The 55,712-nt window shown below is 69.4% G+C and carries 53 protein-coding genes, 4 tRNA genes and 1 riboswitch (2 of these 58 cut by a window edge); of the genes, 22 read left to right on the plus strand and 35 right to left on the minus strand.

Features of this window, described 5'->3' with window-relative positions; genetic code table 11:
* From ndk to ITJ62_RS09055, 5 genes are all read right to left on the minus strand, one after another.
* A protein-coding gene (gene ndk / locus ITJ62_RS09035; RefSeq protein ID WP_064295600.1) for a nucleoside-diphosphate kinase crosses the window boundary here: on the minus strand, positions 1 to 127 show its start. Its footprint begins 290 nt before the window's first position; only the first 127 of its 417 coding nucleotides appear in the window; the start codon lies at positions 125 to 127; the stop codon falls past the left edge of the window.
* A 2-nt stretch (positions 128 to 129) separates the two neighbouring features.
* Positions 130 to 504 (minus strand): DUF4233 domain-containing protein, encoded by a 375-nt coding sequence (locus tag ITJ62_RS09040; protein ID WP_194601141.1) that lies wholly within the window; start codon positions 502 to 504, stop codon positions 130 to 132.
* A complete protein-coding gene (locus tag ITJ62_RS09045; RefSeq protein WP_194601144.1) occupies positions 501 to 1,880 on the minus strand; it encodes a folylpolyglutamate synthase/dihydrofolate synthase family protein in 1,380 nt (459 codons plus the stop codon). Before ITJ62_RS09045 ends, ITJ62_RS09040 begins: the two co-directional genes overlap by 4 nt.
* Positions 1,870 to 5,238: an isoleucine--tRNA ligase gene (gene ileS / locus ITJ62_RS09050; RefSeq protein WP_194601146.1), complete on the minus strand. Its 3,369-nt coding sequence runs from the start codon at positions 5,236 to 5,238 to the stop codon at positions 1,870 to 1,872. Before ileS ends, ITJ62_RS09045 begins: the two co-directional genes overlap by 11 nt.
* Positions 5,239 to 5,477: 239 nt before the next feature.
* Positions 5,478 to 6,128: a TetR/AcrR family transcriptional regulator gene (locus ITJ62_RS09055; protein ID WP_192018081.1), complete on the minus strand. Its 651-nt coding sequence runs from the start codon at positions 6,126 to 6,128 to the stop codon at positions 5,478 to 5,480.
* 208 nt (positions 6,129 to 6,336) lie between these two features.
* On the opposite strand from ITJ62_RS09055, the gene ITJ62_RS09060 reads away from it, so the two are divergent.
* Genes ITJ62_RS09060 through ITJ62_RS09075 form a run of 4 tightly spaced genes read left to right on the plus strand, consistent with a single transcriptional unit; the run spans position 6,337 to position 11,475 of the window.
* Positions 6,337 to 7,956 (plus strand): ABC transporter substrate-binding protein, encoded by a 1,620-nt coding sequence (locus tag ITJ62_RS09060; protein WP_228498133.1) that lies wholly within the window; start codon positions 6,337 to 6,339, stop codon positions 7,954 to 7,956.
* Positions 7,953 to 8,930 carry an ABC transporter permease gene (locus ITJ62_RS09065; protein WP_124769183.1) on the plus strand — a complete coding sequence of 326 codons (978 nt, stop codon included), beginning with the start codon at positions 7,953 to 7,955 and terminating at the stop codon, positions 8,928 to 8,930. Before ITJ62_RS09060 ends, ITJ62_RS09065 begins: the two co-directional genes overlap by 4 nt.
* Complete coding sequence (locus ITJ62_RS09070) at positions 8,927 to 9,805, plus strand: ABC transporter permease (RefSeq protein WP_194601151.1); 879 nt, start codon at positions 8,927 to 8,929, stop codon at positions 9,803 to 9,805. The genes ITJ62_RS09065 and ITJ62_RS09070 overlap by 4 nt, the downstream gene beginning before the upstream one ends.
* On the plus strand, positions 9,802 to 11,475 hold the full coding sequence (locus tag ITJ62_RS09075; protein WP_194601154.1) for an ABC transporter ATP-binding protein: 1,674 nt from the start codon (positions 9,802 to 9,804) through the stop codon (positions 11,473 to 11,475). The genes ITJ62_RS09070 and ITJ62_RS09075 overlap by 4 nt, the downstream gene beginning before the upstream one ends.
* Here the strand turns inward: ITJ62_RS09075 and ITJ62_RS19310 are convergent.
* Positions 11,455 to 13,659, minus strand: a complete 2,205-nt coding sequence (locus ITJ62_RS19310; RefSeq protein WP_194601158.1) for an acyltransferase family protein — start codon at positions 13,657 to 13,659, stop codon at positions 11,455 to 11,457. The two genes, ITJ62_RS09075 and ITJ62_RS19310, sit on opposite strands and share 21 nt — an antisense overlap.
* A gap of 132 nt (positions 13,660 to 13,791) precedes the next feature.
* Between ITJ62_RS19310 and valS the strand changes: the two genes are divergently transcribed.
* From valS to ITJ62_RS09100, 4 genes are read left to right on the plus strand one after another with little or no spacing between them, the layout of a single operon-like run.
* Complete coding sequence (gene valS, locus ITJ62_RS09085) at positions 13,792 to 16,389, plus strand: valine--tRNA ligase (protein WP_194601161.1); 2,598 nt, start codon at positions 13,792 to 13,794, stop codon at positions 16,387 to 16,389.
* Entirely contained in the window at positions 16,386 to 16,832 is a 447-nt protein-coding gene (locus tag ITJ62_RS09090; protein WP_064295157.1) for a GNAT family N-acetyltransferase, read from the plus strand. Before valS ends, ITJ62_RS09090 begins: the two co-directional genes overlap by 4 nt.
* Positions 16,832 to 17,089: a hypothetical protein gene (locus tag ITJ62_RS09095; protein ID WP_194601164.1), complete on the plus strand. Its 258-nt coding sequence runs from the start codon at positions 16,832 to 16,834 to the stop codon at positions 17,087 to 17,089. The genes ITJ62_RS09090 and ITJ62_RS09095 overlap by 1 nt, the downstream gene beginning before the upstream one ends.
* A 33-nt stretch (positions 17,090 to 17,122) precedes the next feature.
* Positions 17,123 to 19,156 carry a M3 family metallopeptidase gene (locus ITJ62_RS09100; protein ID WP_194601166.1) on the plus strand — a complete coding sequence of 678 codons (2,034 nt, stop codon included), beginning with the start codon at positions 17,123 to 17,125 and terminating at the stop codon, positions 19,154 to 19,156.
* A 72-nt stretch (positions 19,157 to 19,228) separates the two neighbouring features.
* Here the strand turns inward: ITJ62_RS09100 and clpX are convergent, their stop codons facing one another.
* From clpX to ITJ62_RS09130, 6 genes are all read right to left on the minus strand, one after another.
* Positions 19,229 to 20,506 (minus strand): ATP-dependent Clp protease ATP-binding subunit ClpX, encoded by a 1,278-nt coding sequence (gene clpX / locus ITJ62_RS09105; protein WP_064295154.1) that lies wholly within the window; start codon positions 20,504 to 20,506, stop codon positions 19,229 to 19,231.
* A 111-nt stretch (positions 20,507 to 20,617) separates the two neighbouring features.
* Entirely contained in the window at positions 20,618 to 21,286 is a 669-nt protein-coding gene (locus ITJ62_RS09110) for an ATP-dependent Clp protease proteolytic subunit (RefSeq protein WP_071260849.1), read from the minus strand.
* Between the two features lie 30 nt (positions 21,287 to 21,316).
* The gene (locus ITJ62_RS09115; protein ID WP_056006680.1) at positions 21,317 to 21,910 is read right to left on the minus strand and encodes an ATP-dependent Clp protease proteolytic subunit; all 594 of its coding nucleotides are present in this window, start codon (positions 21,908 to 21,910) and stop codon (positions 21,317 to 21,319) included.
* Between the two features lie 144 nt (positions 21,911 to 22,054).
* Positions 22,055 to 22,561 carry a tetratricopeptide repeat protein gene (locus ITJ62_RS09120; RefSeq protein ID WP_194601169.1) on the minus strand — a complete coding sequence of 169 codons (507 nt, stop codon included), beginning with the start codon at positions 22,559 to 22,561 and terminating at the stop codon, positions 22,055 to 22,057.
* An 84-nt stretch (positions 22,562 to 22,645) separates the two neighbouring features.
* Complete coding sequence (gene tig, locus ITJ62_RS09125; RefSeq protein ID WP_161578527.1) at positions 22,646 to 24,112, minus strand: trigger factor; 1,467 nt, start codon at positions 24,110 to 24,112, stop codon at positions 22,646 to 22,648.
* 55 nt (positions 24,113 to 24,167) lie between these two features.
* Positions 24,168 to 24,241: transfer RNA gene (locus tag ITJ62_RS09130), tRNA-Pro, on the minus strand.
* Between the two features lie 193 nt (positions 24,242 to 24,434).
* On the opposite strand from ITJ62_RS09130, the gene ITJ62_RS09135 reads away from it, so the two are divergent.
* Both ITJ62_RS09135 and ITJ62_RS09140 read left to right on the plus strand, forming a co-directional pair.
* Positions 24,435 to 24,505: transfer RNA gene (locus ITJ62_RS09135), tRNA-Gly, on the plus strand.
* A gap of 138 nt (positions 24,506 to 24,643) precedes the next feature.
* Positions 24,644 to 24,835: a hypothetical protein gene (locus ITJ62_RS09140; RefSeq protein WP_079705708.1), complete on the plus strand. Its 192-nt coding sequence runs from the start codon at positions 24,644 to 24,646 to the stop codon at positions 24,833 to 24,835.
* Here ITJ62_RS09140 and ITJ62_RS09145 read toward each other — a convergent pair.
* Entirely contained in the window at positions 24,832 to 25,368 is a 537-nt protein-coding gene (locus ITJ62_RS09145) for a gamma carbonic anhydrase family protein (protein WP_194601172.1), read from the minus strand. The two genes, ITJ62_RS09140 and ITJ62_RS09145, sit on opposite strands and share 4 nt — an antisense overlap.
* Positions 25,369 to 25,583: 215 nt before the next feature.
* Between ITJ62_RS09145 and ITJ62_RS09150 the strand changes: the two genes are divergently transcribed.
* On the plus strand, positions 25,584 to 26,072 hold the full coding sequence (locus tag ITJ62_RS09150; RefSeq protein ID WP_064295149.1) for a Dps family protein: 489 nt from the start codon (positions 25,584 to 25,586) through the stop codon (positions 26,070 to 26,072).
* Positions 26,073 to 26,153: 81 nt separating this feature from the next.
* On the opposite strand, the gene ITJ62_RS09155 is transcribed toward ITJ62_RS09150, so the two are convergent.
* From ITJ62_RS09155 to ITJ62_RS09180, 6 genes are all read right to left on the minus strand, one after another.
* Positions 26,154 to 26,831, minus strand: coding sequence for a response regulator (locus ITJ62_RS09155; protein WP_370581876.1), 678 nt, complete (start codon positions 26,829 to 26,831; stop codon positions 26,154 to 26,156).
* Positions 26,832 to 26,835: 4 nt separating this feature from the next.
* Positions 26,836 to 28,209 carry a sensor domain-containing protein gene (locus tag ITJ62_RS09160; RefSeq protein ID WP_194601175.1) on the minus strand — a complete coding sequence of 458 codons (1,374 nt, stop codon included), beginning with the start codon at positions 28,207 to 28,209 and terminating at the stop codon, positions 26,836 to 26,838.
* A 110-nt stretch (positions 28,210 to 28,319) separates the two neighbouring features.
* A complete protein-coding gene (locus ITJ62_RS09165) occupies positions 28,320 to 29,873 on the minus strand; it encodes an amidohydrolase (protein ID WP_194601178.1) in 1,554 nt (517 codons plus the stop codon).
* 37 nt (positions 29,874 to 29,910) lie between these two features.
* On the minus strand, positions 29,911 to 30,912 hold the full coding sequence (locus tag ITJ62_RS09170) for an Fpg/Nei family DNA glycosylase (RefSeq protein WP_194601181.1): 1,002 nt from the start codon (positions 30,910 to 30,912) through the stop codon (positions 29,911 to 29,913).
* Positions 30,913 to 30,974: 62 nt separating this feature from the next.
* Entirely contained in the window at positions 30,975 to 31,463 is a 489-nt protein-coding gene (locus ITJ62_RS09175) for a ribose-5-phosphate isomerase (RefSeq protein ID WP_085510673.1), read from the minus strand.
* 35 nt (positions 31,464 to 31,498) lie between these two features.
* Entirely contained in the window at positions 31,499 to 32,122 is a 624-nt protein-coding gene (locus ITJ62_RS09180; RefSeq protein WP_194601198.1) for a DsbA family protein, read from the minus strand.
* 143 nt (positions 32,123 to 32,265) lie between these two features.
* On the opposite strand from ITJ62_RS09180, the gene pepN reads away from it, so the two are divergent.
* The 6 genes from pepN to ITJ62_RS09210 all read left to right on the plus strand — a co-directional run bounded on the left by pepN (position 32,266) and on the right by ITJ62_RS09210 (position 40,166).
* A complete protein-coding gene (gene pepN / locus ITJ62_RS09185) occupies positions 32,266 to 34,809 on the plus strand; it encodes an aminopeptidase N (protein WP_175116003.1) in 2,544 nt (847 codons plus the stop codon).
* A 144-nt stretch (positions 34,810 to 34,953) separates the two neighbouring features.
* Positions 34,954 to 36,243: a histidine kinase gene (locus tag ITJ62_RS09190; protein ID WP_194601201.1), complete on the plus strand. Its 1,290-nt coding sequence runs from the start codon at positions 34,954 to 34,956 to the stop codon at positions 36,241 to 36,243.
* The gene (locus tag ITJ62_RS09195; RefSeq protein WP_194601204.1) at positions 36,240 to 36,914 is read left to right on the plus strand and encodes a response regulator transcription factor; all 675 of its coding nucleotides are present in this window, start codon (positions 36,240 to 36,242) and stop codon (positions 36,912 to 36,914) included. The genes ITJ62_RS09190 and ITJ62_RS09195 overlap by 4 nt, the downstream gene beginning before the upstream one ends.
* A gap of 81 nt (positions 36,915 to 36,995) precedes the next feature.
* On the plus strand, positions 36,996 to 38,003 hold the full coding sequence (locus ITJ62_RS09200) for a mechanosensitive ion channel family protein (protein ID WP_079705699.1): 1,008 nt from the start codon (positions 36,996 to 36,998) through the stop codon (positions 38,001 to 38,003).
* Positions 38,004 to 38,023: 20 nt separating this feature from the next.
* The gene (locus ITJ62_RS09205; RefSeq protein WP_079705698.1) at positions 38,024 to 38,428 is read left to right on the plus strand and encodes a globin; all 405 of its coding nucleotides are present in this window, start codon (positions 38,024 to 38,026) and stop codon (positions 38,426 to 38,428) included.
* 55 nt (positions 38,429 to 38,483) lie between these two features.
* A complete protein-coding gene (locus ITJ62_RS09210; protein WP_194601208.1) occupies positions 38,484 to 40,166 on the plus strand; it encodes an FAD-binding dehydrogenase in 1,683 nt (560 codons plus the stop codon).
* Positions 40,167 to 40,169: 3 nt separating this feature from the next.
* Here ITJ62_RS09210 and ITJ62_RS09215 read toward each other — a convergent pair whose 3' ends face one another.
* Complete coding sequence (locus tag ITJ62_RS09215) at positions 40,170 to 40,850, minus strand: hypothetical protein (protein ID WP_194601211.1); 681 nt, start codon at positions 40,848 to 40,850, stop codon at positions 40,170 to 40,172.
* Positions 40,851 to 40,976: 126 nt separating this feature from the next.
* Here ITJ62_RS09215 and ITJ62_RS09220 point away from each other — a divergent pair, with 126 nt between their 5' ends.
* Complete coding sequence (locus ITJ62_RS09220; RefSeq protein WP_370581877.1) at positions 40,977 to 41,849, plus strand: acyl-CoA thioesterase; 873 nt, start codon at positions 40,977 to 40,979, stop codon at positions 41,847 to 41,849.
* A gap of 10 nt (positions 41,850 to 41,859) precedes the next feature.
* On the opposite strand, the gene ITJ62_RS09225 is transcribed toward ITJ62_RS09220, so the two are convergent.
* From ITJ62_RS09225 to ITJ62_RS09245, 5 genes are all read right to left on the minus strand, one after another.
* Entirely contained in the window at positions 41,860 to 42,333 is a 474-nt protein-coding gene (locus tag ITJ62_RS09225; RefSeq protein ID WP_194601214.1) for a thioesterase family protein, read from the minus strand.
* Between the two features lie 85 nt (positions 42,334 to 42,418).
* Positions 42,419 to 44,101, minus strand: a complete 1,683-nt coding sequence (gene ettA / locus ITJ62_RS09230) for an energy-dependent translational throttle protein EttA (RefSeq protein ID WP_085510665.1) — start codon at positions 44,099 to 44,101, stop codon at positions 42,419 to 42,421.
* Positions 44,102 to 44,114: 13 nt separating this feature from the next.
* Positions 44,115 to 45,560 (minus strand): amino acid permease, encoded by a 1,446-nt coding sequence (locus ITJ62_RS09235; RefSeq protein ID WP_194601217.1) that lies wholly within the window; start codon positions 45,558 to 45,560, stop codon positions 44,115 to 44,117.
* Between the two features lie 105 nt (positions 45,561 to 45,665).
* The gene (locus tag ITJ62_RS09240) at positions 45,666 to 46,190 is read right to left on the minus strand and encodes a hypothetical protein (RefSeq protein ID WP_370581878.1); all 525 of its coding nucleotides are present in this window, start codon (positions 46,188 to 46,190) and stop codon (positions 45,666 to 45,668) included.
* A gap of 22 nt (positions 46,191 to 46,212) precedes the next feature.
* Complete coding sequence (locus ITJ62_RS09245; RefSeq protein ID WP_194601220.1) at positions 46,213 to 46,671, minus strand: single-stranded DNA-binding protein; 459 nt, start codon at positions 46,669 to 46,671, stop codon at positions 46,213 to 46,215.
* A 282-nt stretch (positions 46,672 to 46,953) separates the two neighbouring features.
* On the opposite strand from ITJ62_RS09245, the gene ITJ62_RS09250 reads away from it, so the two are divergent.
* Together ITJ62_RS09250 and ITJ62_RS09255 are read left to right on the plus strand one after the other, a co-directional pair.
* Positions 46,954 to 47,154 carry a hypothetical protein gene (locus tag ITJ62_RS09250; RefSeq protein WP_064295136.1) on the plus strand — a complete coding sequence of 67 codons (201 nt, stop codon included), beginning with the start codon at positions 46,954 to 46,956 and terminating at the stop codon, positions 47,152 to 47,154.
* Between the two features lie 109 nt (positions 47,155 to 47,263).
* The gene (locus ITJ62_RS09255; RefSeq protein WP_370581879.1) at positions 47,264 to 47,950 is read left to right on the plus strand and encodes a hypothetical protein; all 687 of its coding nucleotides are present in this window, start codon (positions 47,264 to 47,266) and stop codon (positions 47,948 to 47,950) included.
* Between the two features lie 69 nt (positions 47,951 to 48,019).
* On the opposite strand, the gene nadE is transcribed toward ITJ62_RS09255, so the two are convergent.
* The 4 genes from nadE to orn all read right to left on the minus strand — a co-directional run bounded on the left by nadE (position 48,020) and on the right by orn (position 50,085).
* Positions 48,020 to 48,841: an ammonia-dependent NAD(+) synthetase gene (gene nadE, locus ITJ62_RS09260; protein WP_194601241.1), complete on the minus strand. Its 822-nt coding sequence runs from the start codon at positions 48,839 to 48,841 to the stop codon at positions 48,020 to 48,022.
* A 91-nt stretch (positions 48,842 to 48,932) separates the two neighbouring features.
* Positions 48,933 to 49,283 carry a metallopeptidase family protein gene (locus tag ITJ62_RS09265; protein WP_064295133.1) on the minus strand — a complete coding sequence of 117 codons (351 nt, stop codon included), beginning with the start codon at positions 49,281 to 49,283 and terminating at the stop codon, positions 48,933 to 48,935.
* A gap of 55 nt (positions 49,284 to 49,338) precedes the next feature.
* Positions 49,339 to 49,414, minus strand: a tRNA-His gene (locus ITJ62_RS09270).
* A 50-nt stretch (positions 49,415 to 49,464) separates the two neighbouring features.
* Positions 49,465 to 50,085, minus strand: coding sequence for an oligoribonuclease (gene orn, locus ITJ62_RS09275; protein WP_064295132.1), 621 nt, complete (start codon positions 50,083 to 50,085; stop codon positions 49,465 to 49,467).
* 52 nt (positions 50,086 to 50,137) lie between these two features.
* On the opposite strand from orn, the gene ITJ62_RS09280 reads away from it, so the two are divergent.
* Together ITJ62_RS09280 and ITJ62_RS09285 are read left to right on the plus strand one after the other, a co-directional pair.
* On the plus strand, positions 50,138 to 50,362 hold the full coding sequence (locus ITJ62_RS09280) for an SCO4848 family membrane protein (protein WP_064295131.1): 225 nt from the start codon (positions 50,138 to 50,140) through the stop codon (positions 50,360 to 50,362).
* Between the two features lie 30 nt (positions 50,363 to 50,392).
* A tRNA-Arg gene (locus ITJ62_RS09285) sits at positions 50,393 to 50,465 on the plus strand.
* Between the two features lie 109 nt (positions 50,466 to 50,574).
* Here the strand turns inward: ITJ62_RS09285 and ITJ62_RS09290 are convergent.
* The 6 genes from ITJ62_RS09290 to dinB form a co-directional block, all read right to left on the minus strand.
* Positions 50,575 to 51,147, minus strand: coding sequence for a hypothetical protein (locus ITJ62_RS09290; RefSeq protein WP_194601245.1), 573 nt, complete (start codon positions 51,145 to 51,147; stop codon positions 50,575 to 50,577).
* Positions 51,144 to 51,944 (minus strand): energy-coupling factor transporter transmembrane protein EcfT, encoded by an 801-nt coding sequence (locus tag ITJ62_RS09295; protein WP_194601248.1) that lies wholly within the window; start codon positions 51,942 to 51,944, stop codon positions 51,144 to 51,146. The genes ITJ62_RS09290 and ITJ62_RS09295 overlap by 4 nt, the downstream gene beginning before the upstream one ends.
* The gene (locus tag ITJ62_RS09300; protein WP_370581880.1) at positions 51,941 to 53,338 is read right to left on the minus strand and encodes an ABC transporter ATP-binding protein; all 1,398 of its coding nucleotides are present in this window, start codon (positions 53,336 to 53,338) and stop codon (positions 51,941 to 51,943) included. The genes ITJ62_RS09295 and ITJ62_RS09300 overlap by 4 nt, the downstream gene beginning before the upstream one ends.
* An 86-nt stretch (positions 53,339 to 53,424) precedes the next feature.
* Complete coding sequence (locus ITJ62_RS09305; RefSeq protein ID WP_086473536.1) at positions 53,425 to 54,054, minus strand: ECF transporter S component; 630 nt, start codon at positions 54,052 to 54,054, stop codon at positions 53,425 to 53,427.
* A gap of 36 nt (positions 54,055 to 54,090) precedes the next feature.
* A riboswitch (TPP riboswitch) is annotated at positions 54,091 to 54,199 on the minus strand.
* 50 nt (positions 54,200 to 54,249) lie between these two features.
* A complete protein-coding gene (locus ITJ62_RS09310; RefSeq protein WP_079705686.1) occupies positions 54,250 to 54,579 on the minus strand; it encodes a hypothetical protein in 330 nt (109 codons plus the stop codon).
* 9 nt (positions 54,580 to 54,588) lie between these two features.
* A protein-coding gene (gene dinB / locus ITJ62_RS09315; RefSeq protein ID WP_194601282.1) for a DNA polymerase IV crosses the window boundary here: on the minus strand, positions 54,589 to 55,712 show its 3' portion. The gene runs 175 nt beyond the window's last position; only the last 1,124 of its 1,299 coding nucleotides appear in the window; its start codon lies beyond the right edge, outside the window; it ends in the stop codon at positions 54,589 to 54,591.

Here is a 55,712-nt window from a genome sequence, read left to right on the forward strand (position 1 = left end):
CCGGCTCGACCATGCGCAGGTCCACGAGCGAATAGCCCTTCGCCTCGATCCGGCGGAGGATCTCGCCGGTCAGGTTGCGTGCGACGCCGTCAGGCTTCACGAGTACCAGGGTTTCTTCAACAGCCACGGTCAATCCTTCGCTTCTCGGTAGAGCGCCTGCTGACGCTCGATCTTGTCGCCTTGGACCATCGCATAGGTCCAGACGGCTGCGGCCATCCCGCCGACGAGGAACATCATCGGCACGAGCAGGCCGGTAGCCACGATAGCGGCTTGCACCGCCCAGCCCAGCCAATACCCCCAGCGGAATCGCAGGAGCGGGATCGTCGCGACGATGATCAGACACAGCACCGCTCCGCCGATCAACGCGACCGGGGCCGGGAGGGCCTTCAGCCCGAAGATGACGAGCGCGCCGAGGAACATGACGATCATCTCGAAGCCGAGAATGATCGATCCGAGGGTCTGCTTGATGCTCCGTGGAGCCCGACTTTGTGCCATGCCGCTCATGCGGTCGCCTTCCATTCCCGGTCGTCGGCGACCTCGATCGCCTCGCCCACGAGGGTGATCGAGCCGGTGATCACCACCAGCCGGCGCGGCGCCTCCTCGGCCCAGCGCCGTGCGTCCTCCGCGGCCTCGTCGAGCGTGTCGGCGAAGGTCGACGCCGGCAGGTCGAGCGACGCGGCGAGGCGCGAGAGCTCCTCGGCGGGGATCGCCCGCTCCGACTCCGACTGGGTGAAGAAGAAGCCGGATGCGGCTGGCGCCAGGGTCGTCAGGATGCCGGCGGCGTCCTTGTCCTGGAGGATGCCGACCACGAAGGCGATCTCGTCGACGTCGAAGTAGCTGCCGAGTGCGGCGACCAGGGACGCGGCGCCGTGCGGGTTGTGTGCCGCGTCGACGAGCACGGTCGGTTCGGTGCCGATGAGCTGCAGACGCCCCGGGGAGGCGACCTCGGTCAGCCCCTCCGCGAGGACGTCCTCCGCGATCGGCTGAGTCGCTCCGCCGAGGAACGCCTCGACTGCGGCGATCGCGAGCGTCGCGTTCCGTCCCTGGTGGTCGCCGTAGAGCGGGAGGTACAGCTCCGGGTAGGTGCCGGCGCGCCCTCGAACGGTGATGAGCTGGCCGCCCACCGCCACGGCGTCCTGCACGAGGGCGAACTCCTCACCTTCGAACACGGCCGGGTCGTCGACCGCCGCGGCGGCGTCGATGATCGCCTGTCGTGCGTCGGGGTGCTGAGCGGCCGAGACCACCTGCGCTCCGGGCTTGATGATGCCGGCCTTGGTACGCGCGATCTCGGCGATCGTCTTGCCGAGCCGCTGCACGTGGTCGAGGTCGATGGGCGTGAAGACGGCGACCTCGGCATCGGCGGCGTTCGTCGAGTCCCAGGCACCGCCCATCCCCACCTCGACGACGGCGACGTCGACGGGGGCGTCGCCGAAGCACGCGAATCCCAGGACGGTGAGCGCCTCGAAGAAGGTCAGCGCGGGCTCACCGGCCGCCGTGAGCTCGGCGTCGACCATCGCCAGATACGGCTTGATGTCGTCCCAGTTCCTGGCGACGGCCTCGTCGGAGATCCGCTCGCCGTCGATCCCGATGCGCTCGGTGAACCGGACGAGGTGCGGACTCGTGAAGAGACCGGTGCGGAGCCCGTGGGCGCGGAGGATGCTCTCGATCATGCGCGCCGTGCTCGTCTTGCCGTTCGTTCCGGCGATCTGGATGATCGCGAAGGACGACTCCGGGTTGCCGAGGAGCTCGAGCGCCCGCTTGGTGGCACCGAGACGCGGCTGCGGCTGGGCCTCCCCCAGCCGTTCCAGGAGCTCGCGGTACACGGCGTCGGCGGCATCGGCCGCGGACAACTCGTCTCCGGGGATCAGGTCATCGGACATCGGCGGTCTCCTCTGCGCGCGCGACGGTCACGGTGAAGGCTCCGGCGTTGCCGAACTTCCCGGCCGCGAACGACTGGGCGAAGCCCGACGCTCCAGCCTGCGCCTCGTCGTCGGACCAGGTCAGGGACGTCGCCAGGGTGTCGCCGGCGAGGTCGACCACGTCGAGGGCACTGCGCACCGCGCGTTCGTCGGCGTCGTCCTCGAATCGGAGCTGCAGCCCGATCCGGTCGCTCACCTGCAGGTCCGCCGCCTTCCGGGTGTCCTGCACGGCACGGATGACGTCGCGGGCGAGTCCCTCCGCTTCGAGCTCGGGCGTCAGCGTGGTCTCGAGGAGGGCGAAGCCGCCCGAGGGCAGGAGCGCGAGCGCAACACCACCGGCGGCGCCCGACGAGGCCTCCATGACGAGCTCGTACTCGCCGTCGACGAGCTCGATGCCGCCGGCCGTGACCGTGCCGTCGACCTCTGACCAGTCGCCGCTCCGAGCGCCCTTGATCGCCTGCTGCACCGTCTTGCCGAGGCGCGGACCCGCCGCGCGGGCGTTGATCGAGAGGCGCGAGGTGACGCCGAACTCGGTGCCGCTGGTGTCGGTCAACTCGGCGAAGGAGACGGCCTTGAGGTTGAGTTCCTCGCGGAGGATCGCCTCGAACGGTGCGAGCGACGCGGGGTCGGGCGTGACCACGGTGAGCGAGGCGAGCGGCAACCGGACACGGAGACCGGCCTGCTTGCGGAGGGCGAGGGTGACGCCGGAGACCTCGCGGACCCGGTCCATCGCCTCGACGAGCACCGTGTCCTCCGGGAACGCCTCGGGCTCCGGCCAGTCGGTGAGGTGCACGCTGCGCTCGCCCGTCAGGCCGGTCCAGATCTGCTCCGTGATGAGCGGCAGGAGCGGAGCGGCGACCCGGCAGTACGTTTCGAGGACGGTGTAGAGCGTGTCGAAGGCGTCGCGGTCGAAGACGCCACCGTCGGTCGACCAGAAGCGGTCGCGGGAGCGACGCACGTACCAGTTGGTCAGGACGTCCGCGAAGTCCCGCAGCGAGGCCGCTGCGAGGGTCGCGTCGAACGCCTCGAGGTGGTCGGTCACGGTGACGACGAGCTCACGCGTCTTGGCGAGGATGTAGCGGTCGAGGACGTCGGTGGAGTCCGTGCGCCACACGGCGTCGTAGCCACCAGGCACCGCCGTGTTGGCGTACAGCGAGAAGAAGTACCAGGTGTTCCACAACGGCAGCATCACCTGACGGACGCCCTCACGGATGCCCTCCTCGGTCACGACGAGGTTGCCGCCGCGCAGCACCGAGCTCGACATGAGGAACCAGCGCATGGCGTCGGAACCGTCGCGATCGAAGACCTCGTTGACGTCGGGGTAGTTGCGCAGCGACTTCGACATCTTCTGGCCGTCGCTGCCGAGGACGATGCCGTGGCTCACGACGCTCGTGAACGCCGGGCGGTCGAACAGCGCGGTCGACAGCACGTGCAGGAGGTAGAACCACCCACGCGTCTGGCCGATGTACTCGACGATGAAGTCCGCGGGGCTGTGCGAGTCGAACCACTCGCGGTTCTCGAACGGGTAGTGCACCTGGGCGAACGGCATCGATCCGGAGTCGAACCAGACGTCGAGGACGTCGGTGATGCGGCGCATCGTCGACCGGCCGGTGGGGTCGTCGGGGTTCGGCCGCGTGAGCTCGTCGATGTACGGGCGGTGCAGATCGGTCGGGCGCACGCCGAAGTCGGCCTCGAGCTCGTCCAGCGATCCGTACACGTCGATGCGCGGGTAGGCAGGGTCGTCGCTCTTCCACACCGGGATCGGCGAGCCCCAGTACCGGTTGCGGCTGATCGACCAGTCGCGCGCACCCGCGAGCCACTTGCCGAACTGTCCGTCCTTGACGTTCTCCGGGACCCAGGTGATCTCCTGGTTGAGCTCCTCCATGCGGTCGCGGAACTCGGGCACGCGGACGAACCAGCTCGACACCGCCTTGTAGATGAGCGGCTGCTTGCAGCGCCAGCAGTGCGGGTAGGAGTGCTCGTAGCTCGCCTGACGCAGGAGGCGGCCCTGTGCCTTCAACAGCTGGGTGAGCGGCTTGTTGGCGTCGAAGACCTGGAGACCGGCGACGTCGGACACCTCCGGGAGGAACTTCCCGCCGTCGTCGACGGAGACGATCACCGGGATGCCGGCGGCCTCACACACCTTCTGGTCCTCTTCACCGTAGGCGGGAGCCTGGTGCACGATGCCGGTGCCGTCCTCGGTCGACACGTAGTCGGCGACGAGGATGCGCCAGGCCTGCTCCATGCCCCACTCGGCGTCGGCGTAGTAGTCCCAGAGGCGGTCGTAGGAGACGCCTTCGAGCTCGCGCCCGACGACCGTCCGGGAGACGGCGGCCTGCGCCTCGGCCGGGGAGTCGTAGCCGAGGTCCTTCGCGTAGTTGCCGAGCAGCGCCGAGGCGATGAGGTACTCGCCGCCGAGGACCTCGGTGTCGGCGTGGGAGGAGCCTTCCTCGCGGAGCACCGTGGCGTCGGGGGTGCCGTTCGGGCCGGCCGGGACGACCGCGTACTCGATGTCGGGCCCGACGGCGAGCGCGGCGTTCGTCGGCAGGGTCCAGGGCGTGGTCGTCCAGGCGAGCGCGCGGACGGCGGTGAGCCCGAGGCTCTCGGCCTTCGGACCGACCAGCGGGAAGGTGACCGTGACGGTCTGGTCCTGGCGGGAGCGGTAGACGTCGTCGTCCATCCGCAGCTCGTGGTTGGAGAGCGGCGTCTGGTCGCGCCAGCAGTAGGGCAGCACCCGGTAGCCCTCGTAGGCGAGGCCCTTGTCGTGGAGCTGCTTGAAGGCCCAGATGACCGACTCCATGTAGGTCACGTCGAGGGTCTTGTAGTCGTGCTCGAAGTCGACCCAGCGCGCCTGGCGCGTCACATAGTCCTGCCATTCCTCCGTGTAGCGGAGGACGGAGTCGCGTGCGACCTGGTTGAAGGCGGCGAGCCCCATCTCGTCGATCTGGCGCTTGTCGGTGATGCCGAGCTGGCGCTCCGCCTCGAGCTCGGCGGGGAGGCCGTGGGTGTCCCAGCCGAACCGGCGGTGCACCTGCTTGCCGCGCATCGTCTGGAACCGGGGGAAGAGGTCCTTGGCGTAGCCCGTGAGGAGGTGTCCGTAGTGCGGGAGGCCGTTCGCGAAGGGCGGGCCGTCGTAGAACACCCATTCGGGAGCGCCCTCGCGCTGGTCGATGGAGGCCTGGAAGGTGCCGTCGGCGGCCCAACGGGCGAGCACCCCCTCCTCGATCGAGGGGAAGCTGGGCGACGGCGTCACGCCGAACGCAGCGCCGTTCGACGCCGACTCGGTTGGGGTCGGTTCCTGGGACTTCGGGTAGCTCATCGTTCTCCTGGCAGGTCTCGTGGGTCCTGCGAGGACGCCGGCGTTGCCGACGCGGTACCACCCCGCTTGCCGCTCCACTGGAACGGCCGCTCTACATCGGCTGTGACGGGCCTGACCCGCTCGGTTCTACTGGGCTCCCGCTAATCGGTCGCTGTTCTGCCGAGGACTCCCCGGTGATGGCCGGATCGATGTCGATGGTCCCATCGTACAGCCTGCGGAGCAGCTCCGAGGAGGGTCGGCTAGGAGGAGCTCGGCCCGTCGATCCGGGCGAGAGCGCGGCCGTACCCGTCCACCACCGGAGCGATCGCGCGGCGGAGGTAGTCGCCGAGCTCGCCCCGGCCGACACCTGCCGCCGCCCAGGCCCCGGCGCCGGCGACGATCGCGCCGGCGAGTGCCGCCGCGGCGGACCGGATCGTCAGCTCGTCGGCGCGGACGGCGAGGCGAGCGAGCGAGACCCGGAGCACGGCTTGGAGACGCAGCAGACGTTCGAGTCCGGACGCCTGCAGCTCCCACGCGGTGTCCATCAGCTCGATCTGCGTGAGCGCCCAGGGCACGGCGCCGTTCGAGCGCTCCTCGGCGATGCCCAGGAGGGCGGCTTGCAGTGACGGCATCGCGTCGGCGACGTCCGTTGCAGGGGTGTCCCCGCCTGCGGCGAGCGCCCGTTCGAGTCCGGCGAGCGCGGCGTCGACGTCGACCCAGAGGACGTCGCTCTTGGAGCCGAAGTAGTTGAAGAAGGTGTTGCGGCTGACGCCGGCGCGGCTTGCGATCTGGTCGACGGTGGTGCCGGGGTATCCCTGTTCGAGGAAGAGTTCGGCGGCCGCCTCCTCGAGGACGCGTCGGGAGGATCGTCGGGGTCTGCCGACGGCGTTCCGTGCCGGTGGTCGTGCCATGTGGGCTCCTTCCGCCGCCTGTGAGCCTAGCCGTCGTGCGAGGGGTCGGGGCGTGGTGCTGAGGCTCTATGCTGGTTCCGAGACGGCGTCCAATAATTCGTCCGACGCCGCCACCGGGCCCTCAGCACCCGGTCGATCGCCTTCTGGAGTCCCTGTGCCCGCATCCCCCTCCCCTGCCCGTCGACGCCCTGCGTCCTCGCGTCGTCCGTTGCGCATCGCCGCCGCGCTCGTTCCGCTCGCGGTCCTGCTCGCGGCGTGTGCACCGGGGACGCCGGCCGCGTCGAGCACACCGAAGACCGGTGGGACGCTCGTGTACGCCAGCGGGGACGCCGAGCCCACCTGTCTCGATCCGCATGTCGGCGGCAACTACCCGCAGGCCCTGTTGAGTGCGCAGTTCCTCGAGCCGCTCGTGTCGCGAGACGCGAAGGGTGAGATCATCCCGTGGCTCGCCGAGTCCTGGACGACGTCGGAGGACGGTCTGACCTGGGAGTTCACGCTGCGGTCGGACGTGACGTTCGCCGACGGCACCCCGTTCGACGCGGCGGCGGTCAAGGCGAACATCGAGCACCTGCAGGACCCGGCGACGAAGTCGTCCACGGGTTACCTCGCGGTGGGCAAGGTCGCGTCGGTCGAGGCGGTCGACGCCACGACGGCCCGGTTCATCCTCTCCACTCCCGACAGTGCGCTCCTGGAGTCGTTGTCGCAGCCGTGGACGGCGATGGAGTCCCCGACAGGGATCGCCCGCGGTGAGGCGGCGAACTGCGATGCGCCGGTCGGTACCGGACCGTTCGTCGTCGACGAGTGGGTGAAGCAGGACCACGTCTCGCTCGTCCGGAACGATGCGTACGACTCGGCACCGGCCGACGCCGCGAACGACGGGCCGGCGTACCTCGACGGCATCACGTGGCGCTTCATCCCCGACTCCGCGTCGCGCTTCGCGGCGCTCCAGAGCGGCGACGTCGACATCATCGACAACGCGCAGCCCGACACGATCGCGCAGGCGAAGGACTCGAAGACGATCGTCGACCTGGACGCACCACGTCCCGGTGCCTCGAACCGCATCGAGCTCAACGCGGGACAGGCGCCGTTCGACGACCAGCGCGTGCGTGAGGCCTTCGTGCGGTCGACGGACGTGAACGCCGGCATCGAGTCCCTGTTCTTCGGCACGGCGAAGCGTTCCTACTCCCCGCTGTCGAGTGCGGAGGCCACCGCCTACTCCGACGAGAGCCTGTTCGGCTACGACCTCGATGCGGCCAACACGCTCCTGGACGAGGCGGGCTGGACCGAGAAGGACGAGGACGGCGTGCGGACGAAGGACGGCGTCCGACTGACCGTACGGTTCCCCGTCAGCACGAACCAGTCGATCCCGGCCGAGCAGTCGCTCTTCGAGCAGATCCAGGCCGGAGCCGGCGACGCCGGCTTCGACGTGCAGCTCGAGCTGCTCGACCTCTCGAGCTGGTACGAGGCGCTCGGATCCAACGCCTACGAGGCCGTCAGCGCTCCGTACACGAAGGTGGGACCGGACGTCCTCCGGGTGCTCTACGACTCCTCGGGCATCGTCCCGGCGCCGAGCGGCTACTTCGCGAACCACGCCCAGCTGGACGACCCCGCGCTCGACGAGATCCTGAAGCAGGCGAGCGACACCCTCGATCCCGAGGAGCGGGCGTTCCTCTATGAGCAGGCGCAGCAGATCATCCTCGACGGCTACTACATCCTGCCGCTCTACGACCAGCAGAACCACTTCCTGCTGAGCACCTCGCTGCAGGGCGTCCGCGCGCTGCCGACGGTGTCGACGCCGGTCTTCGGGGACGCCTGGCTCGTGGAGTGAGCTCCGTCGGCCGCTCTGGACGCGACCTCCGCCGCCTGGCCGGGCGGATCGGGGCACGTCTGGCCGGTGCGGTGTTCGTGCTCTGGGCGGTCGCGACGGTCACCTTCTTCGCCGTCCGGCTGATCCCCGGCGACCCGGCGCAGGCCTATCTCGGTGGCCCCGGCTCCCAGGCGTCGGCGGAAGCGCTCGAGCGGGTGCGCGAGCAGTACGGCCTGGACCAGCCGCTCCTCGTGCAGTACCTGGCGCAACTCGTCCGACTGGTCCAGGGGGATCTCGGCGAGTCGGCGTCCCTCCGCACGCCGGTGGCCCAGGTGCTCGGCGAACAGCTCGGCGGGACGCTGGTACTGGCGACGGCGTCGCTCGCCGTCGCCTGGCTCCTCGCGCTCGGCCTCGCGGTCTGGTCGACCCGTGGTGGGCGGGTGTCCGCGGCCCTCGGATCGGCCGTCGAGCTCGTGGCGGCGTCGCTCCCCCAGTTCTGGCTCGCGACCGTCCTCATCACGCTCTTCAGCACCTGGCTCGGATGGCTCCCTCCGGTGAGCACGGGTGATGCGGTCGGTCTCATCCTCCCGGTGCTGACCCTGGCCATCCCGGTCGCCGGGTTCCTGGCCCAGGTGATGCGGGAACCGTTGCTCGACGCGGGGAGCGCACCGTTCGCCGTCTCCGCGGCCGCGCGTGGTGAATCGACGACCGGCCTCCTGCTCAGACACGGCCTGCGTCATGCCGCCGTGCCCGCGGTGAACCTGTCGGGATGGGCGTTCGGGTACCTCATCAGCGGTGCGGTGGTGGTGGAGACCATCTTCGCCCGGCCCGGTCTCGGACGGACGCTGCTCCAAGCGGTGACCGTCCGTGACGTCCCGGTGGTCACCGGCGTGGTGTTGAGCTCGGCGGTGGCCTACGTCGTCGTCATGTTCCTCGCGGACCTCGCGGCGGAACTGCTCGACCCGCGCGACCGGATCCGGCGGTCCGGTTCATGAGCGGGCTCGCGATCACCCCGACATCCGGAAGCCCCGGCGCCCGGGTCCGCCGCGGACGGCGCCGGTCGTCGGGATTCGGCGCACCCGAGATCGTCGCGGCTGTAGTGGTGCTGTTCCTGCTCGGCTGTGCGCTCGCCCCCCAGCTGTTCGCGACAGCGTCACCGACGGCGGTCGACCCGCGGGCCGCGTTCTCGCCGCCCTCCCTCACCCATTGGTTCGGCACGGACGAGTCCGGCCGCGACGTCTGGAGCCGGGTCGTGCACGGTGCCGGGACCTCGCTGCTCATCGGCGTCGCCGCGACGGCCATCGGACTGATCCTCGGAGCAGTCCTCGCGACGATCGCCGCAGTCGGCGGCCGGATCGCGGACTTCGCCGTGGGACGCTTCCTCGAGGTGCTCTTCGCGTTCCCCGGCCTGTTGCTCGCGCTCCTCGTGATCGTCATCGCGGGGCCCGGTCCCGTCACAGCGACGATCGCGGTCGGCCTGTCGACGGCGCCGGGCTACGCGCGCCTCATCCGCGGTCAACTGCTCCAGGTCCGCTCCTCCGACTTCGTCGAGGCCGCGCGAGTGCTCGGGCACGGGCCGGCCCGGATCCTGTTCCGACACATCCTCCCGAACGCCGTCGCCCCGCTGTTCGTCCTCGCCACCCTCGGCATCGGACAGGCGGTCGTCTGGGCGTCCGCCCTGAGCTACCTCGGGCTCGGGGCGCAACCACCCGCGCCGGAATGGGGTGCCATGCTCGCCGCAGCACGAACCTACCTCGCGACGGCGTGGTGGCTCACGGCGTTCCCCGGTCTGATGATCGTCGCGACCGCCCTGTCCACCACGGTCCTCGGACGGGGTCTCCAGCGCCGATCACGGGAGGACGGCCGATGAGCGACTCCACTCCTCTGCTCCAGGTGGAAGCACTGACGGTCGGATTCGGCAGCGGGGACGCCGTCGTCTCCGACGTCTCCTTCCACGTCGAGCGCGGCACCTGCGTCGCGATCGTCGGCGAGTCGGGCTCAGGCAAGAGCGTGACCGCCAGATCGCTCCTCGGCCTCGCCGGCGCATCGGCGCGGGTGACGGCCGCTCGACTCGACTTCGACGGCATCGACCTCCGCGGACTCGGAGCATCGGCCTGGCGACGCCTGCGCGGGCGTCGCATCGGACTCGTCCTCCAGGACGCCCTCGTGTCACTCGACCCCCTGCGACCGATCGGGCGCGAGATCGACGACGCACTCCGGCTCGGCACCGACCTCGACCGGACCGCCCGCATCAGGCGAGTGCTCGAACTCCTCGAATCCGTCGGCATGCCCGACCCGGCTTCCCGCATCGGCCAACGTTCCGGTGAACTCTCCGGCGGGCTCCGCCAGCGCGCGCTCATCGCGTCGGCGATCGCACTGGACCCCGACCTCCTCATCGCCGACGAACCGACGACCGCGCTCGACGTCACCGTCCAAGCTCGCATCATCGGCCTCCTCGACGACGTCAAGCGGCGCGGCGCGGGCCTCCTCCTGATCAGCCACGACCTCGCCGTCGTCTCGTCGATCGCCGACCACCTCGTCGTCATGCAGCACGGTGTCGTCGTCGAGCAGGGGCCGGCCGAGCAGGTGCTGACCAGGCCGACACACCCGTACACCCGAGCCCTCATCGCCGCGGTCCCCACCGACCGCGCTCGAGGGACGCGCCTCAGCGCGGACCCGGCGGTCGACTCGGCCCCGGTGTCCGAACAGCCGGCGACGGGCACCCGTCCGACGACGCAGACCGGATCGGACGCACCCGCGCTGGAGTTCCGATCCGTCACCCGGAGCTTCGAACGCGGCCGCGGCGCCTCGGCGATCCTGGCGGTCGACGACGTCTCGCTCCGCCTGGACCCGGGGACGACCCTGGGCGTGGTCGGCGAGTCCGGTTCGGGCAAGACCACCCTCGCCCGCATCGCACTCGGCCTCACGGCGCCGCAGTCGGGAGCCGTGCTCTTCGAGGGCGAACCGTGGTCGGAGCTCCCCGAGCGAGCGCGTCGTCCACGACGGAACCGTCTGGGCTGGGTCTCGCAGGATCCGCTGAGCTCGTTCGATCCACGCTGGCGCGTCGACGCCATCCTCGCCGACGCCGTTCGTGGACGCGAAGCCGCACCTCGCGACATCACCCGTCTCCTCGCGGACGTCGGCCTCGATCCCTCGCTGGCTCGCGCTCGCCCGCGGACGCTCTCCGGCGGGCAGCGGCAACGCGTGGCGATCGCGCGGGCGCTCGCGAGTCGACCGTCGACGCTCATCCTCGACGAACCCGTCTCCGCGCTCGACGTCACCGTCCAGGCCAGGATCCTGGACCTCCTCGACGAGCTGCAGCGACGCCACGGCCTGAGCTACCTGTTGATCTCCCACGACCTCGGCGTCATCCGGCACATGAGCGACCGGGTCGCCGTGATGCAGCACGGGCGGGTGGTCGAGCATGGCGACGCCGAGCAGGTGTTCACCGCCCCGGCCCACCCCTACACCGCCCGACTCGCAGCCGACGCTCCGCGCCTCATCGCCCCCGGTGCGGCATCAGGGCGCGACGCCGTCTGACTCCGGCGTCGGGATCCGGTCGAGCACCGCCTGGACGACGGGCGCGAGGGTCTCGGCGTACACCCAGCTCAGGTGGTGGTGATCGCGGTACGCGAGGACACCGCCGATCACCGGCGAGCACCGATCGGAGGCGCACAGGGCGTCCGAGAGGTCGACGGCGCGGACCCGTGGGTCGGTGCTCGCGAGGGCGGCCTCATACTGCGGATCCTCCGTGAGCGCGTCGCTCCGGTCCCGGGCGCACCCGTCCTCCGGATCAGCGTCGTCGCGGACGCACTCCAGCACGTCGTCCGACATCGTCGGGGTGTCGCGCAGGACGACGATCTGCTCGATCGTCGCTGGCACGAGCGCCCAGCGCTCCGCATAGGCTTCCGCAGCCACCTCCCGCCAGTCGCGGTCCCCCTCGGCGACGACCGGGTTCCGGGCGCGCGCCGAGACGACGAGCGTGTCGATCTCCGGTTCGTCCTGCAGCAGCTCGAGGGCGTCGCGGTTCCAGCTCAGGCACCCCGCGCGCATCTCGGCGAGCACCGCCGCGCTCGTCCCGGGCTCCGTGCGCTCGGCGTCGCTGAACGGGCAGGAGCTCTTCGCCGCGACGAGGAGCCGCCACCCGTTCGTCTCGGCAGCCGTCGCGAACGCCGGCAACCACTGCTCGGCGTGGGAGTCCCCGATGAGCGCCACCGTCCTCGTCGCCTGCTCCGCGCTGGCGCCGTAGGCGCAGACCTCGAACGCGGCAGCTCGGATGTCGGTGATGCAGCGGTCCGGCGGCAGGTCGGCGAGCGACGCATCAGGAATGACGACCCCGCGGGGCTCATCCCCGGGAGACGCCGAGGAACCGTCGCGCGAGGTCTCGCCACCGGAGCGCTCTGTGCTGTCCGACGACGCTCCCTCGTCCCGCGGACACGCTGCAGCATCGACGAGCTCCGCGGCACCGAGGCAGTTCGACGGGGTCGCGACCAGGGTCTCGATACGCTGCTGTTCGGCGGCGATGCGCGCCTCGGCACCGGGGAGCACCCCGATCGAGGCGATCGACAGGACGCTCATCGCGAGGGCGGTCGCGCCGATGACCCGTCGTGGCCGCCAACCGGCGATGCGCCCGAACCGGATCGGGCGCTCCACGAACCGCGTCGTCACCTCCGCGAGGACGCCCGTGATGAGGAGCAGGACGATCTGCTCGGGGATGGAGGCCGACCGAGCGAGCACGATCCCGCCGAACACGATGAGGGGCCAGTGCCAGAGGTAGACCGCGTAGGAGCGGTCGCCGAGCCACTGGATCGGCGCCCGGGCGAGCAGCGCGGTCGGCGACCACCGGACGTCCGGTGCCCAGGCCGCCATCACGGCGATCGTCCCGCCCACCGGCAGCGCAGCGGTCAACGCCGGGAAGGGCGTCTCACCCGAAAACCAGACGGCAGCCGCCCCGATCGCGGCGAACCCGAGCCAGGCGACGACCGTGCGCGCACCCGCCCGCAGCGCCCACCCGCGCCGGGCTCCCTCGGCCACCAGGATCGCCGTCAGTCCCCCGGCGGCGAACTCCCAGGCCCTCGTCGTCGTCGCGAAGTAGGCCGGAGACGGGTCCTGCACGGTGAAGACGACCGACCAGACGGCCGATGCGATGCAGACGAGTCCGATGGCGATCGCGACGCCCCGAAGCCGTACCGTCGGCGGAGCCGAGCGTCGGGCGAACCGCACGGCGAGCCAGCCGGCGACGAGGACCAGGATCGGCCAGACGAGGTAGAACTGCTCCTCGACCGACAGCGACCAGAAGTGCTGCACGGGCGACGGAGCGTCCTCCGCCGCGAGGTAGTCGACCGCGGATCCGGCGAGCGCCCAGTTCTCGATGTACAGGCCCGACCACGCGGTCTCGCGCAGGAACCGGGGCAGGTCCCCGAGTGGCGCGAGGTACCAGCTCGCGACGAGGGTCGCCGTGAGGACGGTGAGCGCTGCGGGGAGCAGCCGTCGTGCGCGCCGCGCCCAGAACCGCCCGAGTCGGACCGAACCGGATCGCTCGACCTCGGCGAGGAGGTGCGCCGTGATGAGGAACCCGGAGATCGCGAAGAACACGTCGACGCCGACGAACCCGCCCGGCACGAGCCCCGGCCAGAGATGGAACACCACGACGAGCGAGACCGCCACGGCGCGAAGGCCTTGGAGGTCGGCTCTCACGGGGCCGGAGGCGGCTCTGGTCGACACGGTCCGATGCTATCGGCGGAGGATGACGGTCTGCGGTCCGGCGTCCTCCCGCTCCCCTGCGATAGCATGGGATGTTCCCACACACTCAGGCACGCAGACACGGTGCCGCACATATCAGCAGGAGATCGCCTCATGACCGCTGCCAGCATCCCGGACAAGCCGGCCCTCGAAGGTCTCGAGCAGAAGTGGGGCTCCTCCTGGGAGTCCGCGGGGACCTACCGGTTCGAGCGCGACGGCGCGACGCGTGAGTGCATCTACTCGATCGACACCCCGCCGCCGACCGCATCCGGATCCCTGCACATCGGTCACGTCTTCAGCTACACGCACACCGACGTCATCGCCCGCTACCAGCGGATGACCGGCAAGCGCGTCTTCTACCCCATGGGCTGGGACGACAACGGTCTCCCGACCGAACGCCGCGTCCAGAACTACTACGGCGTCCGGTGCGACCCGACGCTCCCCTACGACGCCGACTTCACCCCGCCGTTCGAGGGTGGCGACAACAAGAGCACCAAGGCCGCCGACCAGATCCCGATCTCGCGTCGCAACTTCATCGAGCTGTGCGAGCGCCTCACCGTCGAGGACGAACAGCAGTTCGAGGCCGTCTGGCGTGCGCTCGGCCTCTCCGTGGACTGGACGCAGAGCTACCGCACCATCGGCGACGAGTCGATCACGGCGAGCCAGCTCGCGTTCCTGCGCAACCTGGACCGCGGCGAGGCCTACCAGGCCATGGCGCCGACCCTCTGGGACATCACCTTCCGCACGGCGGTCGCCCAGGCGGAGCTCGAGGACAAGGAGCAGCCGGGCACCTACCGTCGACTCGCCTTCCACCGCCCAGACGGCGGCACCATCGAGATCGAGACCACACGGCCGGAGCTCCTCCCCGCCTGCGTCGCCCTCGTCGCCCACCCCGACGACGAGCGCTTCAAGCCGCTGTTCGGCACGACCGTGACCACGCCCGTGTTCGGGGTCGAGGTGCCCGTGCTCGCCCACCACCTCGCCCAGCCCGACAAGGGCGCCGGCATCGCGATGGTGTGCACCTTCGGCGACATCACCGACATCGTGTGGTGGCGCGAACTCGACCTCCCCAACCGCGCGATCCTCGGCTTCGACGGCCGCGTCATCTCCGAGGCCCCGGAGGCGATCACCTCCGAAGCCGGTCTCGAGGCATACGCGCAGCTCGCCGGGAAGACCGTCTTCAGCGCCAAGCAGACCGTCGTCGACCTCCTCGCAGCCTCGGGCGACCTGATCGGTGAGCCGAAGCAGATCACCCACCCGGTGAAGTTCTTCGAGAAGGGCGACAAACCGCTCGAGATCGTCTCGACCCGCCAGTGGTACATCCGCAACGGCGCCCGCGACGAACAGCTCCGCGGCCGCCTCCTCGAACTCGGCTCGGAGCTCGAGTGGCACCCCGACTTCATGCGCGTGCGCTACGAGAACTGGGTCGGTGGCCTGTCCGGCGACTGGTTGATCTCCCGCCAGCGCTTCTTCGGTGTGCCGATCCCCCTCTGGTACCCGCTCGACGCCGACGGCAACCCGGTCTACGACCAGCCGATCGCGCCAGACCACGCCGCTCTGCCCGTCGACCCCTCCAGCGATGCGGCACCCGGCTACGACGAGTCGCAGCGCGGCGTCCCCGGTGGGTTCATGGGCGAGGTCGACGTCATGGACACCTGGGCCACGTCGAGCCTCACCCCGCAGCTCGCCGGCGGCTGGGAGCGCGACCCCGAGCTCTGGGACCTCGTGTTCCCGTACTCGCTGCGCCCGCAGGGTCAGGACATCATCCGCACCTGGCTGTTCTCCACCATGCTCCGCAGCGTCCTGGAGTACGACCAGAAGCCGTGGGAGCATGCCTCCGTGTCCGGCTTCATCGTCGACCCCGACCGTAAGAAGATGTCGAAGTCGAAGGGCAACGTCGTCACGCCGGCGGCCATGCTCGAACAGCACGGTTCGGACGCCGTCCGGTACTGGGCGGCCTCGAGCCGTCTCGGAACCGACGCCGCCTTCGACCCGCAGAACCCGACGCAGATCAAGATCGGCCGACGACTGGCGATCAAGGTGCTCAACGCCTCGAAGTTCATCCTCGGGTTCACGGGTCGTGAAGACGCCCCGGTGACGGAGGCCGTCGACCTCGCCATGCTGAGCGTCCTCCGCAAGACCGTCGCCGACGCCAGCAGTGCGCTGGCCGGTTACGACCACGCACGCGCACTCGAACTCACCGAGGCGTTCTTCTGGACCTTCTGCGACGACTACCTCGAGCTCGTCAAGGAGCGGGCGTACGGCGAGGAGAGCCCCGAGCAGGCTTCGGCGGTGGCCGCGCTGCGGATCGCGCTCTCGACCCTGCTCCGCCTGTTCGCCCCGTTCATCCCGTTCGCGGCCGAGGAAGCCTGGTCCTGGACGCACGACGGCTCCGTGCACCGTGCCAGCTGGCCGACCGACGAGGAGTTCGCAGGACTCGCAGCGGGCGAACCGCAGGTGCTGCAGCTCGCGAGCGAGGCGCTCACGGGCATCCGGCGCGCGAAGACCGACGCCAAGGCTTCCCAGAAGACCCCGGTGGACTCCGCGGTCATCGCCGGACCCGCCGCATCGATCGAGCTGCTCGCGCTCGTCGCAGACGACCTCCGCGCCGTCGGACGCATCGAGTCCCTCGAGTTCCGCACCGCCGACGTCCTGTCGGTCGGCGACATCGTCTTCACGCCGGCGGCCGACGCCGAGGAGGCACGCGCATGAGCGTCACCATCCGTCCCGCCGTCGAGAGCGACCTGTTCGCCTGGCACGCGCTGTACTCCGGCTACGGGGAGTTCTACGGCAACCCCCTGACCGACGAGAAGGCCGTCCTCGTGTGGGGCTGGCTCAGCGACCCGACCCACCCGTTGACCGCGCTCGTCGCGGAGGACGCACAGGGCGCCCTCGTCGGCCTCGCTCACTACCGCGTGTTCCCCCGTGCCCTCGCCGGCGGGACCGGGCTCTACCTCGACGACCTCTTCGTCGCCGAGGACGCCCGCACCGGCGGGGTCGGGACCGCGCTGATCGAGCACGTCCGCGACCTCGCGAAGGCGGACGGCCACAGCGTCGTCCGGTGGATCACCGCCGCCGACAACGAGCGCGCCCAGGCCGTGTACGACAAGCTGGCGACCCGCACGAGCTGGGTCACCTACGACCTGGAGCCGTGATGCAACTCGGAACCCGCTGGGCCGTCGGCGCCAAGCCACCGGAGAACGTGCCGACGCCGGTGCAGACAGCCATCGCCGCTGAGGAGCAGGAGTTGCTCGCGCAGGGTGTCGACACGTCCTCGTGGCGCTGGACCCTCACCTGGCTCGAACGCCGGCCCGTGGTCGAGCTCGACGACGGTACGACCATCCGTCAGCACGCGGACGGATCCGTCAGCCTCACCCGGCCGGACGACGACCGCGACGACGACGAGGACTGAGCCTCCTCCCCGGCACGCTGGATAGGGTGAGGTATGGAATCACACACGAATCCGTTCCTCCAGCCGAGCACACTCCCCTATCAGCTGCCGCCGTTCGGCGAGATCCGCGAGGAGCACTTCCGCCCCGCCTTCACCGCCGGGTTCGCGCAGCAACTCGACGAGATCGCGGCGATCACCGCGCAGGACGACGCGCCGACCTTCGAGAACACGCTGATCCCACTCGAACGGAGCGGCACGATCCTCCGGCGGGTCGCAGCGGTCTTCTTCAATCAGAGTTCGGCGGACAGCTCCGCGTTCACCAATGAACTCGAGGAGGAGCTCGCTCCGCAGCTGGCCGCCCACGAGGACGCGATCAGGCTCGACCCCGCGCTGTACGCGCGGATCGCGGCGGTCCACACGAATCTCGACGACCTCCAGCTGACGGCCGAGGCGGCTTACCTGGTCCGACGCGTGTACAGCGAACACACGCTCGCTGGCGCCGGTCTCGACGCCGAGGAGAAGCAGCGGCTCTCCGACCTCAATCTCCGCCTCTCGACACTGACCACCCGGTTCGAGAAGCAGCTCCTGGCCGACACCAACGAGCTCGCTGTCCACCTCACCGATGCCGCAGAGCTCGACGGCCTGAGTGCGGGCGAGATCTCCGCCGCGGCCCAAGCGGCCGCCGAGCGAGGCCTCGACGGTTGGCTCGTCACCCTCGTCCTCCCGACCGGCCATCCGGCGCTGTCGTCGTTGACGCACCGTGGCGTACGCGAGCGGATCATGACGGCCTCCCGTGCTCGGGGCACACACGGCGGACCGAACGACAACCGCGACCTCGTCCTCGAGATCACCCGCCTCCGCGCTGAGCGTGCCGCACTTCTGGGATTCCCGTCGCACGCGGCAGTGGTCACCGCGGACCAGACCGCGGGGACCCCGGAGGCCGTCGCAGCGCTCCTCTCCCGTCTGGCGATCCCCGCCGCCCGCAACGCGGATCGGGAACAGCGCGAGCTCGAGCGGGTCACCGGTCTCGAGACCGTCGAGGCCTGGGACTGGCCGTTCGCGACCGAACGGGTCAGGATCGACCGGTTCGATGTCGACACCAGCGTGATGCGCCCGTACTTCGAAGCGGAGCGGGTCCTCTTCGACGGCGTGTTCGCCGCAGCGACCAAGCTCTACGGCATCACCTTCGCCGAACGGACCGATCTCCAGGGCTACCACCCCGATGTCCGTGTCTTCGAGGTCTGGAACGAGGACGGCTCCGGCCTCGGCCTGTACCTCCTGGACCTGTACACCCGCGACAGCAAGCGCGGCGGCGCCTGGATGAACGCGCTCATCTCCCAGAACCGCCTGCTCGACCAGCCCACCGTCGTGGTCAACAACCTGAACGTCCCGAAGCCTGCCGACGGCGAACCGACCCTGCTGAGCCTCGACGAGGTCACGACCTTCTTCCACGAGTTCGGCCACGCGCTGCACGGTCTCTTCGCGGAGGTCGAGTACCCGCGGTTCTCCGGTACGAACGTCTTCCGGGACTTCGTCGAGTTCCCGAGCCAGGTGAACGAGATGTGGATGCTGTGGCCCGAGGTGCTCGCCGGCTACGCCAGGCACGTCGAGACCGGTGAGCCGATGCCGCAGGAACTGGTGGCGAAGCTCCAGGCGTCCGAGGGGTTCAACGAGGGCTTCTCGACGAGCGAGTACCTCGCTGCGGCGATGCTCGACCAGGCGTGGCACAGCATCGGTGCGGATGACCGGGTCGACGATGTGGAGGCGTTCGAGGCGGCGGCACTCCGGTCCGCCGGACTCGACAATCCGGCCGTCCCGCCCCGGTACGCGAGCACGTACTTCGCCCACACCTTCTCGGGTGGATACGACGCCGGCTACTACTCCTACATCTGGAGCGAGGTGCTCGACGCCGACACCGTCGACTGGTTCACGGAGAACGGCGGACTGACGAGGGAGAACGGCGACCGCTTCCGCACCAAGCTCCTCGGGGTCGGCGGTTCGAAGGATCCGCTGGAGGCCTACCGCGACTTCCGTGGGCGCGACGCGGTCATCGAGCCGCTCCTCCGACGCCGCGGGCTCGAGGACTGAACGACGAAGCCCGCCGCAGCGACTCCGGAGGATCCGGGGGCTGCGGCGGGCTTGTTCACCGGTGGGCGTCGTCTAGGCCGACTTCTCCTGACGGCGAGCCGCACGCGGAACGATCGTCGGGGCCGCGTTCTCGACGACGGACTCCCGGGTGATGACGACGCGAGCGACCTCGTCGGTGGAGGGCACCTCGAACATGATCGGCCCGAGCACCTCTTCCATGATGGCTCGGAGCCCTCGGGCACCGGTCTTGCGGAGGACGGCGAGGTCGGCGATCGCTTCGAGTGCCGCCTGGTCGAACTCCAGCTCGACGCCGTCGATCTCGAACATGCGCTGGTACTGACGAACGAGTGCGTTCTTCGGGACCGTGAGGATCTCCATGAGCGCATGCTGGTCGAGCGGGGTGACCGTCGTGACGACCGGCAGGCGACCGATGAACTCGGGGATGAGACCGAACTTGTGGAGGTCTTCCGGCAGGACCTCGCCGAAGAGGTTCACGTCGTCGCCCTTGCTGTGCAGGGGGGCTCCGAAGCCGATGCCCTTCTTGCCCGCGCGGGAGGAGATGATCTCCTCCAGCCCGGCGAAGGCGCCGGCCACGATGAACAGGACGTTCGTCGTGTCGATCTGGATGAACTCCTGGTGCGGGTGCTTCCGGCCGCCCTGCGGGGGTACCGAGGCGACGGTGCCCTCGAGGATCTTGAGGAGCGCCTGCTGGACGCCCTCGCCGGAGACGTCGCGCGTGATGGAGGGGTTCTCCGCCTTGCGGGCGATCTTGTCGACCTCGTCGATGTAGATGATGCCGGTCTCCGCGCGCTTGACGTCGTAGTCGGCGGCCTGGATGAGCTTGAGGAGGATGTTCTCGACGTCCTCGCCGACGTAGCCGGCCTCGGTCAGTGCGGTCGCATCGGCGACGGCGAAGGGCACGTTGAGCCGTTTCGCGAGGGTCTGCGCGAGATACGTCTTGCCGCAGCCCGTCGGGCCGATGAGGAGGATGTTGCTCTTCGCGATCTCGATGTCGTCGTGCACCGTCTCGGCGGGAGCGAGCGTGGCGCGGGAGCGGACGCGCTTGTAGTGGTTGTACACCGCGACCGAGAGCGCCTTCTTCGCGGCCTCCTGGCCGATGACGTACTCCTCGAGGAAGGCGAAGATCTCCTTCGGCTTCGGGAGGTCGAACTCGCTCACCGTCTCCTCGCTCGCTTCAGCGAGTCGCTCGGCGATGATCTCGTTGCACAACTCGACGCACTCGTCGCAGATGTACACGCCGGGACCAGCGATCAGCTGCTGGACCTGCTTCTGGCTCTTGCCGCAGAACGAGCACTTGAGCAGATCGGCGCTTTCGCCTATCCGTGCCATGTCTTTCCCTCTCCCTGGAGATTCGGTGCTCCGAGCCTAACCTGTCCCTGCGACAACTCGGCGCGCCACCCCGCTGGGATGACGCGCCGAGTCGTGAGCACGGGAACCGGGTCAGGCCGTGATGGCCGCGATCGGGTTCTTCCGTGAGGTGAGCACCTGGTCGATGAGACCGTACTCGAGCGCCTCGGCGGCCGAGAGGATCTTGTCGCGGTCGATGTCCTTGTTGACCTGCTCCACCGAACGATTGGAGTGGTGTGCCAGGGTCGACTCGAGCCAGCCGCGCATGCGGAGGATCTCGGCCGCCTGGATCTCGATGTCCGAAGCCTGTCCGTGGCCGGCCTCGCCGACGGCGGGCTGGTGGATCAGGATGCGGGCGTTCGGGAGCGCCAGGCGCTTGCCCGGCGTACCGGCGGCGGTGAGCACGGCAGCGGCGGAGGCCGCCTGTCCGAGGACCACCGTCATGACGTGCGGACGGATGTACTGCATCGTGTCGTAGATCGCCGTCATCGCGGTGAACGAGCCACCGGGTGAGTTGATGTACATGACGATGTCGCGGTCGGGGTCCATGCTCTCGAGCACGAGCAGCTGGGCCATGATGTCGTCGGCCGATGCGTCGTCGACCTGCACGCCGAGGAAGATGATGCGGTCCTCGAAGAGCTTCGCGTACGGGTCCTGGCGCTTGTAGCCGTAGGCCGTGCGCTCTTCGAAGCTCGGGAGGATGTAGCGAGCACCCGGCATCTGCAGCGAGCGGCCCGCCGCACTGAACGTTGGAGTCTCCATGTGTTGCATTCCTGTCTGGTCGAAGCCGGGTTACTTGTCGCTGTCGACGGTTCCGCCGCCGCCGGCCACGTCGAGCGCGGACTCACGGAGGTGGTCGACGAAACCGTATTCGAGCGCCTCTTCGGCGTTGAACCAACGGTCGCGGTCGCCATCGGCGTTGATCTGCTCGACGCTCTTGCCGGTCTGCGCCGCGGTGATCTCGGCGAGACGGCGCTTCATGTCGAGGATGAGCTGCGCCTGGGTCTGGATGTCGCTCGACGTCCCGCCGAATCCGCCGTGCGGCTGGTGGAGGAGCACGCGGGCGTTCGGGGTGATGTAGCGCTTGCCCTTGGTGCCGGCCGTGAGGAGGAGCTGACCCATCGACGCGGCCATGCCGATACCGACCGTGACGATGTCGTTCGGCACGAACTGCATGGTGTCGTAGATGGCCATGCCGGCCGTGATGGAGCCACCGGGCGAGTTGATGTAGAGGTAGATGTCGCGCTTCGGGTCGTCCGCGGCGAGGAGCAGCAGCTTGGCCGCGATCTCGTTCGCGTTCTCGTCGCGGACCTCGGCGCCCAGCCAGATGATCCGGTCCTTCAGCAGGCGGTCAAAGACGCTGGGCGAGAACTGTGGTTCGGCCATTATCGCTCCGTTTCGGTTGTGCAGTGGTTCGAATCTATCGGAGGCGACGCGCGACCAACGCCCTGTTCGCCCTCGGCAGACTCCCGGGCGGCGGGGTTCGCCGGAGGCGGACGGCGAGCGGACGGACCGCGCGACCGTCGGGGCTCAGCGGAGCGGATCCGTCTCGAGTTCGTCGGCGTAGGCGCGGACGGACCGGTGGTATCGCGGCAGGTGCGGCACGAGAGCGCGGAGGGCGACGGCGGTCGCTCGGCGCGGGTCCCCCGAGCTGGCGAGCGCCAGGGCCAGGAAGGCCGCGGTCGCGTCCGCGTATGGACCGGTCGGATCGTCCGCGAGCTGCTCTTCGAGCAGGACGACGCTCTCAGCGATCCGGCCGAGGTTGCGGAGGGTGCTGGCCAGTTGGATGATCGCCTGCGGACGGTGCTCCTCGTCGAGCCCGGCCTCGAGCGCGGCGCGATAGAAGACCTCGGCCTCGACCTCGTGGCCGGCGGAGTCGCGTGCACCGGCAGCCTCGAAGGCGGCGCGGGCGTCACCCGCCGGACGCTCGGCGGCCAGGGCGTCGATGGCCGCGATGCGCTGCTCGTCGTCGATGGTCTCGTCGGCCCAGACGGCTGCGACGCGGTCGTCCCAGCCGGTTGCGTCGGTCGTCGTCATGATGGCTCCCATTCGGCTGACGTGTCCGGAGACGACGACAGGGGCGGAATCGCTTCCGCCCCTGTCGTCACTGCTGGTGCTGTCCTACTCGGCAGCGGCCTCGTCGGCAGCGGCCTTCTTGGCCGGTGCCTTCTTGGCGGGCGCCTTCTTCGCAGGTGCCTTCTTGGCGGCGGCCTTCTTCGGCTCTGCCTCGGCCGGAGCCTCGTCGGCGGCGTCCTCGGCCGGAGCCTCGGTCGTCTCGTCGGCCGCGGTCTCGGTGGCGGCGTCCTCGTCCTCGACCACGGCGACGAAGTCGCTCAGGTCGACGGGCTTGCCGTTGGAGTCGACGACCTCGGCCTTGCCGAGCGCGATGGCGATGGCCTTGTTGCGGGCGACCTCGCCGACCATGGCGGGGATCTGGCCCTGCTGGCCGAGTGCCTCGATGAACTCACCAGGCTCCATGCCGTACTGCGACGCGCTCTGGATGAGGTACTCGGTGAGCTCGTTCTGGTTCACCTGGACGTTGAGCGACTCCGCGAGGGCGTCGAGGAGGAGCTGCGTGCGCAGTGCCTTCTCGCTGGACTCGGTGACCTCGGCGCGGTGCTCGTCGTCCTCGAGGCGGTTCTCGCCCTCGAGGTGACGGTGCACCTCGTCCTCGATGACGCTCTCGGGCACGGGGATCTGCGCGGCCTCGAGCATGGCGTCGACGAGCGCGGTGCGTGCGTCGCGGCCCTGGGTGATGACCTGCTGGCGCTCGACGACCTCGCGCAGCTGCGCCTTGAACTCGTCGATGGTGTCGAACTCGCTCGCGATCTGAGCGAAGTCGTCGTCGGCCTCGGGAAGCTCGCGCTCCTTGACGGCGGTCAGGGTGACGGTGACCTCGGCGTCCTCGCCCTCGTGCTCGCCACCGAGCAGCGGCGAGGTGAAGGTGGTGGTCTCACCGGCGGTGAGGGAGTCGAGTGCCTCGTCGATGCCGGTGAGCAGCTCGCCCGAACCGATCTCGTAGGAGACGCCGCTCGCGCGGTCGACCTCGGCGTCGTTGATCTTGGCGACCAGGTCGAGCTGGGCGAAGTCGCCCGTCTTGGCCGGGCGGTCGACGGTCACGAGCGTGCCGAAGCGGGCACGGATCCGGTCGAGCTCGTCCTGGACGTCGGCTTCGCCGGCTTCCTGGGCGTCGACGGTGAGCTTGAGGCCCTCGTAGGCGGGAAGCGTGATCTCGGGACGGACGTCGACCTCGATGTTCACGAGCAGGTCGCCGGAGAAGTCCTTCTCGTTCGGCCACTCGACGATGTCGGCCTGCGGGCGGCCGAGCGGGCGGAGTTCGTTCTCCTCGAGTGCCTTGCGGAAGAAGCCGTCGAGGCCCTCGTTGACGGCGTGCTCGATCACGGCGCCCTTGCCGACGCGCTGGTCGATGATCGCCGGTGGCACCTTGCCCTTACGGAAGCCGGGGACGTTGATGTCCTCGGCGATGTGTCCGTAGGCGTGGGTGATGCTCGGCTTGAGCTCCTCGGGCGTCACCGCGATGGCGAGCTTGACGCGAGTGGGGCTCAGCTTCTCGACCGTGGTCTTCACGTGATTACTTCTCCTGTGTCGGGGATTCTGCCTCAGTTGAGGACGCAAAACGGAGTCGGGGCGACAGGATTCGAACCTGCGACCTCCCGGTCCCAAACCGGGCGCTCTACCAAGCTGAGCTACGCCCCGGATCGGCGACAATCCGGCCAGCCGGCCCGACCGACGAGCGGTGGGCGAAATGGCCTCGGTCAGTCTAGCCCAGAATCTGTGCGGCCCCTGTGCGGTTTCCGGGGCGGAACCGGCCTCGGGACACGGAGCTGCACGGATGGGCGCTCGGGATGCAGTAGCATTACCGGGTGAGTTCGTCGCATTGCGACGCCTCGGGGATGTAGCTCAATGGTAGAGCCTCAGTCTTCCAAACTGATTACGCGGGTTCGATTCCCGTCATCCCCTCTCCATCCATCAGAACCAGCCTCCATTCGTCAGAACCAGGCAGCGCCGCGCCAGTAGGTAGGACGGCTCGGTTCAGTTCAATCCCTGAGCCCGTCGAGGGGCGGCGATATCGCATGGGCGACGCCCTAGGCTGAGCGCATGCGACTCGACGCGATCTGGCCCCACATCTGGACGGTGGCCGGCGCGCTCGTCTTCTTCGTCGGGGTGTACGCACTCGCGACCGGGCGACTCGGCGTCGGACTCATCTGCATGATCGGCTGCGTCGTCTGCCTCTCCGGCTCGCTCGCCGCGCAGCGTCGCCTCAGGAAGCGCGACGCACGCCGCCGCTAGTCTTCGTCGACGGCTGCGGCGTGGACCACTCTGAGGGCGACGTAGTGTGCGGCGTTCTGCCGGATCGCCTCCTGCTCGTCGGCCGTCAGCTCCCGCCGCACCTTGGCCGGGACCCCCGCGACGAGCGAACCGGGCGGCACGATCATGCCCTCGAGGACCACCGCTCCCCCAGCGACGAGCGACCCGGCACCGATCACGGCGCCACTCAGGACCACGGAACCCATCCCGATGAGGCAGTCGTCCTCGACCGTGCAGCCGTGGACGACCGCGTTGTGCCCGACGGAGACGTTGCGTCCGATGACCGTCGGGTGGCCGCTGTCCGTGTGCACGGCGACCCCGTCCTGGATGTTGGACCCTGCGCCGAGCGTGATCGAGTCGGAGTCCGCGCGGAGGACGGCGTTGTACCAGACGCTCGAATCCGGGGCGAGCGTGACGGCGCCCACCAGCACGGAGCCGGGCGCCGTATAGGCGCTCGGGTCGATCTGGGGCGAGCGTCCGTCTGAGAGTTTCCTGACCGTACCGTGGAGCGTCATACCGGCCACGCTATCGCAGGCGGCCCCGGCCGACGGGAACCCGCGTCGTTCCGGGGTGAATCGCCGGTACGGTCAGGCTTTCCTTGCTGAGTGCACCCTTCGTAAGCCGAGCCTCGACTTCCTTGCGGAATGTCTGCGGCTGAGTACCGTTGCATTCAAGTAGACCGACGAATCCGCCCGACCAGGGCCTCACTCGTCAACGAAGGGGAAACACCATGACCGACATCACCACCTCCATTCCGCAGGCCGTCGCCAACCCGGACGTCGCAGCAGGCACCGCTCAGTTCCTCAGCCCCGTCGTCGTCGACCTCACCGCCATCGTCGTCAACGGCAAGCAGGCCCACTGGCACGTGCGTGGCGCGAACTTCATCGGCGTCCACGAGCTGCTCGACGACATCGTCGACCACGCCCAGGAGTGGGCCGACCTCGCCGCAGAGCGCATCGTCGCCCTCGGCCTCCCGGTCGACGCACGCCTCAGCACCGTCGCCGCGAAGACCAGCACGCCTGAGCTGAGCGAGGGCTTCCAGCAGTCCGACCGCACCATCGCCGAGGTCATCGCCCTCATCGACGCCGCCTCCGCCTCGGTCAACACCGCGGTCGACGAGCTCGACGAGCTCGACCAGACCAGCCAGGACATCGCGATCGAGATCGCCCGCGGCCTCGACAAGGACCGCTGGTTCCTCTTCGCCCACCTCAGCCGGTAGCACCCCGGCGGGGCGACCCGCCAGCATCACCCACGAAGGGGCAGTCATCCGTGACTGCCCCTTCGTCGCGCGTGTCACCCGTCAACCGTTGCGCTGGAGCAGGGCGAGGACCGCGAGGACGCGTCGGTGGTCGCTCCCGGAGTCCTCGAGGCCGAGCTTCTGGAAGATGGCCGAGATGTGCTTCTCGACCGCACCGACACCGACCCGCAGGCGTTCGGCGATCGCCGTGTTCGTGCGCCCCTCCGCCATCGCGGAGAGCACCTCCGTCTCACGCGGGGTCAGGCCTGCCAACGGGTCGCGCTGTGTTGCGAACAGGGTGCGGACGACGTCGGGGTCGAGCACGGTCCCTCCCTCGACCAACCGGTGTATCGCGTCCTGCACCTCCTCCAGTGAGGCGACCCGGTCCTTGAGGAGATAGCCGATCCCACGCCCGCCGTCCGCGAGCAGCTCCCGGGCGTAGACGGTCTCGACGTACTGGCTGAGCAGCAGGACGGGGAGGTCGGGATGCTCGGCACGCAGCGCTATCGCTGCGCGGACCCCTTCGTCCCGGAACGTGGGCGGCATGCGGACGTCCATGACGATGAGGTCCGGTCGGTCCGCCGCGAGCCCGCGCTGGAGCGCCTCCGCATCGGCGTACGCGGCGACCGTGACGAAGCCGGCCTCGTCGAACAGCCGCATCAAGCCCTCGCGGAGCAGTGTCGAATCCTCGGCGATCACGATGCGGAGCGGTCCACCACCGGCACGGTCAGGGCTGATCACGCGTTCAGCCTACGGGGAGCGAGATCGACACGGCGCTGCCACGTACGACGCCGTCCCACACCGGCGCCGGCTCGATCGCCAGTCTCCCGCCGAGGCCCTGCGCGCGTTCCGTCAAGCCTGCGAGACCGTGGCCCGGTTCCAGGTGCGCGCCGCCCCGACCGTCATCCGTCACGCGGAGGGTGAGCCGAGAACCCAGCTGCTGGTCAACCGTCGCGTGGGCCTCGACGCCGGCGCGCCGCGCATCCGCATGCTTCGACACGTTGGTCAGGAGTTCGGCGACGATGAAGTAGACCCCACGTTCCGTCTCACGAGGCAGCGCAACCGATGAGACGACCGCCAGCTCCGTCCTCGTCGGCACCGGACACCGCGCGGCGAGGTCGTCGAGTGCGGCGACGAGGCCGCGGTCCTGCAGCAGTGGCGGCATCAGGCCTTTCGAGAGCGCACGGAGTTCGTCGAGCGTCTCGACGGCCTGGGCGCGCGCCTCGCCCAGGAGCGAGCGTGCGGAGGCGGGGTCCGTCTCCAGGCGTCGTTCGGCGGCCGCGAGATCCATCTGCAGCCGGACGAGTCGCTGCTGCGGACCATCGTGGATGTCCCGTTCGAGCCGCCGCACCGCACCCGCCTCAGCCGAGACGGCGGCACCGCGTGCACGCCGCTCCGCCAACAGCTCGGCTCGCAGTTCCTCCTGCGGCCGCGCACCGAACAGCCCGGAGGCGACGGCGTGGTGCAGCAGCACCAGCACCCGGAGGACCAGCGGGAGCGTCACGAGGAACACGACACCGAGCGCGAGATTCCAGAGCTTGTCGGCGAGCAACGCGTCCGACGGGTCCAGCGTGGGAGCCAGCAGCTCCGCGAAGCCCGAGGAGGAACGAGCCGAGAGCCGGTCCGCCCAGATCCAGTAGGTCGTGCCGGCGACGGCACCTACGGTCCAGGTGATGGTCAGCCCCCAGGTGATGCCCCCGACGATCGGGTTCACGAGGACCGTGTGCAGGGCCGCCAGCCACCAGCGCGGTCCGGCGAGTGGAGCGAGCACGGCACCCAGTGTCGTCTCGGCCCCGATGGACGACCGCCAGGCTCCTCGTCGGATCGGCGGGAGCCCCGTCGTGCGGAGACGCGCGACCTCGAGTTCCACGAACGCCCGCGAGACCCAGAGGCCTCCGACGACGATCAGGAGACCGATCCCCAGGATGGCGAGCCCGAAGCCGAGGGAGAGGATCACCACGGCGACGACGCCGCCGGCGATGACGATCGGCAGGTTGGGCAACAGGAACAGGAGTGATCCGGGGACGTCCAGCCAGAGCCGACCGTATCGCCATGCACCTCGGGTGGAGGGATCAGGCTTCGCCGACGCGTCGAGCTGTCGGCCGATGGCGGTGGTCATGAAGGAGGTCCTTTCGACGGAGCGGTCCCGGCTCTCGCACCGGGCTCACCTCAGTCTGTTCGGCTCCGCCGACGAACGGCATCCGGTGGACGCCCCGTTCCGCTCGGGGGTTATCCCCCGGCCGGGTGGACGGATGGAGCGGCCGTCAGGCGCCCACCCAGCATCGTCGCACGGACCGGCATGGTGCGCAGGGCCTCCGGCGCGCAGGAGAACGGGTCGAACCCGACGATGACGAGGTCGGCGGGGCGGCCGACGGCCACCACGTCGTCGTCTCCTCTGGTCGACGCCGCCAGTGCCTCCTCGACCGTGATGGCTTGTTCCCCGTGCCAGGCCTCGCGTCCATCGCGGCTGCGCGTCACGGCGGCGGCGATGGAGACCCACGGGTCGAGCGGAGCGACCGGGGCGTCGGAACCGAGTCGGAGCGTGGCGCCGGCGTCGAGGAGGCTGCGGAGCACGAAGGCACGGTCGGTGCGCCCGGCCCAGTGGACCTCGGCGATGTCCCGATCGTCCATCGCGTGTTCCGGCTGGACACTCGCAGCCGTTCCGGTCCGCGCGAACCGCTCCAGGTCCGACGCCCGGAGCAGCTGCGCGTGCTCGATCGTGCCCCTCGCGCCGGTCGTCTCGATGGCGTCGAGCGCGAGGGTGTTGGCGCGGTCACCGATGGCGTGCACCGCGCAGTGGAGGCCGTTGGCGGTCGCCAGGGTGAGCAATGCGGTGAGTCGCTCCGGCGGGACGTTGAGCATCCCGTGCGCGTCGGTTCCGGGAGCCGAACCCGGATAGGGCGCGTCGCAGCAGGCCGTCCGGGTGTTGAGGGATCCGTCGGTGATGACCTTGAACGGGCCGACCTGCACCAGGCCGTCCGTTCCGGCGAGCACTCCCCCGGTCACGAGCCCGGCGTCGATCGCGCGCTCGAGGTGCTCGGCGTACACACCGAAGGAGATGCGGAGCGCGCGGGTCCCGTTCCCGACCCGACGGATCCAGTCCGCGGCGTTCCAGCGCATCTCCAGGTCGACGACACCGACGACGCCGCGGGATGCCGCCTGATCGGCTGCGGCGTCGACCCAGCGGTCGGAGAGCTCGTCGGCGACCTGGTCGAGCTGTTTGAGGACGGCGAACGACTCCTCCTCCCGCAACAGGCCGGTGGGATGGTCGGCGAAGCCCGTGGCCCGGAGCGCCGCGCTGTTCAGCCAGCAGCAGTGGAGGTCGGCACTGACCAGCACGACCTCGCGGTCCGGGGCGATCGCGTCGAGCAGTGCGAACGTCGGCGTGTCCGGCCAGAGGGCGTCCCGGAACCTCGCGCCCTCGACCCAGCCGTCACCGTCGGCCTCCTGAGCGATCCGCTCAGCGACCAACTCGACCGCCTCTGCGGCGGATGCGGCCGAGGACAGGTCGACGCGCCTGGCCGTACGCGCCCACTGGGTGAAGTGCACGTGGTGGTCCCAGAGCCCGGGCAGGAGGAACCCACCACCGCCGTCCAACACACCGGGGTCGCTGCTCCGGAGGACCTCTGGGTCGGCGGGTCGGATCGCCACGATCGAGCCGTCCTCCAGCAGGACGTCGACCCGTTCGGCGTCGGACGAGCCTCCGCGGCGCGGTCCGGAGAGGTGCACGTCGGCGATCGTCGTGACGAGGTCGCCGTCAGGTCCAGGGCGGTGCTCGGTCATCACATCGGTCCTCGTCGGTTGGGCAGGCGGGTTCGGTTCAGCGCTGACAGTTCGGGCACCAGTACAGCTTGCGGGCGCCCATCTCCTCCAGGAGGATGTTCGTCCCGCAGACCCGGCACGGCAGTCCCTCCCGCTTGTAGACCCAGTGGCGATCAGCGCGGTTGGCCATCGCGAGGCGGTAGTCGGCAGCTGACAGGTCGTCCATCGTCATCATCTGGCCGGTCTCGACCCCGATCGCGAGCAACCGCGTCCAGTCGAGCCAGATCTCGCGAAGCGTCTCGACGGGGACCGTCTTCCCGGTGCGGTGCGGATCGAGACGGGCGCGGAACAGCAGTTCGGCGCGGTAGACGTTGCCGATCCCGCTGATGATCTGCTGATCCATGAGGAGCAGACCGATCGGGGAACCCTTGTGGTGTGCACGCGACACGAACCGCTCGCCCGCCTCCGCGCTCGGGTCGAGCAGTGGATCCGGTCCGAGCCGATCGATGACGGCCTGCACCCCGGCGGCGTCGATCACCTCGCAGGCGGTCGGCCCGCGGAGGTCCGCCACCGTCGTCTCGGTCAACAGCCGCACGCGCACCTGACCCACCGGTTCGGGTGGGAACCGGTCGTCGATCTCGGCGAGTGGACTCGACTGCTCGGACATCCGGACCCTGGCCCGGCGCGGTGCACCGATGCTGTGCAGGGAGTTCTCCCCGTCCGCATCGTGGATCGGCGCATCGTCGTCGTCGAGCACCGTGCCGCGCTGGTTCGTCTGCCCCATGCGGCCGTTCGAGGCGGCGATGGTCGGGTCCGACCGGATCTCACCGGCGAAGTCCCACGCGCCGTACAGACCGAGGTGCACCCGCAACCACAGTCCGTCGTCGAACTCGAGGAACATCTGCTTGCCCACGGCCTTGGCGTCGGTGACCGTCCGGCCGTCGAGCACGGCGGCACCCTCAGCGAAGCGCCCCTGGGGAGACGACACGGCGACCCGGTGTCCGACGAAGTTCTGAGCGAACTGTCGGGCGATGCGATGGACGGAGTGCCCCTCGGGCATGGTGACTCCTCACTCGGTGGGGGCGCGATCCGGCGCGCCGCGCGGTGGCGGTGGAGGACGCGTCAGGCGTCGACGTGCTTGCCGGCGATGGTGCCGGTCGCCTCGAATTCGGCGAGCTGCGCGATCCGACGGGCGTGACGTTCCTCGAGGCTGAACGGCTCGGCGATGAACGCGTCGATGAAGGACACCGCCTCGTCGGTGCTGTGCTGACGCGCACCGATCGAGATGACGTTGGCGTCGTTGTGCTGCCGAGCCAGCTGCGCCGTGCTGAGGTTCCAGACGAGCGCCGCGCGGACACCGACGACCTTGTTCGCGGCGATCTGCTCGCCGTTGCCCGAGCCGCCGAACACCACGCCGAGGGCGTCAACACCGGCCTGCTGGTCGCGCACGACGGCCTTCGCCGCGTTGATGCAGAACGCCGGGTAGTCGTCCAACGCGTCGTACTCGGCCGGGCCGTGGTCGACGACGTCGTGACCGGCTGCGCGCAGGTGGTCCTGCAGGAACTGACTGAGCTCGAGACCGGCGTGATCGGTGGCGATGTGGATGCGCATGTGGAAAGTCTAGGGTTCCGGGCGCCGGCGTCGCGTCAGTCGAAGATCGGGTCCGCCGTGCGGCTGCGCTTCAGCTCGAAGAAGCCCGGGTAGGCGGCAGCGGCGACGACACCGTCCCACAGCGCGAGCGCCTGCTCGCCCTTCGGCGCCGGCGAGATGACGGGTCCGAAGAACGCCACGTCGTCGATCGCGATGACGGGGGTGCCGACGTCCTGACCGACCCGTCCGATGCCGTCGAAGTGACTCTCGCGCATGGGCCCGTCGTAGGCGTCCGTCGTCGACGCTTCGGCGAGCGCCGCCGGGAGCCCGGTCTCGGCGAGGGCTTCGGCGATCACGGCGTCGACGTCCTCCGCGCGTCCGCCGGGGTGGATCCGCGTTCCGAGCGCGTCGTAGAGCGGCTTGACGACCGCGTGTCCGTGTTCGGCTGCGGCAGCGGCGACGAGCCGGGTGTATCGGAGCGCCCGGGGGAAGAAGGCCCGGTAGTCGTCGCTGACGTCCTGGTCCTCGTTGAGGACGGCGAGGCTCATGATGTGCCAGTGGACGTCGAGGTTCCGGGCTTCGGTGACCTCGTCGACCCAACGCGAGGTCATCCAGGCCCACGGGCAGGAGGGGTCGAACCAGAAGTCGACGCGGGTGTTGTCTGCAGCGGTAGTCGTCATGTCGTCACCCTACGCGCCGATCCCCCGTCGACTCCCCCGAAACGGACGGACGGCGGGTCTAGGCTGGTTGACCGTGCCGCGGTCGTCACGAGCGACCACGTGCAGTTCACACGTCACGTGTCCATCAACACCAGGGAGCAGTTGTGCCAGGAGAGAACCTCACCCGAGTCGAAGCCCAGGAGCGCAGGGCGCTCGTCGACACGTCGAGCTACGAGGTCGTGCTCGACCTCACGACCGGTCCCGAGGTGTTCCGCAGCACCACGACGGTGCGCTTCACCGGTGAACCGGGCGCCTCGACCTTCATCGACGCCATGACGCGCACCGTCCACTCCGTCACGCTGAACGGCGTCGAGCTTGACCCGTCGACCGTCTCCGACGGCGTGCGCATCCAGCTCGACGGCCTCGCTGCGGAGAACGTGCTCGTCGTCGACGCGGACGCCGAGTACACCAACACCGGTGAGGGCCTCCACCGCTTCGTCGACCCCGTCGACGGCGAGGTGTACCTGTACAGCCAGTTCGAGGTGCCGGACTCCCGTCGGGTGTTCGCGGTCTTCGAGCAGCCCGATCTGAAGGCGACGTTCACCTTCACGATCACGGCGCCCGCGGCCTGGCAGGTCGTCAGCAACTCCCCGACGCCTGAGCCGGTACCGGCGCACGACGGCGCGGCGACCTGGAGCTTCGCACCCACGCAGCGCATCTCCTCCTACATCACCGCGATCGTGGCCGGCCCGTACGACGTGGTGCGCAGCGAGCTCACCTCGAGCGACGGCCGAACCATCCCGCTGGGCGTCTTCGCGCGGAAGAGCCTGGCGGAGTACCTCGACGCCGACTACATCTTCGAGAAGACGCGTCAGGGCTTCGCTTACTACGAGGAGAAGTTCGCGTACCCGTACCCGTTCGAGAAGTACGACCAGCTCTTCGTCCCCGAGTTCAACGCGGGCGCGATGGAGAACGCCGGCGCGGTGACCTTCACCGAGACCTACGTGTTCCGCTCGAAGGTGACCGACGCGATCAAGGAGCGCCGAGTCGTCACGATCCTGCACGAGCTCGCCCACATGTGGTTCGGCGACCTCGTCACCATGAAGTGGTGGAACGACCTGTGGTTGAACGAGTCGTTCGCCGAATGGGCTTCGACGATCGCCACCGCTGAGGCCACCGAGTGGACCGAGGCGTGGACGACGTTCAACGCGATGGAGAAGACCTGGGCCTACCGCCAGGACCAGCTGCCGTCGACGCACCCCATCGTCGCGACCATCAACGATCTCGAGGACGTCCAGGTCAACTTCGACGGCATCACCTACGCCAAGGGCGGCTCCGTCCTGAAGCAGCTCGCCGCCTGGGTGGGCATCGAGGCGTTCTTCGCCGGCGTCGGCAACTACTTCCGCAAGCACGAGTTCGGCAACACCGTGCTGGACGATCTGCTCGTCGAGCTCGAGGCGACGAGCGGCCGCGACCTCCGCGAGTGGTCCAAGCTGTGGCTCGAGACCGCCGGGGTCGGGACGTTGAGTCCGGAGTTCACGGTCGACGCCGACGGTGCGTTCACCGCGTTCGCCGTCCGTCAGACGGTCCCCGCGGACTACGACACGCTGCGTCCGCACCGCCTCGCCATCGGCCTGTACCGGCTGCAGGACGGCAAGCTCGTCCGCACCCGACGCGTCGAACTCGACGTCGACGGGGCGCTCACCGAGGTGCCGGAGCTCGTCGGTGAGACCCAGCCCGACCTGGTGCTGCTGAACGACGACGACCTCGCCTACGCGAAGATCCGCCTCGACGAGCGGTCGCTCGCGACGGCGATCGGCCACCTCGCCTCGATCGAGGACCCGCTCGCACGCTCGCTGGTCTGGGGTGCTGCCTGGGACGCGACCCGCGACGCCGAGTCGAGCGCCTCCGACTACGTGGAGCTCGTCCTCGGGAACATCGCCACGGAGACCGAGTCGACGACCCTGCGCACCACGCTCGGCCAGCTCGGTCTGGCCGCGCGCAACTACGTCGCTCCGGAACGCCGCCTGGCGACCATCTCGCGGGTCGGCGACGCGCTCTGGACGCTCGCCCAGGAGGCGGAGGCCGGCTCCGACGCGCAGTTCCAGTTCGTGAAGTTCTTCGCCGCCCTCGCCTCGACCCCCGAGCACGGCGAGCACCTGCGTGCACTGCGCGACGGCTCCGCGGCACTCCCGGGCCTGGAGATCGACACCGACCTCCGCTGGGAGCTCCTCGAAGGCCTGGTCCTCCTCGGTCTCGCGGACGGTTCGGACATCGATGCGGCGCTCGCCGAGGACAACACGGCGAACGGTGCGCAGGCGGCCGCTCGTGCACGGGCGACGATCCCCACCGTCGAGGGCAAGCGCGCAGCGTTCGACTCGGTCGTCGAGCACGACGACCAGCCGAACGCGATCGTCCGGAACGTCGGTCTCGGGTTCGGGCACGTCATCGACCCGGCCGTCCTGCAGCCGCTCGTCGAGCCGTACTTCGCCGCGCTCACCTCGGTCTGGGAGTCGCGCAGCTACAAGATCGCCGAGTACATCGTCGAGGGGCTCTACCCGGCGGCGCTCGCCTCCACCGAGCTCCGCGACCGCACCCGCGCGTGGTTGGAAGCCAACGCCGATGTCCCGGCACTCCGACGCATGCTCGTCGAAGCCCTCGCCGGGGTCGAGCGGGCACTCGCGGCACAGGCACGGGACGCCGCGTGATCCACTCGGCCGGATAGCACTCCGGTACCAGGATCCTCTGGCGAGAACCCCTCCACGGCACGACCCGCTGTGGAGGGGTTCTCCGTATCCTGGAGGGATGCGCCGACCAGAGAACGACGACCGACCCTTAGGGTCGTCCTCGTCGTGACCGCTCGGAAGCCGTCCTCCGACCGGGACCGGGCCGCGACGGAGGCCGCACTGATGCTCCCGCGCCCACCCGGGGTCGTCCGACGCTGGTGGTCGAGGCATCCGTGGACCGCCGACTCGCTCATCGCCGCCGGGTACCTCCTCGTCGCGCTCTCGGTCAGCACCGTCGAGTGGTTCGACGTCGACCTGGCGGCCCAGCCCGGTCGCATCGCCCTCGCCGTCGCGATCGTGGGCATCACGACGCTCGCCGTCCTGCTCAGGCGACGGCGCCCGCTCGCGATGACCGTGCTCGTCATCGCGGTCGGGCTCGTCTCGGTCGCGCAGACGGTGGGCGTCGATGCGTTCGCGGTGCCGATACTGCTCTACTCGGTGGCCGTGTACCGGACCGTCGCACTCGGCTGGCAGGCCTTCGCCGCCGCCGCGGTCGTCGCCGTCCTCGCCCCGTTCCTGCCCTGGGCCGCACCACATGAGCCGGGAGAGCCGCAGCAGACCATCATCTCGGTCGTCCTCTTCGCGCTCTTCGGGCTGCTGATCGGGATCAACGTCGGCAATCGCAAGCGGTACGTCGAAGCACTCGTCGATCGGGCGGCGCAGCTGGCCCGCGAGCGCGACCAGCAGGCCCAGCTCGCCGCCGTCGCCGAGCGGACCCGCATCGCCCGCGAGATGCACGACATCGTCTCCCACAGTCTCACCGTCATCGTCGCGCTCAGCGAGGGGGCCCTGGCGACGAAGGACACGACGGCGTCCCGGTCCGCCATGACCGCCGTCACCGACGCCGCCCGGGGCTCCCTCGTCGACATGCGACGCATGCTGGGCGTCCTCCGCGAGACCGGCAGCGCACCCCTCGCACCGCAACCCGACGCCGCGTCGATCCCCGCGCTCGTCGAGACCTTCCGCGGGCTCGGCCTGCCGGTCGCACTCACCGTCTCGGGGCCGTCGACGGACGACCCGTCGATCCTCCTCGCCGTGCACCGGATCACGCAGGAGGCACTCACGAACGCGCTGCGGTACTCGGAGCGGCCGAAGCGCGTCGACGTCGTCATCACCACCGACGACGAGCACCTCGAGCTCATCGTCGAGAACGACGGGTCCATTCCGGACGCGCCGTCGCTCGGCGCCGGCCAGGGGTTGCTGGGCCTCCGCGAACGCGTCGCGTTCCAAGGGGGTCGGGTCACCGCCGGAGCCGTCGGCGATCGGCTGTGGCGCGTCCATGCCGTCCTCCCCCTGGAACCACGCCCGTCGAGAACGTCCCCGCTGACCACCGAACCACGAGGAACCACACCATGACCGACCCCGTCCGCATCCTGCTCGTCGACGACCAACAGCTCATCCGGCTCGGATTCGGTCTCGTGCTCGGCGCAGAGGACGATCTGGACGTGGTCGGTGAGGCTTCGAACGGCGCCGAGGCGATCCACCTCGCCGCCACCCTGCGGCCCGACGTGATCCTCATGGACGTCCGGATGCCGGGACTCGACGGGATCGAGGCGACCAGGAGGATCGTCGCCGCGAACCCCGACAGCCGCATCATCATCCTGACCACCTTCGACCTCGACGAGTACGCCTTCGGAGCGCTGCGGGCCGGCGCGAGCGGCTTCCTCCTGAAAGACGCCCTGCCGAACGAGCTGACGTCCGCGATCCGCGCGGTCCACGCGGGCGACGCCGCCGTCTCGACCCGCATCACGAAGCGGATGCTCGAACTCTTCGCGACGGCCCTCCCCGGCACGCCCGCGGCCGCCGAGGACGGCTCGACAGCAGAACTCGCCGAGCTGACACCGCGGGAGCACGACATCCTCGTCGCCATGGCCGAGGGACTGAGCAACGCGGAGATCGCCGCCCACTTCGTCCTCTCCGAGTCGACGGTGAAGACGCACGTCGGTCGAGTGCTCATGAAGCTGCAGCTGCGCGACCGCGTCCAGGCGGTCATCTTCGCCTACAAGCACGGACTCGTGCGTCCATGACCGTTCACGCAGGCACCGTCCGGCTCGCACTCGGGCGGCTCACACGGTTCACTCCGAGTCGCTCGATACACTGAGGCCCATATGAACTGGGATGAGATCTGGCCTGACGTGACCGCCTTCCTCTGGACGGCGGGGTGGAAGATCATCGGCGTGGTGGTCGTGATCGGCCTGGCGTTCGCCGCCGCATGGGTGCTCCGATTCGTCATCCGACGCGTCGTCGGCCGCATCGTGAGCGGCGTCAAGAAGAGCGCCGACGTCACCGACACGCAATCGCTGCTCGCCTCGCCACTCGCCGCCGTCCGACTCGTCCAACGCACGCGGACCCTCGGCACCGTGCTCAGCAACATCGTCAACGTCACCATCGTCATCGTCGCGGCCATCCTCGTCGTCAACGTCATCGACTCGAGCATCATCGGCTCCTTCGCCCTGCTGACGGCCGCGGTCGGTGCCGGTCTCGGTTTCGGCGCGCAGAACATCGTCAAGGACATCCTCAACGGCCTGTTCATGGTGGTCGAGGACCAACTGGGCGTGGGCGACGTGGTCGACCTCGGGCCCGCCACCGGCGTCGTCGAGACCGTCGGCATCCGGATCACCCAGGTACGCGACGTCAACGGCACGCTCTGGTTCGTCCGCAATGGCGAGATCCTGCGGGTCGGCAACATGTCGCAGGGCTGGTCGCGGGTCATCATCGACCTGGCGATCCCGTACGACACCGACGTCGAGGCCGTCCAGGAGCGCATGCTCGACACGGCGAACGAACTCGCCCACGACCCCAAGTGGCGCTCCCGCATCCTCGAGAAGCCCGAGCTGTGGGGCCTCGAGTCGATCTCGGGCGACGCCCTCGTCATCCGCCTGGTCATCAAGACGCGCACGAGTGCCAAGGACGACGTGGCTCGCGAACTGCGGATGCGGTTGAAGCGGGCCGTCGACGAGATGGACGTCAAGCTGCCGTCGCTCAACAGCATCGTCCTCTCGGGCTTCGAGGGTGCCGCAAGCGTGACCGGTTCGCGTCCCCCGCGCACCCACCCGACCACGGTGGTCCCGCCGCGGGCGCCGAAGACCAAGCGACCCCCGAGAGGGCAGCAGTGACCGACTCCCAGGCACCAGGCATGTCCTTCTACGAGCAGGTCGGCGGACACGCCACCTTCAAGGCCCTCGTGGACGAGTTCTACCGCGGCGTGGCCGGCGACCCCGTCCTGAAACCGATGTACCCCGAGGAGGACCTCGGTCCGGCCGCCGACCGGCTGATGCTCTTCCTCGAGCAGTACTGGGGTGGGCCGGGCACCTACAGCGCCGAACGCGGCCACCCGCGTCTCCGGCTCCGACACCAGCCCTTCCACGTGAACCCCGACGCTCGCGACCGCTGGCTGCTGCACATGCGCGCCGCCGTCGACAGCCTCGACCTCGCGCCGGTGCACGAGGCGACGCTCTGGGACTACCTCGAGCGGGCAGCCCACGCCATGGTCAACACCTTCGACGAGGATCCAGGGGCACCGCGCCGCAGTCTCCTCTGATTCCGGCCGCACGGTCGTAGGATCGGACGCACGTCCGTGCCGAAGGAGTCAGCAGATGCCAGCAGCCGTCCCTCCCAACCCGTCCGCCGATCGAACCGAGGCCGACGCGATCGTGATCGGCAGCGGGCTGGCCGGGCTCGTCGCCGCCGCAGAGCTCATCGACGCCGGCAAGCGGGTCATCCTGCTCGAACAGGAGCCGGAGTCGAACCTCGGTGGCCAGGCGCACTGGTCGTTCGGCGGCCTGTTCCTGATCGACTCCCCCGAGCAGCGCCACCTCGGCGTCCGTGATTCGCTCGAGCTCGCGACCCAGGACTGGTTCGGTGCCGCAGCGTTCGACCGCCCCGAGGACCACTGGCCGGGGCGCTGGGCGGAGGCGTACCTCGATTTCGCCGCGGGCGAGAAGCGCGCCTGGCTCCACGAGCAGGGCATGCGGTTCTTCCCGGTCGTCGGCTGGGCGGAACGGGGCGGTTACGGCGCCATCGGCCACGGCAACTCCGTTCCCCGCTTCCACATCACCTGGGGCACCGGACCCGGTGTCGTCGCGCCCTTCGTCCGACGGGTGAACGCCGGCGTCGAGGACGGCTCGGTGTCGGCTCACTTCCGGCATCGTGTGGACGAGCTGCTCACCGAGGACGGTGCGGTCGTCGGCGTACGCGGCTCCGTGCTCGCCCCGTCGCATGCCGAGCGCGGAGCTCCGAGCACGCGTGAGGTCGTCGGCGAGTTCTCGTGCAGGGCGCCCGCGGTGCTCGTCGCAAGCGGTGGCATCGGAGGGAACCACGACCTCGTCCGCGAACAGTGGCCCGCCCGGCTCGGGACGCCGCCGACGACCATGCTCTCCGGAGTACCCGCGCACGTCGACGGACGCATGCTGGCGATCAGCGAGCGCGCGGGCGGGCGTCTCATCAACGGCGACCGGATGTGGCACTACGTCGAAGGCATCACCAACTGGGATCCGATCTGGCCGCAGCACGGCATCAGGATCCTGCCGGGGCCGTCGTCGCTCTGGTTCGACGCGACCGGGAAGCGACTCCCGGTGCCGCTCTTCCCGGGCTTCGACACGCTCGGTACCCTCGCGCACCTGCGTGCCACCGGCCACGACCACAGCTGGTTCGTGTTGACCCAGCGGATCATCGAGAAGGAGTTCGCACTGTCGGGGAGCGAGCAGAACCCCGACCTCACCGGGAAGGACCTCGGGCTGCTCGCGAAGCGCATCGGCCCGGGAGCGCCCGGACCGGTCGAGGCGTTCAAGGAGCACGGCGCGGACTTCGTCGTCGCCGACACGCTCACCGAGCTGATCGCCGGCATGCAGGAGCTGAGCCCGGAGACGCCCATCGACGCGGCGAACGTCATCGCCGAGGTGGAGGCCCGCGATCGCGAGATCGACAACCCGTTCACGAAGGACCTGCAGATCACGGCGCTCCGCGGTGCCCGCTCCTACCGGGGCGACAAACTCATCCGCGTCGCCGCACCGCACCGGCTCCTCGATCCGAAGGCCGGACCGCTCATCGCGGTGAAGCTGCACGTCCTGACCCGTAAGAGCCTCGGTGGGCTCGAGACCGACCTCGCGAGTCGGGTCCTCGGCCCGGACGGGAACCCGGTGCCCGGCCTCTACGCCGCCGGTGAGGCGGCTGGCTTCGGCGGTGGAGGGATCCACGGCTACCGCGCGCTCGAGGGGACCTTCCTCGGCGGCTGTCTGTTCAGCGGTCGGACCGCCGGCCGCGCGATGGCCGCCGGCTAAGGATCAGGACACGGCGCCCGCGAGCACATGCCCGCGTCGGGTGCTCAAGCGGACCCATCCGCCTGAGCGGAAGACGGCCGCGCGTTCCGGCTCGGCGATGAAGCCGAGGCCCACCGCGGCGAACGCGGCACCGGTCGGGAGTCCGTGGCCGTCGCCGAGGGGCCGGGACCAGACCTGCGACCGCACCTTCTGGACGATCTGATCGCCCACCGCTGTGGGGAGCGTCTCGGCGATCTCCGAGGCCCCCGTCCTGGCGACGAGTTCGAGCTCGATGGTGTCCACGTCGCCCGCACGTTCCCAGCCGCCACGGGGCGGTGCCTGTCCGACCCACGGGGCCGTCCTCGTGGACGGCGGCAGCTCGAGCGGCACGGTCTCGCGGGCATCCGCGACCAGGTCGTCGGCATCGACGCCGCCGAGCGTGCGGACGATGCGGTCGATGAGTTCACGCGGGGTCGCGAGGACGTCGGCCGTCGCCGGTTCGGCGAGTGCGAAGGTGCGCATCCCGATGATCGTCGGACTCCGGTCGAGCAGACCCTGCGGGTGCAGCACCGGAGCGGAGACCGCCAGCACGTCCCCGGCAGCCAGGAGTCGCACACCGGAGTCGTCGATCCGGGCGGCGCGTGCGAGGAAGGTGCGGAGGTCGGCGAGCGAGGTGGCGTCGAGGAGCTGCAAGGTGGTGGACATCTCCTCTCAATCTACGCCACCGCCGCGTGCGCTCCGGCACCGCGTCGTCAGGGCCTGGATAGACTCGGCGAGTCGGGTCGGGCATCGACGACCGAGCCTCGACCCCCGGATGAAAGGCGTGTTCGCGTGAAGGAACCGATCCACTCCCTGCTCACCGCACTCGACCTCAGCGCTCCCGGTGTCCGGACCGACGAGGACATCTTCACCGGTCCGTCCCAATGGATGCCACAGGGGCGGGTCTTCGGTGGTCAGGTGCTCGCCCAGTCCGTCGTCGCCGCGACCCGGACCGTCGACGCCGAGCGCATCATCCACTCGATGCACGGGTACTTCCTCCGACCGGGCGACGTCGACCTGCCGATCACCTTCGCGGTCGACCGCATCCACGACGGACGCTCGTTCGCCACCCGGCGCACCCAGGCATACCAGAACGGGGTGCCGATCCTCTCGATGATCGCGTCCTTCCAGACCCAGGACGAGGGCCCGGAGCATCAGATCGAGCTGCCCGACGGGATCCCGGACCCGGAGACCCTCCCGTCAGCCGCCGAGCTCCTCAGCGGGATCGACCACCCGGCCGCCGAGGCGTGGGCGACGGGACGCCCCTTCGACCTCCGACACGTCGGCTCCCCCGTCTACCTCCGGGTGGAGGGCGAGCGGACCACCCGGCAAGCCGTGTGGTTCAAGACGATCGAGGACCTGCCCGACGACCCGGCGCTGCACCGTGCCGCGCTCGCCTACGCGAGTGACTACACGATCCTGGAGCCGGTGCTCCGTCGTCACGGCGTCCCGTGGGCCACCCCGGGCATCAAGATCGCCAGTCTCGACCACGCCATGTGGTGGCACCGACCCGCCCGCGTCGACGAGTGGCTGCTCTACCTGCAGGATTCCCCGAGCGCGACCGGCGGACGAGGTCTGTCCCTCGGGCGCATCTACGATCGTGCGGGTCGCCTCGTCGCGAGCGTCGCCCAGGAGGGCATGGTGCGGTTCCCGATGCCTCGGTGACCGGCGTCGCTCAGCGCCGCGAGAACTCGATCGGATCCTCGAGGAACGGCTCCCAAGCGGTACGTTCGACGTCCGAGATCCGGCGCGGCTTCAGCGTCTTGGCGTCCACCATGACGACCGTCGTGGAAGCCCGGGCGTACAGCGTCTGCGATGCCCCGCCGAGCGGCGAGTAGACCTCGTACGCGACCTGCAGGCTGGCTCCACCGATCTTGCCCATCCAGAGCTGGACGTCGAGCGGATCGCGCTGGTACGGGATCGGGGCCAGGTACTCGATCTCCTGGTGCGCCACGAGCGTCAGCGTCTCGGCCTCGAGGCTCGCATCGATGACCGCGGTCGGCGGGACGTCCTCCGACGCCAGCGTCGGGATCCAGAAGACGCGGACGCGCGCCTCCTCCAGCAGCTTGAGCATCGAGGCGTTGTTGACGTGGTTGAAGGCGTCGAGGTCGCCCCACCGCAGTGGGATCGGCACGTGGAGTCTGGTCATTGCTGGGCCCTCCGTGGGTCGGACGTACGGGTCGTGAACGGACGACGGCCCACCGGCAGAAGCCGATGGGCCGTTCGCACGAGTCCTAGTCGCGCGTGAGCTTGCGGTAGGCGGAGCGGTGCGGTTTGGCCGCGTCCGGTCCGAGGCGCTTGATCTTGTCCTCTTCGTAGGACTCGAAGTTCCCCTCGAACCAGTGCCAGTTCGACGGGTTCTCCTCGGTGCCCTCGTACGACAGGATGTGCGTCGCGATGCGGTCGAGGAACCACCGGTCGTGGGTGATGACCACGGCGCAACCCGGGAACTCGAGGAGCGCGTTCTCGAGGCTCGAGAGCGTCTCGACGTCGAGGTCGTTGGTCGGTTCGTCGAGCAGCAGGAGGTTACCGCCCTGCTTGAGCGTCAGCGCGAGGTTCAGTCGGTTGCGCTCACCACCGGAGAGGACGCCGGCCTTCTTCTGCTGGTCCGGGCCCTTGAACCCGAAGGTCGACACGTAGGCGCGGGACGGGATCTCCTGGTTGCCGACCTGGATGTAGTCGAGCCCTTCGGACACGACCTCCCAGAGCGTCTTGTTGGGGTCGATGCCCCCACGGGACTGGTCGACGTAGGAGAGCTTCACGGTCTCGCCGACCTTGAGCTCGCCGGCGTCGAGCGGCTCGATGCCGACGATGGTCTTGAACAGCGTGGTCTTACCGACACCGTTCGGGCCGATGATGCCGACGATGCCGTTGCGCGGGAGGCTGAAGGAGAGGTCGTCGATGAGGACGCGTCCGTCGAAGCCCTTCTCGAGCTTCTTGGCCTCGAGGACCGTCGAGCCGAGTCGCGGACCGGCGGGGATCTGGATCTCCTCGAAGTCGAGCTTCCTGGTGCGCTCGGCCTCCGTCGCCATCTCCTCGTAGCGAGCGAGACGAGCCTTCGACTTCGCCTGGCGGCCCTTCGCGTTGCTGCGGACCCACTCGAGTTCGCTCGCGAGTCGCTTGGCGAGCTTCGCGTCCTTCTTGCCCTGGACGTTGAGACGCTCGCCCTTCTTCTCGAGGTAGGTGGAGTAGTTGCCTTCGTAGGGGTACAGGCGACCGCGGTCGACCTCACAGATCCACTCTGCGACGTGGTCGAGGAAGTACCGGTCGTGGGTGACGGCGAGCACGGCGCCCGCGTACTGAGCGAGATGCTGCTCGAGCCAGAGCACGCTCTCGGCGTCGAGGTGGTTGGTGGGCTCGTCGAGGAGCAGGAGGTCGGGCTTCTGCAGGAGGAGCTTGCAGAGGGCGACGCGGCGCTTCTCACCACCGGACAGGTGGGCGACCGTGGCGTCGGACGGCGGGCAGCGCAAGGCGTCCATCGCCTGCTCCAGCTGCGAGTCGAGGTCCCAGGCGTCAGCGGCGTCGATCGCCTCCTGCAGCACGCCCATCTCGGCGAGCAGGGCGTCGAAGTCGGCGTCGGGCTCGGCCATCGCGAGCGAGATCTCGTTGAAGCGGTCGATCTTGCCCTTGATCTCGCCGACGCCCTCCTGGACGTTCTCGAGCACCGTCTTGTCCTCGTCGAGTTCCGGCTCCTGCATGAGGATGCCGACGCTGAAGCCCGGCGTGAGCTTCGCCTCGCCGTTCGAGGGGGTGTCGATCCCCGCCATGATCTTCAGGATCGTGGACTTACCGGCACCGTTCGGGCCGACGACGCCGATCTTCGCTCCGGGCAGGAACGCCATCGTCACGTCGTCGAGGATGAGCTTGTCGCCGACCGCCTTGCGGGCGCGGACCATCGAGTAAATGTATTCAGCCATGTCGCCGTCCAGTCTACGGCCGGACCCGCCGTTTGCGCTGCACGACGACGCCCGCGACGACGGCCGCCGCCGCGATCGCGCAACTCGTCGTCACCTCGAGGAGCCGGGCGGGTCCGCCGAAGAACATCGACACCAGCAGCGCGACGAGCGCGACGACGACCACGACCGTGAGCCACGGGTGTCCCCACATGCGGATCCCGCCGACGCGGTCGCTGCTCTCCGACGCCGAGACCTGGTCGAACCGTCGGCTGCGCAGTTGGGCGACGGCGATCACGATCCACACGAAGATCGCGATCGCGCCGGTGGAGTTGACGAGGAACGTGAAGACCTCGTCCGGTGCGAGGTAGTTCAACAGGACGCACGCGAGCCCGACGACGGCCGAGCACAGGATCGCGACCGCCGGCGTGCCGCGCCGCGTCGTCGCGCGGACCGATCGTGGGGCCTCCCCGCGGCCGCCGAGCGAGAACAGCATGCGCGACGCCGTGTACAGCGAGGCGTTGAGCGTCGACAGCAGGGCCGTGAAGACGATGATGTCCATCGCCACCCCGGCACCGGGGATCCCGGCGGCGTGCAGCATGGTGACGAAGGGACTGATCCCCGGCGTGATCTCCGTCCACGGCACCACGATGAGGACGACCAGGATCGAGCCGATGTAGAACAGCAGGATCCGCCAGACGACCGAGTTCACCGCTCGCCGGACGGCACCCTTCGGGTCCACCGATTCTCCTGCCGCGATCGTGGCGACCTCGGCACCGAACATCGAGAAGATGATGGGCAGCAGCGCCGCGAGGACGCCGCCGATGCCGAACGGAAGGAAGCCCCCGTCGGTCGGGGCGAGGTTGGCGACGGTAGCCGTCTCGGTCGGGATGACGCCGACGATGATGAGCGATCCGAGCGCGATGAACAGGATCACGGCCGTGATCTTGATCGACGAGAACCAGAACTCGAACTCACCGAACGACTTCACCGAGACGAGGTTGGCGGCGAGGAATGCGACGGTGATCACAAGCGCCGGGATCCACTGCGGGAGACCGGGCACCCACTGGCTGACGATCTGCGCTGCTGCCGTCGCCTCGATGCCGACGACCACGACCCAGAACCACCAGTAGAGCCACCCGATCGCCAGACCGGCCCAGGGACCGATGAATCGCGAGGCGTAGGCGGAGAACGACCCGGTCTCGGGCGACGCAGAGGCCATCTCCCCCAGCATGCGCATGACGAGCACCACGACCACGCCGGCCAGGGCGTACGCGAGGATCACGCCGGGCCCGGCCGCGAGGATCGCCGTGCTCGACGCCACGAGGAGCCCGGCGCCGATCATGCCGCCCAGGGCGATCAACGCCAGATGACGAGGCTTGAGCGTGTGCGCCAGCGCCGTCGGCGCAACGGCCAGACGTTCGTCGGCCAGGAAGACGGCCTCGGTGGCAGGTTCCCCGCCAGGTGATGGATTGGCGGTCATGCAGGCCCTCGATTCCGGATCGAGCCACCCAGGAGGTGGCGATATCTGAAATTTCAGGTTATGGCATGCCAACAGCTGGCGCCAGCCCGGGAGTGGTCGGCGGCTCTACCAGTCGATCGCGCGGGTGACCCCGATGAGGCATCGCCCGGTGTCGAGCTGCGACACCACCGACGAGTGGTACCCCGTCGCCGGCCCGTTCTGCCCGAGGATGCATTGTCCTTGCCACCGGATGGCGAACTGGATCGAGTCGGCCGGCTCGCCGATGCTCGTCGTGTCCGAGGAGACCTCCATCTCCGCCTTCGGGAAGCCGGCGGCGACGAGACCGTCGATGATCGCCTGGCCGCCAGCGGCGGGATTCGCGGCGAGCGTGGCGGCGTTGACGGCGTCGAAGTACGGCAGGTTGTCGGTGGCGGTGCCCTCGAGGAGCAGCACCGGCGCCGCCGGAGCCGTCTCAGTGGCGGTCGGCGTCTGGCTCGGCGTGGCCGTCGGCTCGGGAGCAGGCTGGGTGCAACCGGTCACGACGATGCCGAGCAGGCCGAGCACCACGCCGACCCGGACGCCGGCGATCGACGAGCGACGACGGATCGAGGTGACGGCTGAGACGGGGCGATCGCGGAGGCTCTTCTGCACGTCGAGCAGTCTACGCGGCGCGTCAGAACGGCGTGTCCTGCGGCGGTGCCGACGCCCACTCCCCGGTTCCGGATCCGGATCCGGTCGACTCGGATGCGGCGGACGCCGGACTCGCCCCCGCGCCAACCGGCGACTCACCGGCCCCCTTCGGTTGCCAGCCGATGTCCGGCCCGATGTGATCGGCTTCGATGTCGACCGACGTCCCTCGTCGCTCGCCCTGCTCCCAGTCGCGGATCCGCAACCGGCCGAGCACGATGACGCGTTGTCCTTTGACGAGCGATGTGGCGGAGGCGGTCGCCAATCCACGGAAGGCGCTCACCGTGTACCAGTTCGTCTCCTGCGCCACCCAGGAACCCTGCTTCTGGTCGTACCGACGTTGCTGCGACGCCAGGCGGAAACTGGTGATGTCCAGCCCGGACGTCGTGCGATGGTGCTTGGGGTCTGTCGCGATGTGTCCGCAGACGGTGATCTGGTCGTTCATGGGTTCCTCTCCTGTCGGTCCGACGATCCTGGCGGCGGATCGCGCAAGCGTCCGGGGCGGGTCCGTGCCGATCGCCGCCCCGGACGCGCTGTCAGCCTCACCGATCCCGTAGGCCCCGTGTCGAGCCGGGCGGCCCTCGTCGATGTCCACAACCGCGCACCTCGCTGTGGAGGACCCTCGCTCCGCTCTGACCAGGGCCGATGTCGGTGGCCCCGCATACGCTGACGAGTACCAGCCGGCAGTCCCAGTCCGGTATCGCCCCACCAGCGCACGAGGAGTCCCATGCCCAACGCCCTGAGCATCCGTCCCGGCTACTGGCGCGTGACGACCCCCGACGGCCGCGTGCTCGGCAACATCGAGGCCGTCGGAGCGGACGGCGTTCCGGAGTACCGGGCCAACCGGTTCCGACCGGCGGTCCTCGGGTACGCCCCATTGGGCAGCTTCAGCGATCTCGCGGTCGCCATCGACGCCTTCCGCAACTGAGCGACGACCCTCCCGCCGTTCCCGTCGAACCCGGTGCGTCGCCCGTGTTCACGCCCGAACGAGGGGTAGTCTGCGGCCCATGCAGTGGTGGAATGACTTCGTAGAGTGGGTGACCTCAGCTGAGGTCCGCCCCATGCTGTTCGCTGCGGCCCTCTTCATCGTGGCCGTCGTGGTGTCCTCCCTCGTCGCCGCCGGCGCAAGCCGTCGCGCGCTGCGAGCCATCGTGGACCAACGCGACCGAGAGCAGAAGAACGTCGCGATCCTGGCGCTCGTCGACGCCGCCACCGAGGCCAGCGTCTGGAACTCGCTCACCCCGCAGGAGCAGGTGCTCAGCGATCGGGCCGTCGCCCAGGCCGACACCCTCGTGCGACTCAGCCCGATCAAGGGTGCGGCCGTCGCCGCGGACTGGGCGAATCACCAGCTCCACGAGATGAAGCGCAACTCCGCGACGTTCGGGTACGAGTTGGACCCGGTGGTCGAGGACTTCCGCGACCGCCTCGTCGAGTGGTCGAAGAAGCCGGCACGGGCCCGTAAGGACTTCGACGGCGACCTCCGTCGCTGGCGCGCCGAGTCCAGCGGATCGGAACAGGCGCTCGTCGCGGAGCAGGAGTCGTGGGTCGCCAAGCAGCACCACGAGCACTACGCCGGTGTGAAGCCCGCGTCCACCGCCCCGGCTTCACGGCCCGGCGACATCACCCGCTCGACGGGTGGCACGATCAACACCAGCACGACGCAGCGCATCATCGACGATGTCGCGGTCCTGGAAGCCGAACGCAAGCAGTCCAGCGTCAGCTGACCATCAAAACCGACAGACGGCGGCCCGATCATCCGATCGGGCCGCCGTCTTCGTGTCACGCGTGCGTGGTCAGCGCCACCAGGTGTCGAACTTGCTGACCGGGACCTGTCGCTTGTGCTCCGTCGCCGCGTACCGGGCCTCGATCGCTTCGGCGGCCGCCGGATCGATCTCGCTCCCCTCGAGGAAGTCGTCGATCTGCTGGTAGCTGAGCCCGAGGTTCTCCTCATCGGTCTGGCCGGGGGTACCGTCGAGGAGATCGGCGGTCGGGGCCTTCAGGTACAGGCGTTCCGGAGCGTCGAGCGACTCCAGGAGCGCCCGCCCCTGACGCTTCGTCAGGCCGCTGAGCGGGAGCACGTCGGCCCCGCCGTCGCCGAACTTCGTGAAGAAGCCGGTGACCGCCTCGGCCGCGTGGTCCGTCCCGACCACCAGGAGCCCCTGCTGACCGGCGATCGCATACTGCGCGACCATGCGTGCCCGGGCCTTCGCGTTGCCCTTGACGAAGTCGCTGAGGGGTTCGCCGGTCGCATCCGCGTACTCGGCTTCGAACCCGTCGACCGCACGCTGGATGTTGAACACGACGGAGTCGTCCGGACGGATGAACGACAGCGCCAACTGGGCGTCGTCCTCGTCGTGCTGGACCGCGTAGGGCAGACGGACGGCGACGAACCGGGCCTCCCCGCCCTCGGCTCGGACCTCTTCCGCCGCGAGCTGGCACAGGCGCCCGGCGAGCGACGAGTCCTGTCCCCCGCTGATCCCGAGCACGAACCCCTTCGTGTGCGTCGCCCGCAGGTACGACTTCAGGAAGTCGATCCGGGAACGGACCTCGGCCGCCGGGTCGATCGTGGGGCTGACATGGAGTTCCGCAATGATGCGGGCCTGGATCTCGCGCATGTCCCCAGGCTACTCGCTCACCGGAGGCGCACCCGGAACTCCGAGGCACTTGCAACACACCGGAAACACGGCTCGGTGGGCGAGGCGGGTCTCAGGCCCAGCCGAGCTCGTGCAGCCGCTCGTCGTCGATGCCGTAGAAGTGCGCGATCTCGTGGACCAGGGTGGTGTGGATCTCGTCGGCGAGCTCGTCGAGCGTCTCGCACGCCGCCAGATGCGGCTCGCGGTAGACGATGATCCGGTCGGGCATCTCGCCGAAGCCGTAGCGGTCGCGCTCCGTCAGGGCGACGCCGTCGTACAGCCCGAGTGTGTCGAGCGTGCCGTTCTCAGGACGGTCCTCGACGACGAAGACGACGTTGTCGAGACCGTCGACCATCTCGTCGGGCAAGCGGTCGAGTTCGTCCACCACGAGGGCTTCGAACGCCTCGGTGTCCAGCTCCAACATGCCCGCTCCCCGGATACGACAGAAGCCGGAGGGATCCTCCGGCTTCTGTACGACATGGGGTGAGTAACGGGGCTTGAACCCGCGACCTCCTGGACCACAACCAGGCGCTCTGCCAACTGAGCTATACCCACCATGCGACCTGCTCCGCGGAGACCGCGTCACAAGCGACTGGACGAGTCTATTACATGTTTGGGGCGTACCGTGACACGACCGCTTCCGAAACCTGCTTCGCGTCGTCGGAGGACGGGCCGGGGAGGTCGACGAACAACGCTCCGCGGTAGTAGGCGAGCTCACGGATCGACTCGAGGATGTCCGCCAGCGCTCGGTGTCCGCCGTGCTTCGACGGGGCGTTGAAGTAGACCCGCGGATACCACCGACGGGCCAGTTCCTTGATGGAGGAGACGTCGACATTGCGGTAGTGCAGGTGGGCGTCGAGCCGCGGCATGTACCGCGCGAGGAATCCTCGGTCGGTCCCGATGGTGTTCCCGGCCAGCGGCGCCTTCGACTCGTCGGGGACGAAGCGCTGGATGTACTCGATGACCTGGAACTCGGCGTCCGCGACGCTCACGCCGTTCGGGATCTCCTCGAGCAGCCCCGACGTGCGGTGCATGTTCGTCACGAACTCACCCATGTTGTCGAGTGCCGACTGATCGGGCTTGATCACGACGGAGTAACCCGGGTCGAGGATGTTCAGTTCGAAGTCGGTGATCACGACGGCGATCTCGACGAGTTCGTCGACCTCCAGCTCGAGTCCGGTCATCTCGCAGTCGATCCAGACCAGACGGTCCCCAGCTGTGCTCATGGGTCGAGTCTACTCAGCACGACCGACGCCGCCGGTTCCGTAGACTCGAGCGGTGATCATCGCCATCTCCGTCCTGCTGCTCGTCAACGGTGTCTACAACGTCGTCGTCTGGCCCCGCTTCCTCAAGCGGATCGTCGCCGACCCGCGTGCCCGCGACGATCAGGGACGTGCGACGACGTTCCTGCGCGTGCACGTCATCCTCATCAGCATCGCCCTCGTCCTGGCAGCCCTGTCGCTCGTCTTCGGTGTCCTCGGCCTCCTCGGCGTCGGCGCCTGAGACACCGCTGCGGTATCCTGGACGACGCCCGCCTCCGTAGCTCAGGGGATAGAGCAGGAGCCTTCTAATCTCTTGGTCGCAGGTTCGAATCCTGCCGGGGGCACCTCGCACGACATCGCGGACCCTTCTCATCTCTTGGTCGCAGGTTCGAATCCTGCCGGGGGCACAACCCTTCGACAAGCTTCGGGGACCGGGAACCCGGACCTCGGGTCTCAGGAACGGAGCCAGGGGCTCCAGCGTTTCGCTTCGTCGCGCGCAAGGACATCAAGGACGAGGGATGAGACCTGGTCCGCGGCACCGGTCGCCTCGATTCGGAGACCGGCGTCGAGATCGGGCCGCTCCCGCACGATGAACGCGTCCTCCTGGAGGGTCCACCCCGCGAGCCAGTCGACGCCGTCCCCGCGTCCGATGAGGCGGTCGGTGCGCTGCACCACCGGCGCGTCGAGCCACAGCACCGTGTCGGCGCACACCCGCGACGATCGCGACGACGACCCGCAACCCTCGACGATGAGTGGACGGTCGCTCGGCACGTGGTGCGCCTCCGCACGGGCGGACCGTTCCCAATCCCAGCGCCGCCACTCCCCCGCGCGCCGCTCGGCGAACGGTTCGAGGATCCACTCGACGAGGAGTCGAGCACCCTCGTCGAGCCCCTCCCACCCCGGATACAGGTCGTCCATGTGGACGACCGTGCTGGCCGTCAACGCGGACGCCACCGAGGAGGCGAGCGTCGTCTTCCCCGTGCCCGACCGACCGTCGATGAGCAGGACCGGCGGAACCGCGCTCATTGACCCACGACCCGGAACGTACCGGCGAGGACCGCCGTGGACAGCGCGAGGGCCATGATCACGATCGTCACCAGGACGGCAATGAGATCGGCCCGGCCCAGGCGGGACGGTCTGGCCCAGGTGCGTTCGATCGGTGCCCCGAACCCCCGCGCCTCCATCGCCGTCGCGAGTTTGCTCCCGCGGCGGATGGCGAACACCAACAGCACGAACGCCATGGACGCGAACCGCCGGACCACTCCCCGGTCCCCCAGCCCACGGGCACGACGGGCGAGCGCGAGACTGCGCCAGTCGTCGATGAAGAGTCCGAGCATCCGCGCTCCAGCGAGGATCCCGAGCACGAACCGCGACGGCAGCTTCGCGATCTGGGACAAGCCGTCGGCCAGATCGGTCGGATCCACCCGCGCGAAGAGCAGGATCGTCGGGAGACCGAGCGCCAACACGCGGATCGTCACGGCGACCGCCAGTTCGATCGAGTTGTCCGTCACGCGGACGAACCCGAGCGACAGGTACTCCGTCCCTCCCGGCTTCGCGTACAACAGCATGCTGATCCCGCCGATGGGCGCGAAGACGAGCACCGGCAGGGCCCGCTTCAGCAGCGTGGTGAACCGCAGGCCGGAGAGCGGGAACAGCATCACTTCGAGCAGCACCGCCGTGCTCGCACTCACCCAGTCGATCGTCAGCAGCAACGGGACGGACAGGATGAGGACGGCCAGCACCTTCGTCACCGGATTCACCCGGTCGAGTGGCGGTCGATGGTGCAACACCGTCGAGCGCTCCGCTGCCGTGACGCTCGTCATGCGGCCCGCCTCTCGAGCTCCAGCGGTTCGAGGAGGATGCGATGGTCGCCCAGATGCTCGACGACCCCCGCGTCATGCGTGACGGAGACGATCGTCGCGCCGCGCTCGAGCTCGTGCTGCAGCAGGCGGACGAGTGACAACCATGTGCGTCGATCCTGCCCGAACGTCGGTTCGTCGAGGACCATGACCGCCGGCCGGGCGGCGAGGACGGTGGCCACCGACAACCGGCGCTTCTGGCCGCCCGAGAGACTGAACGGGTTCGCCTCGGCGAGACGACCGAGACCGAGCGCCTCGAGGATCTCGGAGACCCGCTCGTCGATGGCGGTCCGGGACCAGCGGAGCGCCTGCAGGCCGACACCGAGCTCGTTCCGCACGGTCGACGAGACGAACTGGTGCTCCGGATCCTGGAAGACCGTCCCGATGCGCGTGAGCAACTCGGTGGACTTCCAGCGGATCGGCCGGGACCCCAGCCTGCCGGCGAGCTGCGGAGCGGCGGTCACCGTCCCCGCGATCTCCGGCAGCAGTCCCGCCAGCGTGAGCGCGAGCGTGGACTTCCCCGCCCCGTTGGGGCCGACGATCACGGTCGCCGCGCCCTCGGGCACCGCGAGCCCCAGGTGCTCCTGCACCGGCTGCGTCCGCGTTCGACCGATCGCCAGGTCGTCGGTCGTGATGACCGCCGCTGATGGGCCGGACACCGGACGAGGGGCCAACCCCAGCGGGATGCCCGGCACCCAGACGCCCGCGTCGGCCAGGCGCTGCCCGACATCGTCGAGGACGAGGTCGGGCGGTCCGTCTGCGAGGACACCGCCGTCGGCGTCGAGCACGACGACCCGGGTCATCAGCTCGCGCCAGACGTCGACGCGGTGTTCGATGACGACCAGGGTGGACGAACCGTCATCGACGAGCCGAGCGACGGCGTCCCGCACCTCGGCCACCCCGGCCGGGTCGAGGTTCGCGGTCGGTTCGTCGAGCAGGAGGAGCGAGGGGTGCATGGCGAGTACGCCGGCGAGGGCCAGCCGCTGTTTCTGACCGCCGGACAGCGCCGAGGTCGAGTGGTCCAGCGGCAGGTCCAGTCCGACGGCCTCCAGCGAGGCGTCGACGCGGCGCCAGATCTCCTCGCGCTCGACGCCGAGGTTCTCGCAGCCGAAGGCGACGTCGTCGCCGACCTTGGACAGGATCACCTGCGAGTCGGGATCCTGCAGCACGAGCCCGATGCGACCCCTCGCTCGTTCAGGCGGAACGCCGTCCACGAGGAGCGAGCCGTGGGACTCCCCTTCGTCCGCACCGCCGAGGACGCCAGCCAGTGCGTGGATCAGCGTCGACTTGCCGGCACCGGACGCCCCCAGGAGGAGGACCCGTTCGCCCGGTTCGATCACGAGGTCGAGGTCGCGCACCGCCCAGGCCTTCCGACCGGCATGACGCCACCCCCAGTCCCGCGCGACGATGCGCGCCGGACCGGTCGCAGCCGCTCCCGGCACGATCAGACCTCGCGCCGAGCGTCCCGCCCCGACGCGAACCGACTGAGCGCTCCGGTCGACGCGAGTGCCCTGACGAGTGCCCAGCCGACGACACCGGCGAGGATCGCGCCCGAGACGAGCAGCGAACCGAGGTAGATCGCGTTGAACTCGACACCCTTCTCGAGGTTTCCCGACATCACGAGCTCGAGGAGCCATGCGCCGGCCCCGGCTCCGGCACCGGCGAGGATCGCCGGAACGAGGCCGAAGCGCTTGTACGCGAGCGCCGCGAACACCAGCTCGGCGCCGAGGCCCTGAGCGAGCCCGGAGTACACCGTCGTGACGCCCCATGCGTTGCCGATGAGGGCGGAGACGATCGCTCCGATGGTCTCGACGAGGAGCGCTGCGCCGGGCTTCCGGATGATGAGTCCGCCGAGCACCCCGCCGAGGAGCCAGATTCCGACGGCGATCCCGCCGAAACCGGGCGTGACGGCGCTGGCGCCCGCGTACCAGAGTGATCCGAGCGTGTTCCACGCCCAGAAGATGAGGCCGGTCGCGACGCCGAGCACGGCGACCACGACGATGTCGACGACCCTCCAGCGCAAGGTCCGCGACGCAGCGCGTTCAGAGGGTGAGATCTTGGTCGATGCTGACACGATACGTGCCCTTCCTGTAGACGGAAAAGAGCACGGGATAGCGAGAAATGGTCTCCCTGCGCTGGCATGATCCAGATCAGGTTCGACGGTCGAAGGCGAATACCTTCCTCTCAGCCCGGTTCACCGGACTCCCGTGGTGGCACGAGTCTAACCCCTGCCGTGCGCAGTCGCACGACAGGGGTTGGACGCGGAGGGCTACTTCTTGAGGGCCTTGATGAGGCCGGCCAGCGCCTTGCCGCTCACCCAGATGAACGGGATCGCGACGGCGATGAGCGAGATGAGGTTCGGGTCGAAACGGAGACCCTCGTCGGTCTTGATGTAGGCACCGACCGGGATCGAGACGCCACCGCCGCCACCGCCGCTCGGGGCGTCGTCGCCGTCGCCCTCGGAGCCGCCGCCGAAGCCGTAGTACGTCAGCGCGACGGGCACGAGCTTCGTGCCGTCGACGTCCTGCTGCTCACCGTAGGCTGCGGACACGCCGAGCCCCTTCGCCTGTTCTGCCAGCTTCTCCACGAGATTCGTCATACCGCGAGGCTACCGCTCGGTATCCACCGGTCCAAGGGGTTGATCCGTGCTCCCAGCACCCTGCGAGTCTCCGCGACTGCCGAGTCCGCGACGCCTCGGCTTGCCGAGGAGGGAGGCGGGAGCGATCGCGAGATCGCCGAACCGGCTCGCAACCCGGTCGATCGTCTGCTCGGCTTCACGCCACTCCTCGTCCGGGTCCCAGAGCCCGGCGCCGGCCTCATCGGCTGGGACGAGCTGGTCGACCTTCACCCCGACGAGGCGCACGAGGCGTCCGCCGCGATCGAGGTCGTCGAACAGCGACGCCGCCTCGTCGTAGACCCGACGCCCGACGTTCGTGGCCTCGCCGATAGTGCGCGACCGGGTGATGACGCTGAAGTCCGCATAGCGGACGCGGATGCTGATCGTCCGGCCGGCGTAGCCGCCCTTCCGGAGCCGGATCGCGACGAGACCGGCAAGGTTCAGCAGCTCGCGCTTGAGGATGGTCGGGTCGGAGACGTCCGTCGGGAAGGTCACCTCGTGGCTGACGCTCTTCTCGCGTCGTGCCAACTCGATGCCGCGCGGATCGATCCCGTTCGCGAGCTCGAGGAGTCGGCGACCGGAGGCCTCACCGACCGCGCGCTGGAGCATCGACAGCGGGGTGGAGGCGAGCTGACCGATGGTCCGGATGCCACGATTCGTCAGCTGCTCCTCCGTCCGGCCACCGACGCCCCACAGTGCGCCGACCGGCAACGGATGGAGGAACGCCAGGGTCTCGTCGGCGGGGACGACCAGGAGGCCGTCGGGCTTCGACAGTCCGGACGCGAGCTTCGCGACGTACTTCGTCGCCGCCAGGCCGACCGAGCACGGCAGGCCGGTCGCGTCGAGGACCCGCTGCTTCACGAGCGCGGCGATCGTCCTCGGGCTCCCGAGCAACCGGACCGCGCCGGAGACGTCGAGGAAGGCCTCGTCGATGCTCAGGGGCTCGACGAGCGGCGTGACCGACTCGAACACCTCCATCACCCGGTCGGAGTACTCGCGGTACCTGCCGTGGTGGGGCGGCAACACGACGGCGCTCGGACAGAGGCGCATCGCCTGGGACACCGGCATCGCCGCGCGCACGCCGTACCGGCGAGCCTCGTAACTGGCGGAGGTGA

The sequence above is a fragment of the Plantibacter sp. VKM Ac-2876 genome, from assembly GCF_015350715.1.
Classification (GTDB): Bacteria; Actinomycetota; Actinomycetes; order Actinomycetales; family Microbacteriaceae; genus Plantibacter; species Plantibacter auratus.

What these genes read in the sequence shown, in the direction of transcription:
- ITJ62_RS09175 (WP_085510673.1), bottom strand. Translation starts at nt 31,463, where the DNA reads ATGCGCATCCACATCGCCACCGATCACGCCGGTCTCGAGCTCAGTCAG.
- ITJ62_RS09140 (WP_079705708.1), top strand. Translation starts at nt 24,644, where the DNA reads ATGCGACTCGACGCGATCTGGCCCCACATCTGGACGGTGGCCGGCGCG.
- ITJ62_RS09225 (WP_194601214.1), bottom strand. Translation starts at nt 42,333, where the DNA reads ATGACCAGACTCCACGTGCCGATCCCACTGCGGTGGGGCGACCTCGAC.
- ileS (WP_194601146.1), bottom strand. Translation starts at nt 5,238, where the DNA reads ATGAGCTACCCGAAGTCCCAGGAACCGACCCCAACCGAGTCGGCGTCG.
- ITJ62_RS09095 (WP_194601164.1), top strand. Translation starts at nt 16,832, where the DNA reads ATGCAACTCGGAACCCGCTGGGCCGTCGGCGCCAAGCCACCGGAGAAC.
- ITJ62_RS09310 (WP_079705686.1), bottom strand. Translation starts at nt 54,579, where the DNA reads ATGACGAATCTCGTGGAGAAGCTGGCAGAACAGGCGAAGGGGCTCGGC.
- ITJ62_RS09245 (WP_194601220.1), bottom strand. Translation starts at nt 46,671, where the DNA reads ATGAACGACCAGATCACCGTCTGCGGACACATCGCGACAGACCCCAAG.
- ITJ62_RS09295 (WP_194601248.1), bottom strand. Translation starts at nt 51,944, where the DNA reads ATGACGAGCGTCACGGCAGCGGAGCGCTCGACGGTGTTGCACCATCGA.
- ITJ62_RS09250 (WP_064295136.1), top strand. Translation starts at nt 46,954, where the DNA reads ATGCCCAACGCCCTGAGCATCCGTCCCGGCTACTGGCGCGTGACGACC.
- ettA (WP_085510665.1), bottom strand. Translation starts at nt 44,101, where the DNA reads ATGGCTGAATACATTTACTCGATGGTCCGCGCCCGCAAGGCGGTCGGC.
- ITJ62_RS09265 (WP_064295133.1), bottom strand. Translation starts at nt 49,283, where the DNA reads ATGTTGGAGCTGGACACCGAGGCGTTCGAAGCCCTCGTGGTGGACGAA.
- ITJ62_RS09160 (WP_194601175.1), bottom strand. Translation starts at nt 28,209, where the DNA reads ATGACCACCGCCATCGGCCGACAGCTCGACGCGTCGGCGAAGCCTGAT.
- ITJ62_RS09145 (WP_194601172.1), bottom strand. Translation starts at nt 25,368, where the DNA reads ATGACGCTCCACGGTACGGTCAGGAAACTCTCAGACGGACGCTCGCCC.
- ITJ62_RS09165 (WP_194601178.1), bottom strand. Translation starts at nt 29,873, where the DNA reads ATGACCGAGCACCGCCCTGGACCTGACGGCGACCTCGTCACGACGATC.
- ITJ62_RS09205 (WP_079705698.1), top strand. Translation starts at nt 38,024, where the DNA reads ATGTCCTTCTACGAGCAGGTCGGCGGACACGCCACCTTCAAGGCCCTC.
- ITJ62_RS09195 (WP_194601204.1), top strand. Translation starts at nt 36,240, where the DNA reads ATGACCGACCCCGTCCGCATCCTGCTCGTCGACGACCAACAGCTCATC.
- ITJ62_RS09075 (WP_194601154.1), top strand. Translation starts at nt 9,802, where the DNA reads ATGAGCGACTCCACTCCTCTGCTCCAGGTGGAAGCACTGACGGTCGGA.
- ITJ62_RS09040 (WP_194601141.1), bottom strand. Translation starts at nt 504, where the DNA reads ATGAGCGGCATGGCACAAAGTCGGGCTCCACGGAGCATCAAGCAGACC.
- ITJ62_RS09115 (WP_056006680.1), bottom strand. Translation starts at nt 21,910, where the DNA reads ATGGCCGAACCACAGTTCTCGCCCAGCGTCTTTGACCGCCTGCTGAAG.
- ITJ62_RS09070 (WP_194601151.1), top strand. Translation starts at nt 8,927, where the DNA reads ATGAGCGGGCTCGCGATCACCCCGACATCCGGAAGCCCCGGCGCCCGG.
- ITJ62_RS09180 (WP_194601198.1), bottom strand. Translation starts at nt 32,122, where the DNA reads ATGACGACTACCGCTGCAGACAACACCCGCGTCGACTTCTGGTTCGAC.
- ITJ62_RS09100 (WP_194601166.1), top strand. Translation starts at nt 17,123, where the DNA reads ATGGAATCACACACGAATCCGTTCCTCCAGCCGAGCACACTCCCCTAT.
- ITJ62_RS09170 (WP_194601181.1), bottom strand. Translation starts at nt 30,912, where the DNA reads ATGCCCGAGGGGCACTCCGTCCATCGCATCGCCCGACAGTTCGCTCAG.
- valS (WP_194601161.1), top strand. Translation starts at nt 13,792, where the DNA reads ATGACCGCTGCCAGCATCCCGGACAAGCCGGCCCTCGAAGGTCTCGAG.
- ITJ62_RS09290 (WP_194601245.1), bottom strand. Translation starts at nt 51,147, where the DNA reads ATGAGCGCGGTTCCGCCGGTCCTGCTCATCGACGGTCGGTCGGGCACG.
- ITJ62_RS09045 (WP_194601144.1), bottom strand. Translation starts at nt 1,880, where the DNA reads ATGTCCGATGACCTGATCCCCGGAGACGAGTTGTCCGCGGCCGATGCC.
- orn (WP_064295132.1), bottom strand. Translation starts at nt 50,085, where the DNA reads ATGAGCACAGCTGGGGACCGTCTGGTCTGGATCGACTGCGAGATGACC.
- ITJ62_RS09200 (WP_079705699.1), top strand. Translation starts at nt 36,996, where the DNA reads ATGAACTGGGATGAGATCTGGCCTGACGTGACCGCCTTCCTCTGGACG.
- ITJ62_RS09215 (WP_194601211.1), bottom strand. Translation starts at nt 40,850, where the DNA reads ATGTCCACCACCTTGCAGCTCCTCGACGCCACCTCGCTCGCCGACCTC.
- clpX (WP_064295154.1), bottom strand. Translation starts at nt 20,506, where the DNA reads ATGGCACGGATAGGCGAAAGCGCCGATCTGCTCAAGTGCTCGTTCTGC.
- ITJ62_RS09235 (WP_194601217.1), bottom strand. Translation starts at nt 45,560, where the DNA reads ATGACCGCCAATCCATCACCTGGCGGGGAACCTGCCACCGAGGCCGTC.
- nadE (WP_194601241.1), bottom strand. Translation starts at nt 48,841, where the DNA reads ATGCGCGAGATCCAGGCCCGCATCATTGCGGAACTCCATGTCAGCCCC.
- ITJ62_RS09120 (WP_194601169.1), bottom strand. Translation starts at nt 22,561, where the DNA reads ATGACGACGACCGACGCAACCGGCTGGGACGACCGCGTCGCAGCCGTC.
- ITJ62_RS09090 (WP_064295157.1), top strand. Translation starts at nt 16,386, where the DNA reads ATGAGCGTCACCATCCGTCCCGCCGTCGAGAGCGACCTGTTCGCCTGG.
- ITJ62_RS09210 (WP_194601208.1), top strand. Translation starts at nt 38,484, where the DNA reads ATGCCAGCAGCCGTCCCTCCCAACCCGTCCGCCGATCGAACCGAGGCC.
- ITJ62_RS09110 (WP_071260849.1), bottom strand. Translation starts at nt 21,286, where the DNA reads ATGGAGACTCCAACGTTCAGTGCGGCGGGCCGCTCGCTGCAGATGCCG.
- ITJ62_RS09150 (WP_064295149.1), top strand. Translation starts at nt 25,584, where the DNA reads ATGACCGACATCACCACCTCCATTCCGCAGGCCGTCGCCAACCCGGAC.
- ITJ62_RS09055 (WP_192018081.1), bottom strand. Translation starts at nt 6,128, where the DNA reads ATGGCACGACCACCGGCACGGAACGCCGTCGGCAGACCCCGACGATCC.